47 protein-coding genes (2 of these 47 cut by a window edge) are annotated in these 57,671 nt (G+C 57.8%); 19 read left to right on the forward strand and 28 right to left on the reverse strand.

The genetic code is table 11. The annotated features are described in order from the left end of the window. From AC1EKE_RS03005 to AC1EKE_RS03030, 6 genes are all read left to right on the forward strand, one after another. Positions 1-637, forward strand: the 3' portion of a protein-coding gene (locus AC1EKE_RS03005; RefSeq protein ID WP_480308115.1) for a DUF3108 domain-containing protein. 170 nt of this gene lie to the left of the window's left edge; 637 of the gene's 807 nt are visible here — the last part of the coding sequence; its start codon lies off the left edge, out of view; its stop codon occupies positions 635-637. 6 nt (positions 638-643) lie between these two features. After that, entirely contained in the window at positions 644-1,201 is a 558-nt protein-coding gene (locus AC1EKE_RS03010; protein ID WP_480308116.1) for an HD domain-containing protein, read from the forward strand. 6 nt (positions 1,202-1,207) lie between these two features. Continuing rightward, the gene (gene lptB, locus AC1EKE_RS03015; protein ID WP_297127923.1) at positions 1,208-1,957 is read left to right on the forward strand and encodes an LPS export ABC transporter ATP-binding protein; all 750 of its coding nucleotides are present in this window, start codon (positions 1,208-1,210) and stop codon (positions 1,955-1,957) included. Further along, complete coding sequence (gene recR / locus AC1EKE_RS03020) at positions 1,954-2,586, forward strand: recombination mediator RecR (RefSeq protein WP_480308117.1); 633 nt, start codon at positions 1,954-1,956, stop codon at positions 2,584-2,586. The genes lptB and recR overlap by 4 nt, the downstream gene beginning before the upstream one ends. A 556-nt stretch (positions 2,587-3,142) precedes the next feature. Next, the gene (locus AC1EKE_RS03025) at positions 3,143-4,498 is read left to right on the forward strand and encodes an ATP-binding protein (RefSeq protein ID WP_480308119.1); all 1,356 of its coding nucleotides are present in this window, start codon (positions 3,143-3,145) and stop codon (positions 4,496-4,498) included. Further along, positions 4,498-5,085, forward strand: coding sequence for a YqiA/YcfP family alpha/beta fold hydrolase (locus tag AC1EKE_RS03030; RefSeq protein ID WP_480308120.1), 588 nt, complete (start codon positions 4,498-4,500; stop codon positions 5,083-5,085). Before AC1EKE_RS03025 ends, AC1EKE_RS03030 begins: the two co-directional genes overlap by 1 nt. A 13-nt stretch (positions 5,086-5,098) precedes the next feature. Here the strand turns inward: AC1EKE_RS03030 and ypfJ are convergent, their stop codons facing one another. Both ypfJ and panB read right to left on the reverse strand, forming a co-directional pair. Then, a complete protein-coding gene (gene ypfJ / locus AC1EKE_RS03035; protein WP_480308121.1) occupies positions 5,099-5,962 on the reverse strand; it encodes a KPN_02809 family neutral zinc metallopeptidase in 864 nt (287 codons plus the stop codon). Positions 5,963-5,983: 21 nt separating this feature from the next. After that, entirely contained in the window at positions 5,984-6,796 is an 813-nt protein-coding gene (panB, locus tag AC1EKE_RS03040; protein ID WP_480308122.1) for a 3-methyl-2-oxobutanoate hydroxymethyltransferase, read from the reverse strand. A gap of 984 nt (positions 6,797-7,780) precedes the next feature. Between panB and AC1EKE_RS03045 the strand changes: the two genes are divergently transcribed. From AC1EKE_RS03045 to hemG, 7 genes are all read left to right on the forward strand, one after another. After that, positions 7,781-8,068: a hypothetical protein gene (locus tag AC1EKE_RS03045; RefSeq protein ID WP_480308123.1), complete on the forward strand. Its 288-nt coding sequence runs from the start codon at positions 7,781-7,783 to the stop codon at positions 8,066-8,068. Further along, a complete protein-coding gene (locus tag AC1EKE_RS03050; RefSeq protein ID WP_480308124.1) occupies positions 8,068-8,811 on the forward strand; it encodes a hypothetical protein in 744 nt (247 codons plus the stop codon). Before AC1EKE_RS03045 ends, AC1EKE_RS03050 begins: the two co-directional genes overlap by 1 nt. Before the next feature lie 21 nt (positions 8,812-8,832). Continuing rightward, entirely contained in the window at positions 8,833-9,288 is a 456-nt protein-coding gene (locus AC1EKE_RS03055) for a hypothetical protein (RefSeq protein ID WP_480308125.1), read from the forward strand. A gap of 4 nt (positions 9,289-9,292) precedes the next feature. Continuing rightward, positions 9,293-9,832, forward strand: coding sequence for a DUF6978 family protein (locus tag AC1EKE_RS03060; RefSeq protein ID WP_480308126.1), 540 nt, complete (start codon positions 9,293-9,295; stop codon positions 9,830-9,832). Between the two features lie 4 nt (positions 9,833-9,836). Continuing rightward, on the forward strand, positions 9,837-10,610 hold the full coding sequence (locus tag AC1EKE_RS03065) for a DUF1828 domain-containing protein (RefSeq protein WP_480308127.1): 774 nt from the start codon (positions 9,837-9,839) through the stop codon (positions 10,608-10,610). Positions 10,611-10,832: 222 nt separating this feature from the next. Next, positions 10,833-11,072, forward strand: a complete 240-nt coding sequence (locus AC1EKE_RS03070) for a hypothetical protein (protein ID WP_480308128.1) — start codon at positions 10,833-10,835, stop codon at positions 11,070-11,072. 331 nt (positions 11,073-11,403) lie between these two features. Beyond that, entirely contained in the window at positions 11,404-12,813 is a 1,410-nt protein-coding gene (hemG, locus tag AC1EKE_RS03075) for a protoporphyrinogen oxidase (protein WP_480308129.1), read from the forward strand. Positions 12,814-13,384: 571 nt separating this feature from the next. On the opposite strand, the gene AC1EKE_RS03080 is transcribed toward hemG, so the two are convergent. From AC1EKE_RS03080 to uvrB, 4 genes are all read right to left on the reverse strand, one after another. After that, a complete protein-coding gene (locus tag AC1EKE_RS03080) occupies positions 13,385-14,443 on the reverse strand; it encodes an IS110 family RNA-guided transposase (RefSeq protein ID WP_480308130.1) in 1,059 nt (352 codons plus the stop codon). Positions 14,444-15,254: 811 nt separating this feature from the next. After that, complete coding sequence (locus tag AC1EKE_RS03085) at positions 15,255-15,923, reverse strand: hypothetical protein (protein ID WP_480308132.1); 669 nt, start codon at positions 15,921-15,923, stop codon at positions 15,255-15,257. Between the two features lie 116 nt (positions 15,924-16,039). Next, positions 16,040-17,494, reverse strand: coding sequence for an ATP-dependent DNA helicase (locus AC1EKE_RS03090; RefSeq protein ID WP_480308133.1), 1,455 nt, complete (start codon positions 17,492-17,494; stop codon positions 16,040-16,042). A gap of 3 nt (positions 17,495-17,497) precedes the next feature. Then, positions 17,498-19,636, reverse strand: a complete 2,139-nt coding sequence (gene uvrB / locus AC1EKE_RS03095) for an excinuclease ABC subunit UvrB (RefSeq protein WP_480308135.1) — start codon at positions 19,634-19,636, stop codon at positions 17,498-17,500. 830 nt (positions 19,637-20,466) lie between these two features. Here uvrB and AC1EKE_RS03100 point away from each other — a divergent pair. The 5 genes from AC1EKE_RS03100 (at position 20,467) to AC1EKE_RS03120 (ending at position 28,239) form a co-directional block, all read left to right on the forward strand. Next, entirely contained in the window at positions 20,467-22,845 is a 2,379-nt protein-coding gene (locus AC1EKE_RS03100; protein ID WP_480308137.1) for a TonB-dependent receptor, read from the forward strand. Between the two features lie 12 nt (positions 22,846-22,857). Beyond that, a complete protein-coding gene (locus AC1EKE_RS03105) occupies positions 22,858-24,234 on the forward strand; it encodes a hypothetical protein (protein WP_480308139.1) in 1,377 nt (458 codons plus the stop codon). A gap of 12 nt (positions 24,235-24,246) precedes the next feature. Then, positions 24,247-25,695, forward strand: a complete 1,449-nt coding sequence (locus AC1EKE_RS03110) for a hypothetical protein (RefSeq protein WP_480308141.1) — start codon at positions 24,247-24,249, stop codon at positions 25,693-25,695. Between the two features lie 18 nt (positions 25,696-25,713). Then, a complete protein-coding gene (locus AC1EKE_RS03115; protein WP_480308142.1) occupies positions 25,714-27,114 on the forward strand; it encodes a DUF4876 domain-containing protein in 1,401 nt (466 codons plus the stop codon). Between the two features lie 66 nt (positions 27,115-27,180). Continuing rightward, the gene (locus tag AC1EKE_RS03120; protein WP_480308144.1) at positions 27,181-28,239 is read left to right on the forward strand and encodes an Ig-like domain-containing protein; all 1,059 of its coding nucleotides are present in this window, start codon (positions 27,181-27,183) and stop codon (positions 28,237-28,239) included. A gap of 62 nt (positions 28,240-28,301) precedes the next feature. On the opposite strand, the gene rfbC is transcribed toward AC1EKE_RS03120, so the two are convergent. The 7 genes from rfbC to AC1EKE_RS03155 all read right to left on the reverse strand — a co-directional run bounded on the left by rfbC (position 28,302) and on the right by AC1EKE_RS03155 (position 36,110). Then, on the reverse strand, positions 28,302-28,880 hold the full coding sequence (gene rfbC / locus AC1EKE_RS03125) for a dTDP-4-dehydrorhamnose 3,5-epimerase (RefSeq protein ID WP_480308146.1): 579 nt from the start codon (positions 28,878-28,880) through the stop codon (positions 28,302-28,304). A gap of 77 nt (positions 28,881-28,957) precedes the next feature. Beyond that, positions 28,958-30,031 (reverse strand): dTDP-glucose 4,6-dehydratase, encoded by a 1,074-nt coding sequence (rfbB, locus tag AC1EKE_RS03130; RefSeq protein WP_480308148.1) that lies wholly within the window; start codon positions 30,029-30,031, stop codon positions 28,958-28,960. Next, positions 30,028-30,909 (reverse strand): glucose-1-phosphate thymidylyltransferase RfbA, encoded by an 882-nt coding sequence (gene rfbA / locus AC1EKE_RS03135; protein WP_480308149.1) that lies wholly within the window; start codon positions 30,907-30,909, stop codon positions 30,028-30,030. Before rfbA ends, rfbB begins: the two co-directional genes overlap by 4 nt. A 154-nt stretch (positions 30,910-31,063) precedes the next feature. After that, a complete protein-coding gene (locus AC1EKE_RS03140) occupies positions 31,064-31,573 on the reverse strand; it encodes a phosphohydrolase (protein WP_480308150.1) in 510 nt (169 codons plus the stop codon). Between the two features lie 20 nt (positions 31,574-31,593). Then, positions 31,594-33,096, reverse strand: a complete 1,503-nt coding sequence (locus tag AC1EKE_RS03145) for a ComEC/Rec2 family competence protein (RefSeq protein ID WP_480308152.1) — start codon at positions 33,094-33,096, stop codon at positions 31,594-31,596. A 5-nt stretch (positions 33,097-33,101) separates the two neighbouring features. Then, on the reverse strand, positions 33,102-33,998 hold the full coding sequence (locus AC1EKE_RS03150) for a Ppx/GppA phosphatase family protein (RefSeq protein WP_296158622.1): 897 nt from the start codon (positions 33,996-33,998) through the stop codon (positions 33,102-33,104). Between the two features lie 12 nt (positions 33,999-34,010). After that, a complete protein-coding gene (locus AC1EKE_RS03155) occupies positions 34,011-36,110 on the reverse strand; it encodes an RNA degradosome polyphosphate kinase (RefSeq protein ID WP_480308153.1) in 2,100 nt (699 codons plus the stop codon). Positions 36,111-36,293: 183 nt separating this feature from the next. On the opposite strand from AC1EKE_RS03155, the gene AC1EKE_RS03160 reads away from it, so the two are divergent. Next, positions 36,294-36,815, forward strand: coding sequence for a cob(I)yrinic acid a,c-diamide adenosyltransferase (locus AC1EKE_RS03160; RefSeq protein ID WP_296158624.1), 522 nt, complete (start codon positions 36,294-36,296; stop codon positions 36,813-36,815). Here the strand turns inward: AC1EKE_RS03160 and AC1EKE_RS03165 are convergent. From AC1EKE_RS03165 to AC1EKE_RS03235, 15 genes are all read right to left on the reverse strand, one after another. Then, on the reverse strand, positions 36,773-38,188 hold the full coding sequence (locus tag AC1EKE_RS03165; protein WP_480308155.1) for a Na+/H+ antiporter NhaC family protein: 1,416 nt from the start codon (positions 38,186-38,188) through the stop codon (positions 36,773-36,775). The genes AC1EKE_RS03160 and AC1EKE_RS03165 overlap by 43 nt on opposite strands. A 125-nt stretch (positions 38,189-38,313) precedes the next feature. Continuing rightward, positions 38,314-40,920, reverse strand: a complete 2,607-nt coding sequence (gene mutS / locus AC1EKE_RS03170) for a DNA mismatch repair protein MutS (protein ID WP_296158625.1) — start codon at positions 40,918-40,920, stop codon at positions 38,314-38,316. 241 nt (positions 40,921-41,161) lie between these two features. Then, a complete protein-coding gene (locus AC1EKE_RS03175) occupies positions 41,162-41,662 on the reverse strand; it encodes an OmpH/Skp family outer membrane protein (protein ID WP_296158626.1) in 501 nt (166 codons plus the stop codon). A gap of 58 nt (positions 41,663-41,720) precedes the next feature. Then, positions 41,721-42,272 (reverse strand): OmpH/Skp family outer membrane protein, encoded by a 552-nt coding sequence (locus AC1EKE_RS03180; protein WP_480308156.1) that lies wholly within the window; start codon positions 42,270-42,272, stop codon positions 41,721-41,723. Positions 42,273-42,315: 43 nt separating this feature from the next. Further along, complete coding sequence (gene bamA, locus AC1EKE_RS03185) at positions 42,316-45,117, reverse strand: outer membrane protein assembly factor BamA (protein WP_480308158.1); 2,802 nt, start codon at positions 45,115-45,117, stop codon at positions 42,316-42,318. 97 nt (positions 45,118-45,214) lie between these two features. Beyond that, complete coding sequence (gene uppS, locus AC1EKE_RS03190; protein WP_480308159.1) at positions 45,215-45,997, reverse strand: polyprenyl diphosphate synthase; 783 nt, start codon at positions 45,995-45,997, stop codon at positions 45,215-45,217. 9 nt (positions 45,998-46,006) lie between these two features. After that, positions 46,007-47,407, reverse strand: coding sequence for a DUF6242 domain-containing protein (locus tag AC1EKE_RS03195; protein WP_480308160.1), 1,401 nt, complete (start codon positions 47,405-47,407; stop codon positions 46,007-46,009). Positions 47,408-47,754: 347 nt separating this feature from the next. Then, complete coding sequence (locus AC1EKE_RS03200) at positions 47,755-48,873, reverse strand: NAD(P)-dependent oxidoreductase (protein ID WP_480308161.1); 1,119 nt, start codon at positions 48,871-48,873, stop codon at positions 47,755-47,757. A gap of 4 nt (positions 48,874-48,877) precedes the next feature. Next, positions 48,878-49,297: a SufE family protein gene (locus AC1EKE_RS03205; protein WP_480308162.1), complete on the reverse strand. Its 420-nt coding sequence runs from the start codon at positions 49,295-49,297 to the stop codon at positions 48,878-48,880. 24 nt (positions 49,298-49,321) lie between these two features. Beyond that, on the reverse strand, positions 49,322-50,335 hold the full coding sequence (locus AC1EKE_RS03210; RefSeq protein ID WP_480308163.1) for a M28 family peptidase: 1,014 nt from the start codon (positions 50,333-50,335) through the stop codon (positions 49,322-49,324). After that, positions 50,322-51,566 (reverse strand): M16 family metallopeptidase, encoded by a 1,245-nt coding sequence (locus AC1EKE_RS03215; RefSeq protein ID WP_480308164.1) that lies wholly within the window; start codon positions 51,564-51,566, stop codon positions 50,322-50,324. Before AC1EKE_RS03215 ends, AC1EKE_RS03210 begins: the two co-directional genes overlap by 14 nt. Before the next feature lie 187 nt (positions 51,567-51,753). Then, the gene (locus AC1EKE_RS03220; protein ID WP_480308166.1) at positions 51,754-53,166 is read right to left on the reverse strand and encodes a RagB/SusD family nutrient uptake outer membrane protein; all 1,413 of its coding nucleotides are present in this window, start codon (positions 53,164-53,166) and stop codon (positions 51,754-51,756) included. 18 nt (positions 53,167-53,184) lie between these two features. Beyond that, positions 53,185-56,451, reverse strand: coding sequence for a SusC/RagA family TonB-linked outer membrane protein (locus tag AC1EKE_RS03225; RefSeq protein ID WP_480308167.1), 3,267 nt, complete (start codon positions 56,449-56,451; stop codon positions 53,185-53,187). A gap of 139 nt (positions 56,452-56,590) precedes the next feature. Then, a complete protein-coding gene (locus tag AC1EKE_RS03230) occupies positions 56,591-57,019 on the reverse strand; it encodes a Fur family transcriptional regulator (protein WP_296158796.1) in 429 nt (142 codons plus the stop codon). A gap of 1 nt (position 57,020) precedes the next feature. Continuing rightward, positions 57,021-57,671, reverse strand: partial view of an alpha-amylase family glycosyl hydrolase gene (locus tag AC1EKE_RS03235; RefSeq protein ID WP_480308264.1) — the final stretch only. The gene runs 1,035 nt beyond the window's last position; only the last 651 of its 1,686 coding nucleotides appear in the window; its start codon lies off the right edge, out of view — the gene reads right to left on this strand; the stop codon is at positions 57,021-57,023.

Below are 57,671 nucleotides of genomic sequence, written 5' to 3' on the forward strand. Positions count from 1 at the left end.
CGTAGGCACAGCCACCCTCACCACCACGCCCACGCGGGGCGGAGGCTGCACCACGCGGCTCCTGCTCCGCACGAAGAACGCTGTCGAGACCTTCTTCCCCATGCGAGACACGATGCAGACCTGGTACGGCGCCGACCGGCTGCCGCAGCGCTTCTACAAGGGGATCGATGAGAATAAGTACCGCATGCGGGACGAGGTGACCTACCGCTTTACCCCCAAGACCGCCTTCACCAGTGCGAGACAGTACCACGACGACGGCACCCTGAGGGAGTCGCGTGACAGCCGCATCGATGCGACGAGTGCCGCGGTGCTCGACCTTATCTCCATGGTCGCCTATGTGCGTGCGATCCCCGAGGACGAGCTGACAGCCGCCACGAGCGGGCAGAGCTTCATCATCCCGCTCGGCAAGGAGCTGACGCAGGGGCGCTTCACCTTCATCGGATACAAGATGCGGAAGTATAAGGGCAAGTCAGTCAGCACGATGGAGGTGAGCTTCGACATCGGTGATCCGGGATTTAAGAAAAACCGGGACACGCTGCGGCTCTACATCACCCGGGATACCAAGCGGCTGCCGATCTTTGCCCGCGCCGAGCTGGCGATCGGCTCCGTAGACTGCCGTCTCATATCGGATAAGTAACCCCCTATGACTAAGCGTGTAGACCCTCTCGAGCTGATCCGCAAGTACTACGACCCTGCGTCGGAGGCGTACCGCATCCTGACGATCCACAGCGAGCGGGTGACGGCAAAGGCGCTGGACATCGTCGATCGCCATCCCGAGTGGCACTTAGATCGTGACTTCGTCGCCGAGGCGGCGATGCTCCACGACATCGGCATCTTCCTCACCGATGCGCCGAGCATAGACTGTCACGGCACCGAGCCTTACCTGATGCACGGCGCCCTCGGTGCCGACCTCCTCCGCAAGGAGGGGCTGCCCCATCACGCTCTCGTCTGCGAGCGGCATACCGGCACCGGCGTGACGCTGGAGGAGATCCTCCGGGAGGGCTACGAGATGCCGCACCGGGAGATGGTGCCGATCACGCTCGAGGAGCAGATCATCTGCTTTGCCGACTGCTTTTACTCCAAGGGGAATGTGGAGAAGCTGACCGTCGAGAAGAGCGTCGAGAGCCTCCGCGAGAAGCAGCGCGGCTACGGGCAGGACAATCTCGACCGCTTCGATGCCTGGTGTACCCTTTTCCTATAACGTCACATGAATCTACGGACTGAAGACCTCGTCAAGAAATACAAGAGCCGCACGGTAGTCAACCACGTCTCCATCAACGTCTCTCAGGGAGAGATCGTCGGGCTACTCGGTCCCAATGGCGCCGGGAAGACCACCACCTTCTACATGACGGTGGGGCTGGTGGTGCCCAATAACGGGCGGATCTACCTGGATGATGAGGACATCACGCGGGAGCCGATCTACAAGCGGGCGCACCGAGGGATCAGCTACCTCGCGCAGGAGGAGTCCGTCTTCCGCAAAATGAGCGTGGAGGATAATATCCTCTCTGTCCTCGAGATGACCAAGCTCACCAAGGAGCAGCAGCACGAGAAGCTCGAGTCGCTGATCAGCGAATTTGGTCTCGAGAAGGTGCGGACCAACCAGGGCGACCGCCTCTCCGGCGGAGAGCGCCGACGGACGGAGATCGCGCGCTGCCTCGCCATCGACCCTAAGTTCATCATGCTCGATGAGCCCTTTGCCGGCGTCGACCCGATCGCCGTGCAGGACATCCAGTCCATCGTCGCCCGACTCAAGCGCCTCAATATCGGTGTGCTGATCACCGACCATAATGTGAATGAGACCCTCTCCATCACCGACAGAGCCTACCTTCTCTTTGAGGGAAAGATCCTCTTCCAGGGGACAGCGGAGGAGCTGGCGGCCAATGAGATCGTCCGGGAGAAATACCTCGGGACCGACTTCGAGCTCCGCCGGCGCACCTTTGCCGGGATCGATGCATGAGACAGGACCTGGGACAATTCTCTCCTCTCCTCGACCGAGCCGTCAGGGCGCTCGGCGGTCTCCCCGGTGTCGGCAGCAAGAGCGCCCTACGGCTGGCACTCTTCCTCCTGAGGGAGGACAAGAGCTTCACTCACGGGCTTACCGATGACCTCCGGGACTTCGTCGACGGCATCCACTACTGCAGCGAGTGCCACAATATCTGTGATGAGGAGCTCTGCGCCATCTGCAGCGACCCGCAGCGCGACCCGCAGCTCGTCTGCGTCGTCGAGAGCGTGCGTGAGGTGCTAGCGATAGAGCAGACCGGGCGGTACCACGGGCGGTACCACGTCCTCGGCGGGCTCATCTCGCCCATCGATGGCATCGGTCCCGACGACCTCTTCCTTGCCGACCTGCCTCAGCGGGTACAGGACGAGGGGGTGAGGGAGATCCTTCTCGCCCTCAGCACCACCATGGAGGGCGACACGACCAATTTCTACATCTACCGCCTCCTCAAGGAGATCCCCGACCTCAGTATCAGCACCCTCTCCCGCGGTGTCTCCGTCGGTGACGATCTCGAGTACGCTGACCAGCTCACCCTCGGCCGCTCGATAGAGAATCGTATCCCCTTCTCCTCCACCCTCCGGGAGTAAGCCCTCCCGATAATCTGCATTTGGGTAAAAAAAGGGATGCAGGACCATCGCGGAGGCACCCCGCCAGGGGTGCTCGCTCCATAGGCATCCTTGCGGATGCCGGTATTGCTGTCAGAGCTTAGTGTATTTGGGCAAAACGTCCGACTTGTCCGACTCGTCCGACTTGTCCGACCTGTGGGCTGCACCCCAGCAGGGGTGCGTTGTTCATAGCCCTCTTTTACCCCCTCGACCCCGATAGGGCGTCGCTCGTCGTAGAGAGTTTCTGGAGGGAGCGACACCCTATCGGGGTCGTATATATAAGGCGTACCGCAGGTGACCCGGGGTCATCGGCACTTCGTGCATCGACCGCGTGCTATGCAGAAAGGACCCCTACCGGGGTCCCCTGTCGGACAGCCTTCCGATAATCTGCATTTGGTGCAGATTCGCTCCTTCCGATAATCTGCATTTGGTGCAGATTCGCTCCTTCCGATAATCTGCATTTGGTGTAGATTCACCCCTCCTGATAATCTGCATTTGGGTATATTTGTGCACCATAGCAGATTAGGAGAGAGTAGATATGAGGAGAAAACTATATGACAGACTAAAGGCTTGGAAGGAGCAGTCCCGAGGCGAGTCGGCCCTAATGATCGACGGGGCTCGACGGGTCGGCAAGAGCTACTTGGTGGAGGAATTTGCCAAGCGGGAATACAAGAGCTACATCTTGATTGACTTCAATAGGGTATCGGACGAGGTCAAGGGACTCTTTGATCAATATCTGGATCACCTGGATATGTTCTTCCTCTACCTAAGCAACTACGCACAGACCCCCCTTTACGAGCGGGAGTCGCTTATCATCTTTGACGAGGTACAGCTCTATCCCCGCGCCAGAGCCGCCATCAAGTACTTGGTAGCAGATCGGCGGTACGACTACATTGAGACGGGCTCTCTCGTGTCGATCAAGCGCAACGTTGCTGACATCGTCATCCCATCGGAGGAGGAGCAGGTAAAGCTTCATCCGATAGACTTCGAGGAGTTTCTGTGGGCTATGGGGAATGAGATGCTGATGCCCTTTATCCGCGACTGCTTTGAGGCAAAGAGACCTCTCGGTCAGGTGATGCACCGACAGGCGATGGACTACTTCCGACAATATATGATCGTAGGCGGCATGCCACAGGCCGTCGCTAAGTACGTAGAGACAAAGAGCTTTGCCGATGTCGATCGTGTCAAGCGCCGCATCCTCGACCTCTACCGAGCCGACATCCGCAAGTATGCAGGCCTCCACAGCGCCCGAGTCTCATCAGTCTTCGATCAGATACCGGCTCAGCTCCAGCGCCACAAACGCCGATTCACCCTCTCTGACCTGGAGGAGGGGGCGCGACAGAGGGACTACGAGGCAGCTCTCTTCTGGCTCGATGAGGCAATGGTCGTCAATATGTGCTACAACGCCACCGAGCCCTCCGTTGGCCTGCTGCTCAACCAAGACCGCACCACCCTCAAGATATATATGGCCGACACCGGGCTGCTACTCAGTCAGTCCTTCGGTAGCGAAGAGCTGGTAGACGAGGAGATCTACAAAAAGATCCTCCTCGATAAACTCTCTTTCAATAAAGGGATGGTGGTCGAGAATATCGTCGCACAAATGTTGCGCTCGGCGGGGCACTCCCTCTTTTTCTACTCCAATCCCACCCGAGAGAGCGCAGAGGATCGCATGGAGATCGACTTCCTCATCACCAAGTCCGGGGTCACCTCAAGGCACAATATCTCTCCCATTGAGGTAAAGAGCGGCCAGCGCTACACGCTCACGTCTCTCCGCAAGTGCATCAAGAAATACGACCGCGACTTAGCGACCCCGTACGTCATCCACCCGGCTGACCTGCGGATCAGCGAGGAGGGGATCACCTTCCTACCACTCTACATGACCCCACTACTCTGATGACGAAGACACTGATCTACTTCCACGGCTTTCAGTCCGGTGCCGGGACCGCCACCGTGGGGCGCTTCCGGAGGTGCCTCCCCGACTGGCGGGTGGAGGCACCCGACATCCCGCAGGACCCCCTCGAGGCGCTCTCCTTCCTCCGCAACCTCTGCGCCAAGCTCCGACCGGACGTTCTCCTCGGCACCAGCCTCGGCGCCTTCTACGCTCACCAGATGGTCGGCTACCGCCGCATAGCGGTCAATCCCGCCCTCCACCTCTCCGAGATGCCCGAGATCCTCCACGTCGGGCAGTACCACTACCTCCAGCCGCGACTCAATGGGGAGACCACCTTTGAGATCACCGACGAGATCATCCGCCACTTCCGTGAGGCTGAGCAGCGGCAGTGGGACCACCTGCGAGACCGGGATGGCCGAGCGGAGCCGATCCTCGGTTTCTTCGGCACCCGTGACACCACCGTCGACTGCAGGAGCGACTTTGAGCAGCACTACGGCACCGCCTGCACCGCCTCCTTTGACGGCGAGCACCGGATGACCGACCGCGTCGTCAGCGAGGTCCTCGCCCCGGCGGTTCGCTCCTTTAGATAGAGTCCCCCGACTATCAGATCGAGGGATCGGGCAGGCTAAAGGTATCGCCCCCCTCCAGCGTCCCCTCGCGGTAGCCCTTATAGAGCCACGCCATGCGTTGCTTAGAGGTACCGTGATTGAAGGCATCAGGCACCACATACCCCTGAGCCTCCATCTGCAGCTTATCATCCCCGATGGCGTGTGCCGCATTGATCCCCTCCTCGATGTCGCCCGGCTCGAGAGAACCGAAGCGCGCATCATCGTAGTGCGCCCACATACCGGCGTAGTAGTCCGCCTGCAGCTCCAGCCGCACGCTGATCGCATTCGCCTCCCGCTTGCTCACCTGCGCCATCCGCGCATGCGCCTTATCGAGCGTCCCGAGGAGGTTCTGCACATGGTGCCCCACCTCGTGCGCGATCACGTAGGCGTAGGCAAAGTCTCCCCCGGCACCGAGCTGTGTCTTCATCTGGTTAAAGAAGGAGAGGTCTATATACAGGGTTTGGTCCGCCGAGCAGTAGAAGGGACCCACCTGCGACGACGCCCCACCGCAGCCACTCTGCACCGCATCGGTATAGAGTACCATCCGCGGCGGCGTGTAGGTCTTGCCATACTTCGCAAAGATTTCCGTCCAGGCATCCTCCGTCCCCTTGAGGATCACCTTGGCAAAGGTGGCCATCTCCTCCTCCTCGGCCGTCGGGGTGTACGGCTCCTCCTGAGCCGTCTGCTGCGTGACGATCGCGCCACCGCCCTGCCGAAGCACGTCGAGCGGGTTACCCCCCATCAGCCAGGTGATCAGCCCGACGACGATCAGGCCCCCGATGCCCATGCTGGCACCCTTGACCCGCCTACCACGCCGGTCCTCTACGTTGCTGCTCTGTTGTCTTCCGTCCAGTCTCATATCTTTTTTTCTGATAGAAAATTAATAGCTCTCGGTCTCGTTGGGAAACGAACCCTCCGCCACGGCGGCGGCGTAGTCATCAAAGGCGCGCACCATCGCCTCCCCCACCTCACCGAAGCGGCGGAGGAACTTCGGACTGAAGCCCTCAGTCATCCCCAGCATATCCTGCATCACAAGGATCTGCGCATCGGTATCGGGGCCGGCACCTATGCCGATCGTCGGCACGGAGACCGCCTCCGTCACCCGCTTGGCGAGGGTGGCGGGGATCTTCTCCAGCGTGATCGCCGTGACGCCGATCTCATCCAGCATCCGCGCATCCTCCAGCAGTCGCTCGGCGGCCGCCTCCTCCCTCGCCTGCAGGCCATAGCCCCCGAGGCGGTGGATCGACTGAGGCGTCAGCCCCAGGTGCCCCACCACAGGGATATTTGCCCCGAGGATCATCTCCAGAGAGGCGCGGACCTCGCGACCGCCCTCCACCTTCACCGCATCACAGCCGCCCTCCTTCATCATCCGGATGGCGTTCTGCAGAGCGACATAGGGGTCCCCATGCACGGTGCCGAAGGGCATATCTCCCATCACAAAGCAGTGGCGCACCGCACGTGTCACGCACTGCACGTGGTAGATCATCTGATCCAGCGTGATCGGCAGCGTCGTCGGGTGACCCGCCATCGTATTGGATGCCGAGTCGCCCACAAGGATCGCATCGATGTGGCTCCTGTCCACGAGGAGGGCGGAGGTATAGTCGTAGCAGGTGACGCAGGCGAGCTTCCGCTGTCCCTTCAGCTCCGCAAAGTCTCTTGCGGTAATCTTCTTACGCTCGGTTTTCTCAGTCATATCTTGATTGTCGATTGATTTCTCTCTCACAAAGGTACCCCATTCTCCCGACACAGATTCTCGCTCCGATCTAATACCGATATTAGTTTTCTCTAATATCGGTATTAGAATTGCCCCTGACTCTCAGGGGCCTGATCAGGGGGCACGGAAAAGCGGTTTCGCAAGCGGGATCTGCCGGCAGTCGGAGGGGCGTCGGCGTGGCACCCAGCCAGGGGTACCACTGCATAGCGGGACTGTCAGATGGCACCCCGGCAGGGGTGCTCGGAGGGGCATCGGCGAGGCACCCCGCCAGGGGTGCTCGGTTTTTAGTCCGGGTGTCGAGGAGGGGCGTAAGCCCCGACGACGACCCCGGGATGGATCGGCGGGGAAAAATCCCCTCGACCCCGCCAGGGTGTCGCACTATCAAGCTTGCCCGGGGAGTGCGACACCCTAGCGGGGTCGTATTTCTTTCCCTGCGCCTTCTTACCCGCGGTCTTCGGCACTTCGTGCCTCGACACCCGGGCTAAAAGCCGATGATCCCTCCGGGGCTTCGCCCCTGCGGGATCGTCCGACCATAGCAGTAGGGGAGGAATCAGTCGACGGGATTGCACAGCGACAGGGATTATCACTTCTTAGCTGTAAGGCTCAAATGCGACACCCCCTGCCTCTGTAGTCTTTGTCTGTCCCCATTGTTGTTATTTGTTTTTTTATTATTGTTACCTTTGGTTCCTGATAGAGACTAAAAAGTAACACCATCAACTCTTTATCTCTTTTGTTGATACACAGGCAGGGAATTTTCCAACTCGTAAGCAAGCAAATGCCAAATACTATTCCAACTTTAACACAGATTAGCACATGGGTTTAGACGAACGAATAGAACTTATCTGTACATACTACAATCTGTCTCGCACTGCTCTTGCTAAGATGATCGGTGTGAAACCTCAAAAACTGCACGATATAGCACGGGGTCAAACGGTACGCATCCCATCTGACGTACTCGAGGGAATGAGTAGGGAATTCCCAGATATTAGGCGCGAGTGGCTCCTGACCGGTGATGGTGATATGATCTCAGGAGTTGAAAACGTATCCTCCACAGTTACATGCAGCGGAAATGCTGTAAATACGGTCAATGGAAATGGAATCAAGGTCTCGGCTAATGTTACCGGAGATATTTTTGACCTTGCAAACAATTTTTCAGAAGCTCTTAGAACCTCTCAAGAGCAACTCTCGAGGGCTCAAGACCAGATAGACAGACTGATCTCGGTTATAGAAAAATTTGGAGTTGTGGACTAATGGCGGCTTTTGGGATCTTCCTTTTTGTCCTTTTGGTTGCGGTTTTTCTCGGGCTGGTCTTGTCTACTCTCTTCTTTGGTAGATCAAGCTCTCGAAACCCTAATAATGGGTTTACTACTGCTCGTCTAGAAAAGCTATATCGAAGACATCACTACGGAGATAAAAGGGTGTTTTTGGATTTGTCCAGTGTGACACCGCATGAGTGGATTTTTCTCCCTGATGACATAGAGAGCGAGCTGGACCGATACCGTAATCGTGTAGTTTCTGTTCCGGAAGACTTGATCACTGAATGGAAGTCTTCCGTGGAAGAGTATGATGAGTTCAATCAGCGGCTTGGTGAAACGTGTGAAAATAATAACCGGGGTATTGAGTTGGAAAAGCTTGGACAAATCGATGAAGCAATTAAAGTGTATGAGAAGAATATCTCTATCGGTTATCTTGCTACTCACGCATACGAGAGGCTACGAATTATCTATAAACGGAGAAAGGATCCGGCTAATGAACTGAGAGTACTTCGTGCCGGTGTTGCTCTGTTTGAGCCCGCAAACGATGAACGCTTCCGCCAAGCGTTATCAGAGTATCCCCAGCTGGAGGAAGAGATAGGGAATGCGAGGTGTGACCCCAAGAAAGGAACACTTAGAGATGAAAATGGAGATCTCGTGGTCGCATTTATCTCTGAGGAAGCAAAATATAGATATCGGATCCAGGCACTTCTCAAAAAGTATCCTGACTTGGATTGTTGAACATTTAACACTTGGAAGTATATGGAAGCAAGTGAAATTCTACTCAAGATCCTCGACTACACAGGCGAGAGCAGAGCCTCTCTGTCTAAGAGAATAGGACTTCCTCCCTATAGGCTACAGGATATAGTAAGAGGAAAAACAGCAGAGATCCCGTACGAGGTCGCAGATAAGCTAACAAAGGAATTTCCTTTTATTTCGAAGGACTGGCTCCTTACGGGCGAGGGTGAGATGTTGATCAGCGAGGGTATGACGGTTACGGGCAACGGCAATGCGGTCAATACCATCACCGGCAACGGCAACAAAGTCTCCGCAAGCGTGGCGGGCGACTTCGCCGACCTTGCGGGCAAGTTTGCCACCTCACTCCAGATCGCCCAAAACCAGCTCACATCCTCCCAGTCCCAGCTCGCCAAGTCTCAGGAGCAGATGGACCGCCTCATCGCCCTCCTCGAGAAAGTAACCTCCTCAAAGAACCCCTAACGATATGGCACTCACGCAAAAAGAAGCCGACGACCTCTTGCTCTCAGAGAAAAGAATTATCTTAGCAGACGAAGTAATCAAGTCAGAGACCTCTCAGGACTTCCTGCTCAAACAACAATTCCCACTCAGAGAGCGCCTCACGCTTGAAGACAATATGAAGAGAAAATACCTCCTCAACATAGATCAGTCCTCTAAGAATCGCCTTAAGCTGACACTCCACAATCAGGAAAAGGGCAGCTCGGAGGGGTTGCTTCGTGTCGACTACGGTGGTAAGCACCGCAATCCCACCGATGTATCAGCCTCGGTACCGGAGAGGCTAAAACAGTATGCTGGAGAAATATTCAGCCCGGACACCCCTCACATTCATTTCTTCGTGGAGGGGTACCCCGGACTTAAGTGGGCGATCCCACTCACCAGCGACGACTTTCCAGTCAAGGAGATAAGAGAAGAGACAGAAGCTGACGACGTAAAGCAGTCAGTGCAGGAATTTGCTAAAAGAATACACCTGCTTAATCAGATTCTATTCAACGCCAGAATCATATAGCATTATGTGGATCGATAAATACCTGGACGACTACTGCGCCTGGATACGTGACAATACCCAGTCGCAAGTAGATGAGCAGACAGGGTGGGCGACCATATCGACCCCCTACTTTGGACTTTTTAATGACGGCATTGACCTCTTTGCGAAGAAGACCGGCGACACCATTACTCTCTCAGATGACGGTGCCACTATCTCAAACCTTGAGCTGTCGGGCGTGACCATCGTCAAGACCAGAAGGATATTTGTCCAAAACATCCTGACCAACTACGGCATTAAGCTGAACGAAGTGACCAAGGAGCTTACCACCACAGCTACGCCCTCCACCTTTGCTGAGAGAAAGCACGCTCTCCTCTCCGCCATCATCCAAATATCAGATCTCGACACGCTCGCCACCCACAACGTATCAGCCACCTTTGCCGATGACGTGAGGGCTTATCTTGAGAGCCTCGGACAGATCATAACCCCCGGGTTTATAGCCAAGGGAGCCACGGGACTTGAGTTCTCCTTTGACTTCCAGATCGCTCGTCACTCCAGCGAGATAGTCATCCAGACCTTTAACACCCTCCGCCAGAATAGCCTTGCCAGCTTCCTTTTTGGCTGGCAGGACATTAAGCAGACACGCGAGCAGCAGACAGGAAAGCACCTTAAAGGTCTTGCCATCATAAACAATTCCCCGGACGAGAAGTACCTCGAAGCCCTCCAGCAGAGAAACGCCGACTTCATCCTCTGGGACGAAAGAAACAGCGAGAAAAGCAAAAGCATTCTCACTGCTGCTTAGCCCCACCCGGCAAAGTGGCCCCCCTGTCCAACCTTCACGATCGTTTTTAATTATGGCGAATTCGCCATAATTAAAAACTTACAGAGCATTCCTAATATGCATTATGGACACAACGACGTGGAGTAATCCCACTGCTTGACCTTCCCGTCACTTAGTATCTAAGAAAGGAAACTATGCAAACAGACGAAGCCCTTAAGGTGATGGAGCGATTTTACTCCACACTTGATCGCTTTCCAAGCGGTCAATTCCATCTATGACTTTTGCAAGCAGTACGACATCCCTCGAAATAACTTTTACGGGCAAAGGAGCGACCGCACGAAGTCCAAGTTTAAGCCGGACTGGCTCTCCTACCTCGTCCGTGACTTTGAGATCAGTGGCACCTGGTTACTCACCGGCGAGGGTGAGATGATCCGCAATGGTGAAACGTGGTCTCAGCTCGTGGATCGTCTCCAAAAGAGTTAAAAAAATGGTGGTTTCTCGGTGGCGATTTATAACGACCTCGTAAGTGTTTAATACATAATTACTTACAATCGTGTCAAAGAGCCTTAAATGCGTCGTCGTTTCCCAGGGTCATCGGCACTTCGTGCCTCGACTCCCGGTCTAAAAAGCGATGATCCCTCCGGGGCTTCGCCCCTGCGGGATCGCCAGGCGAGATTGACAGGCGGGTGGCACCCCAGCAGAGATGCATTCCTTTCACCGGGGGGGGGGGGCTCTCAATGGCGACGCACCGGAGCCTGTAAACCATTGGCCTCTTTTTTCCCTACCTTTGTCGTAACCAAAGAATAGATAGAGTATGACAGTAGAGGATAAGCAGCAGCCCCGCGTGGTGATCATCGGCGGGGGACTTACAGGTATGTCGGTGGCGGCAGGGTGCGATATGCACGAGATCCCCTTCCTCCTCCTCGAGCGGGAGGAGCGACTGGGGGGACAGATCCAGACACGTCAGCAGGGGGGGTACACCTTTGAGACCGGGCCCAATACCGGTTCGGTCTCCACGCCCGAGGTGACGGAGCTCTTTGAGTACGTCGCCCCGGAGGCGGAGATGGAGGTGGCGAAGTCGGCCTCGGAGGCGCGCTGGATTTGGAAAGGAGACCGCTTCCACCCGCTGCCGTCGGGCCCGATCAGCGGTCTCACCACCCCGCTCTTCTCGTGGCGGGATAAGCTGCACATCCCCTTCGAGCCCCTCGTGAAGCGGGGCACCGACCCCAATGAGAGCGTTGGGGACCTCGCCGAGAGGCGCCTCGGGAAGAGTATGGTGGACTACGCAGTGGATCCCTTCATTGGCGGGGTCTATGCGGGCGACCCCTACAAGCTGGTGACACGGCTGGCGCTGCCTAAGCTCTACGACCTGGATCGGAAGTATGGGAGCTTCATCGGTGGCTCGATGAAGCTGATGAGGGAGCGGAAGCCGACGGAGCGGGACAAGAAGGCGACGAAGAAGGTCTTCAACGTCGTCGGTGGGCTCTCGCGCCTGATCGAGGGGATCGAGCGGAAGGCCTCCCGTAGTGGCCGCTTCGTCACCGGCGCCACAGATATCCGCATCCGTCCCGTGGAGGATCACCGGTATGAGGTGACCTTTACCTCCGGGGGAGAGAGCGAGACGGTCCGGTGCGACCATGTGGTGACGACGATCCGTCCCGACCTCCTTTCCCCTCTCTTCCCGGACGACTGGGCGGGGCGCTTCGATCGCATACAGACGCTGGTCTACGCCCCGATCACCGAGGTGGTGGTGGGCTTTGACCACCTCCCCGGGGTGGAGCGACGGGCCTTCGGTGCGCTGGTGCCGACCTGCGAGCGGCGGCGGGTGCTGGGGATCCTCTTCCCCTCCTCCTGCTTCGATGGGCGGGTGCCGTATGAGGACAGTGCGCTCTTCACGATATTTATGGGCGGTCTGCGCAATCCGGAGCTGGTGACCGGGACGAGCCTCGAGGAGCGGCAGAAGATCGCCCTCTCAGAGCTGTACGAGATGATGCGGATCCCGCGGGAGATCCGGCCGGACCTCGTCTTCGTCGCTCCCTATAGCCACGCCATACCGGAGTACGACCTGACGACGGAGGGGATCCACGAGGACATCCGCCGACTGGAGGCGGAGTACCCGGGACTGCAGATCGCCGGCGGGGCGCGGGACGGCATCGGCATGGCGAAGCGGATCACCCAGGGCATCTCCATCGCCGACGCCATCGCCGGCTACCGGCGCGAGTAAGCGGATAATATTGGAGATGCAAGCATGAGTATCAAAAGGGAACAAAGAGTAAGCGCCACACAGCTACTTCTCTTTATACTAATCTATGCAGTCATTGTCGTTATATTTTTAGTGGCACCAATATCCTGTTTAGATCGAACCAGTTTGTGGACTGCTGCTTTGGTAGGTGCCTTGGCGCCCGTCGCGTGGTATCTCGCCACATTACTGAATAGGAGAATTAAGAGAGCAAATCGGAAAGACAATACGTAGGACTCAGGGAATCTTCATCGCCTGCTACCGGTGCGAGTAAGCATTGGTGACCCTGTCCGATAACCCTAAGAAGGTCAGCGGGGAGGGCACCCCGGCAGGGGTGCGTTTTTCGTAGCCCGGGTGTCGGAGGGGCGAATGCCCCGACGACCCCGGGAAAATCGATATTCCCCCTCCCGACGACCCCGCCAGGGGTCGCTCGTAATGGTGATCACCAGAGGGACCGACACCCTATCGGGGTCGGAGAAGACCCGGGGTCTTCGGCACTTCGTGCCTCGACACCCGGGCTATTTATGCTAACCACCAAACTTTTTGGGTAGAAATTTTATGCGGTCTGATATTGTTGAGCTACTTTGAGGTGGTGATCGGGATCATATAAGGTGTCGTTCTTCACCATAGCCCATATTATAGTGATCAGCTTATTCTTAATGTTATTGATGATGACGAGCTTCGACTTGCCCTTTTTGAGCAGCCTTTCCCTGTAGAGGGCGATCTCAGGATTCCAATTCATAGCTGAGACGGCGACCATATACAGAAGTCCCGAGTAGTAGGAGTCAGCCTGTCTGCTCCTATGGGATCCGTTTTGTATGGACGTGCCGGACTCGCTTCTGAAGGGGGCTATCCCGAGGAAACAGGATAGAGACCTCTTGGAGCCGAATGTCGTAAAGCCGCTCGTGAGGACAATCAATGCGATAGCAGTTACCGGTCCCACACCGTTGATGCTGACGATGATATCATTGATCCTGGTGAGCTTCTTGTCAGCCCTTATGAGACTGCACATTTGTCGGTCTACCTTGGCAATCTGCTCTTTGATGTAAGCCAGTTGTCTGTCCAGGATTTTTATATTCATCACGATGGCCTTGCTGCCGGGCTTAGCCTTGAGACGGACTTCGGCATCATGTCTCTTGCACATCAGTCCGGCTTGCTCCTTCACGAGACGTCGTCTGATGTCGTTGCACTCCCTGAGCTCCGAGAGGACCGGACTTTCGGGGACAAAGAGTCTGACCCTTTTCTGATAGAAAGTCCTTGCATACTCGGCGATCATAGTTGCGTCCGCCGAGTCAGACTTCTCTCGGACGATCCTTCCGGAGCCGTTCTTGATACAGACGGCGTTCTCCAGCCAGCAGTCAACTCCGGCGTCAAAAAGTCTCCGTGGCAGGAGGAGACTATAGCTCCCGGTATGCTCCCCGCAGACCAGTACATCGGAGAGTGAGCACGTCTCAGGGAGGAGCTTTACGATCCACGATATGAGTGCCTTAGCGCCCTTATCATCATTGGAGAAGGACTTGTTCAGGCAAACCGGATCCGGATCCTCACCAAGAAGAGCAGAAGCGACAAAATTCGCTTTGGCAAAGTCAATGCCGATAAATAGAGTTTTCTTCATAACTTTGATTGCTTTTTGTTTGAGCGGTACTAAGCGACAAAAGCTGTTTTAGTCAAAAGCTGTAATTAGGTTCTTCCTATCTATTTATCTGGCTTTTAACAGCTTGACCGAGAGGAGGTCCATAGCCCGGGATGGATTTTTCAATCCCTGCTAAACAGATGGTTTACCTTCCTCTCAGTCGGTTAGTGCCGCTCTTCATACAACAAAGATACGATACTAACCCTGCTGTCAGGAGCACCAGCTCCCAAAAGATTTATCTCCTTTGTTTGAGTGGCGTTGAGGGGCTTTTGAGCGGGGCTCAAAAGCCCCTCAACGATCCTGTGACAAACTTACAGCTAAGAAGAATGGACCCCTACCGGGGTCCCCTAAGGAGGTCAGCAGGGCACCCCTTCGGGTGCTCGCTTCCTAGCCACTGGTCGGAGGGGCGTAGCCCCGAAGACCAGTGGCTCAGGCATCACAAACGATCGCGACCCCGCAAGGGTGTCGCGGAGCAGCCATCCCCTCTCCCTGCGACCCGCAATGGGTCGTGGTCAGAGCGTCGATCTGCCCACAGGTCTTCGCCGCTATTGCGGCTCGACCTGTGGATAGGAAACTGGGATCCCTGACGGGATCCATTACCCATCGGGAGGTGGATCGTTGTGGTAAGGAGGGTAGCACCCCGGCAGGGGCGCTCACTCCATAGGCATCCTTCGGATGCAGGCCTACCACCGACTGACGATTTCCACATACGTCACCATCGACATTGGCGCAAAAAAAGCTCTCGACTCCGTCACGATCGACAGGGGCGAGAGTTGTTTACTAAGGAAACGACTCAGAGGACTAGTGTCAGATTGGCTTTGCAGGTCTTCGTGCAGCCACCTCCGTCAATGCACTCATCGGTGAATTTAAAAGCCTTTTTGGCTCCGGAGATAGTTCTCTCCACGACAATTCGCTCGCCGTCCTTTTCTCCTCCTTCACACTCAATGGCATACTTCCTGGACTTAGCCGTGCGTAATAGGATCTGTGTTGGATCCAAGTCGGGATGATCCGTCTGAAGTATAGCCTCAGCAGCGGCATAAGGGAAGAGGATGTCCTTTGGCATCTGATCATATCTCTGCAGGACGATCTGATCTACCGAGATGCGACCACTCTCTCGGTTGACCGTCAGAGTGATGTCAGCCATTGCCCGGAAGTAGAAGCCCTCCGGCGGCACGACACCCACAAGCTTGCTGTCTAGGAAGTCGACAAGCTCACTTAGGGTCTCCACATTCGCCTCATCCGAAAGAGAGGTCTCCACACCACCGGCAGGGAGAAGCACCCTGTCGGAAAAGCTCGGAAGGAACCCAAAGTCAGACTGTACATAGACCTGCTCCCATGTACGATGCATGAGTTGTCGGTCGTGAGACAGCTCAGCAGATCCCTGAGGATCCAGGGGACTTTGCTGATTGACACATCCTGCCATAAGGAGTGTCAGCAGACCCAGAAGTGTGAATCTGAACATGGTACTTTCCATAAGATCACATTGCTTAAGTCCTTAAATAGCGGGTGACTACTTCACCACGCAAGCAAGGTACACTTTTCAGGCCGAACCGTGATGAAGATCTTGTGACTTTTCTGTTACTTGATGACGAAGGACTTGGCGAGGTGGGCGACGGACCTGGCGCGGGTGAGGGCGGTGTAGACCCAGCGATAGGCCTCGCTCTTGGGCTCCTTCATCAGCCAGACCGGCAGGTCGATGAAGACCTCGGGCCACTCGCCTCCCTGCGCCTTGTGGCAGGTGAGGGCGTAGCCGTAGCGGCAGTGAAGTGCATTGAGGTAGGGATCCTCCCGGAGGGACTTCCGGAAGCCCCGAGAGCCGGGCTTTGTCCCCTCCTTCCGCATCCGGACAGCGAAGTCCTTGTAGAGCGCCTTGTAGTCGGCGGAGGAGAGTCCCGGGGCGTCCTGCTCCAGCAGGTCGAGGATCAGCAGGGTCTCGTACTCGGCACTGTCGTCGATATTCCGCACCCGGATGGGGACGAAGGTGACCCCGCCGCGGACCCTCTTCCGTGAGAGGGAGACCTCGAGTACCTCGATGAGGTCGCCATTGGCAAGGCCGGTGGTGAGGTCGTTTTGGGTGACGAGGAGGAGGTCGTCCACCTCCACGGGCGCCATATAGCCGTAGAGCTCCCTCGCACGACGAGAGACCTCGGCGCAGCGCTTATTGGAGAGAGAGATGAAGGTGCAGCGGTCGAAGTCCTTGTCGCCAATCGCCGTGAGGTAGTCGCTCACAAGCGTCTCCTGATCGTCGCAGATCACAATGTCGTCGTAGCCCTTGAGGGGAAGGGTGCCCCACTTCACCTCCGGGGGATCGAGGTAGAGGGCTCGGATCTCAGCGGCGGCGAGGACGATGCCACTCTGGCTATCCTGCCGTACGATCTCCGTGAGCTGGCAGCCTGTGGCGCGGACATCGTAGAGCATCTCCATATACTCCGGCACGAGAGCGGGCGAGTAGTCCTGCCCCACGGGCGGCAGCTGACTGTCGTCACCGACGAAGACAAACTTCCCCTCGGGGTCGTACTTAAAGAGGTCGGCGAGAACGTTGCCACTACCGAAGCTGAGCATCCCGCCCTTCGTCTCCCGATCGGAGATCATCGATGCCTCGTCGATGAAGTAGACCCGCAGCCCCCACTGCCGTTCATCATCGGAGATGGTGGAGGCGCTGAAGAGGGAGAGCATCTCCTCCGCCGGTTCCTCGTCCGACAATGGATGTCGGTGTTCCTCCTTCTCATCCTCGAGGAGGTCCTTGATGCTGTCGCCGAAGCGGTGGAAGTGGTAGATGAGCGAGTGGAGCGTCTGCGCCTCCATGCCGGTGCGGAGGGTGAGCATCTTGGCCGCACGGCCGGTGCTGGCGGCAAGCACATAGAGTGCGCCGAGGTCGCTGATGTAGTCGACAAAGGAGCGGAGGAGGGTGGTCTTGCCGGTGCCGGCGTAGCCCCGGAGGACGAAGACGGTCTCGTCATCGCTGCTGATGAAGGAGCGGAAGCACTCCATCGCCTCCCGCTGTCCAGGCGTCATCCAGGAGCTGTCGGTCATGGGTCAGCGCCTCTTCTTCCCCAGTTTATTCGCCTCGTGCGCCGACCGCTCGTGGTCGCGCGCGGCGATGCGCTTGGCGGCACTCTTCTCCAGCTCCGTCGCCACCTCTGAGCCGCCCTCCTCTGCCTGTAGCTCGAAGAGGATGTCTCTCAGCTGGGCTGCGGCGACGAAGTCGAGCGCCTTGGCGGCTGCCTGCATCGCCTCGCGGGTCTTCTCGATCTTGTCGGCGAGGTTATCCGTCCTGAGGAAGTCGAGGCTCTTCTCCGCCGCTGACTCCTTGGCGTGCTCGATGCGGTACTCCCGCGGGGTGGCAGCATCGGCTGTCTTGCTCGGCCCGGTCATGTCGAGGATCGAGCTGGTGGAGGACTTGATCGCCTGATGGGGCGTGATGCCGTGCTCCTCATTGTACGCCATCTGGATCTTTCGTCGCCGCTCAGTCTCGTCCATCGTCATCCGCATGCTGTCGGTGATCTTGTCGGCGTAAAAAATGACAAGACCATTGACATTACGTGCGGCACGACCGGCAGTCTGGGTGAGGGAGCGGTGGTTGCGGAGGAAGCCCTCCTTGTCGGCGTCAAAGATCGCGACGAGCGACACCTCCGGCAGGTCGAGTCCCTCACGGAGGAGGTTGACCCCGACCAGCACGTCAAAGTCTCCCCGCCGAAGCCCCTCCATGATCTCCACACGGCGGATCGTCACCACCTCGCTGTGGAGGTACTCCGTCTTGATCCCGAGGTCGGCGAGGTGCTCCGCCAGCTCCTCCGCCAGCCGTTTCGTCAGCGTGGTGACAAGCACCCGCTCATTCCTCTCAATGCGGGTATTGATCTCATCGACGAGGTCATCGATCTGATTCTCAGTCGGGCGAACCTCTATCCTCGGGTCGAGGAGGCCTGTCGGGCGGATCAGCTGCTCGACGATGATGCCGTCGCTCTTCTCCAGCTCATAGTCGCCCGGCGTGGCGGAGACATAGATCACATCGCCCTGCATCTGCTCAAACTCGTCGAAGCGGAGCGGGCGATTGTCGATCGCTGCCGGGAGGCGGAAGCCGTAGGAGACGAGGTTTTCCTTCCGCTGCCGGTCGCCACCATACATCCCCCGCACCTGGGGGATCGTGACGTGGCTCTCATCGATGATCATCAGGTAGTCCTCGGGGAAGTAGTCGAGGAGGCAGTAGGGCCGCTCGCCCGGCTTGCGCCCATCGAAGTAGCGAGAGTAATTCTCGATGCCGGAGCAGTAGCCGAGCTCCTCCAGCATGGCGAGGTCGTTGGTGACTCGCTCGTAGAGCCGGTCAGCCTCCATCTTTTTCCCCTCCTGCTCGAAGAGGCTCGTCTGCTTGTCAAGATCCTTCTTGATCTCCGCCATCGCCCAGTCGGTCTGCTCCTTGGTGGTGACAAAGAGATTGGACGGGTAGACAAAAACCTCGTCCAGCTCCTCGATCTCCTCACCGGTGAGGGGGACAAAGGAGGAGATCCGGTCGATCTCGTCGCCCCAAAACTCGATCCTGTAGGCGATCCCCTGGTAGTCCTCCACGGCGGGGAAGAGGTCGACAGTGTCGCCCTTGGAGCGGAAGGTGCCGGGCTTAAACTCCCCCTGAGCGGTCGTGTAGTAGATCTGCACCAGCTGATGGAGCAGATCGTCCCGCTCGATCTGCTGACCGGTCCGGATGAGGATCTTCTTGGCGGCGTAATCCTTAGGATTGGCCATACCGTAGATGCAGGAGACGGAGGCGACGACGATGATGTCGCGCCGACCGGAGAGCAGCTGGGTGGTGGTGCGGAGACGGAGCTTCTCGATCTCGTCGTTGATCGACATGTCCTTGGCGATGTAGAGATCGTTGGTGGGGAGATAGGCCTCCGGCTGGTAGAAGTCGTAGTAGGAGACGAAGTACTCGACAGCGTTGTGGGGGAAGAAGCTCTTAAACTCTCCGTAGAGCTGCGCCGCCAGTGTCTTATTGTGCGACAGCACCAGCGTCGGCCGCTGCACCTCGGCCACCACATTGGCCGCCGTGAAGGTCTTACCGGAGCCGGTGACGCCGAGCAGCGTCTGGAAGCGCTGCCCCCGCTCTACGCCGTGGACCAGGTCAGCGATCGCCCGAGGCTGGTCACCGGTCGGCTTGTAGCTTGATATGAGTTCAAAGTCCATCTTGTCTCTCTCCTCTGTCTCTCCCAGCAAAGGTACCAAAATAGCGCCCGTGGGAGCGGGGAAAGCTCCGGGAGGCCAGGGGTGACGCATTAGAGCGGTGCCCTCTTATCGGACGAGTCGGACGGGTCGGACGAACTGCGCCGCACCCCGGCAGGGGCGCCCGCTTTTTAGCCCCAGGTCGAGGGGCGAAGCCCCGACGACCCGGGGATCAGGCATTGCAAGCGACCCCGCTAGGGTGTCGCACTGGTTGACTGACTCGTAAGTGCGACACCCTAGCTGGGTAGAGGGGAGGGGGGCTTTTGCTCGGCGACCCGCAAGGGGTCGAGGGGGAGGAGGGGGACGGGTCTCTGTACATCGGTCACCGCTTCGCGGATGACCGATGCCTATGGAGCGAGCACCCTTCGGGTGCCTCACGGATGAGCCCCCATTGATATATGATTACCCTAATGCCTAAATGCGTCACCCCTACCTGCACTCTCTTGTGGGAGAGACTCCAGTCCCATAGGGATGGAACTCCAGTCCCGCAGGGGTGGGACTCCAGTCCCGTGGGGATGGGACACATCTGCAAGCGCTTAGACCGCCATCGGCACTATGGGGTCATCACCGCACTAGACCACCCCGGAGTCCGGCAGAGTCGTCATGCGCCTATGGGCGAGTAGTCATCCTTTGTGAGTATAAAGCGGGGAGGGAAATACCAACAAGAGGTGATGGAGCAGCGCCCAATTAGCTCCTACCTTTGCAGCAGTGTAAAATAAATCACACTTGGTATAAAAAAGTCATAAAACCGCATTGCCTCTAACGGCAATCACCACTCGTAAGGATACATCCCCATGCACAAGTCACCACTACACAGCATCTGCAGGATCCTTGTCCCGCTGCTCCTGACGCTGTCGCTCCTGACACCGGAAGCGAGGGCGACAGAGGCGACCCCCAAGGATCTCTTGCTCGTCATCACCGTCGTGGAGGCGGACAGCGGAGAGCCCGTCGTCGGAGCCATCGTCAAGTCGCCCTCTGCTCGTCGCACCCAGGTAACCGATCCTCAGGGGCGATGCACGCTCGCCTTTGCTCCCGGGACAGGGAGAGTAAAGATCTCCGCCTCGTTTCTCGGCTTCAGACCTTATGAGAAGACGATCACACTGGGCAAGGAGGGCCAACTGACGATCCGACTGGAGGAGGATGCGACCCTATTTGACGAATTAGTCGTCGAGGGTCGGCTCAAGCACACGACCAACCTCCAGCAGGCAGTGGCTGTGCAGGCGGCGACGCTCGAGAAGGGGACGTCGCTCAACCTTGCCAAGCTCCTTGAGTCGGTCCCCGGAGTCAGCTCCATCAGTGCCGGGAGCAGCATCTCCAAGCCGGTGATCCAGGGAATGCACAGCAGCCGCATCGTGCTGGTCAACAACGGTGTCCGCCTCGAGAGCCAGAGCTGGGGTGAGGACCACGCTCCGGAGATCGACCATACCGGAGCCTCGATCATCGAGGTGATCAAGGGGGCGGAGAGCGTCCGCTACGGCCAGGGTGCTCTCGGTGGCGTCGTGCTCTTCAATCAAGCGACCCTACCCTATGGACACAAGCGACTCTACGCACGGAGCAAGATCAACCTCGGATATGCCACCAATGGGCGAGCCTTCGATGGTGCGGGATCGGTGGAGGTCGGCTACCGCGACTGGGGGATGCGTCTCCATGCGATGTACAATAAGTCGGGCGACTATGGGACGGCCGAGTATCTGCTCAATAACACGGGATTTAACAACATCGGCTTCTCCGCCTACGCCGGCTACGAGCATGGGCCTATCACGGCGACGCTCTTCTCGAGCCTCTATACGTCTCGCAGCGGGATCTACTTCTTCAGCTCCGTCTCCGACCTTGAGCAGCTGATGACACGCTTCGAGATCGGGCGCCCGGATGAGAGTATGATCAAGCCTTTCTCTTACGAGATCAAGCCGCCCTTCCAGCAGACACAGCACTTTACCCTCAAGGGCGAGGTGGACTATCGCGTGGCGGAGGGACACAATCTGGAGCTGAAGGTATCGTATCAGGATAACCTGAGGCAGGAATTTGAGAACCGTAAGCGGGATGACCTCAGCTGGCTGCCGATGCAGGACCTCCTCCTCACCACCATGACCTCTGACCTGGCGTGGGAAGGCGACTGGAAGGTGCTCGGCATGTCTACTCAGGCGGGTCTCTGCTCCAGCTATCAGTACAACTACAATGTCCCCGGGACGAAGCAGCCCGCCTTTATCCCGAACTTTGCCGCACTGACCCTCGGTGGCTTCGTGATCCACAAGATGAAGCTCGGCAACCTCGACCTCTCGGGAGGTCTGCGGTACGACTACAAGGCCATGGACGTGCATGGCTACACGAGTCTCGCTTCCTTTAAGTACTACAGAGACTTTAAGGTCTACGCCGCCATCACGGGCAGTCTGGCAGCACACTACAGACTGAACGACAACTATGACGTCCGGCTCAATGTCGGTCTTGCCTGGAGACCGCCGGACATCAACGAGCTCTACGCCACCGGTCTCCATCACGGCACCTACTGGGTGGTGGGAAATAAGGACCTCCTCCCGGAGGTGGGCGTGAAGCCGGTCCTCGGGATGGGCTACCGCAATGAGTGGCTGCTGATCGAGCCGAGTGCATTCTGCCAGTACGTACACAACTACATCTACGACAATATCGGGCAGGGGGCGAGACGCTTCCACAATCACCCGAGCGGGAAGTACCCGCAATTTATCTACGGTCAGGACAATGCCCGACTCTTTGGTGGGGACCTCCTCGTCAGGGTGGAGCCGCTGAGCGGTCTCTCGATAGAGATGACCGGTGAATGGATCAACGCCCGCAACCTCACGCAGAATTGCTGGCTGCCCTTTATGCCCTCGGATCGCTATGGTCTGGGTGCCAATTACCGGATCGACTTCGGTAAGGAGCGGAGGTGGCACGCCGATGTGACGCTGGACGGTAAGTATGTGACAAAGCAGGTGCGCTTTGATCCGGAGAAAGACCTGGCCCCAGACTCCCCGGACCCCTACTTCCTCCTCAATGCCAATGCAGAGCTGAAGTATGATCTCCCCGGCGGACGAAGCGTCAAGCTGATGCTGGTGGCTGACAATATGCTGAACGCGCTGTACAAGGAGTACACCGATCGCTTCCGCTTCTTTGCTCACGCGATGGGAGCCAAGTATACGATCCGCACCGTAGTAGAGTTTTAAAGCAAAATGAATATGACGAGACAGATATTACCCGCCATCGCTATCCTCCTCCTGGCTCTCACAGGCTGCAAGGATACGATGCAGAAGATAGTGAAAGCGCCCGCCCCCTTCATCGAGACCGTGGTGGTGGGACACGAGCAGATCTACACCGTGCAGGCCATCCTGAGACTGGCGGTGCGGCACGCCGATCCGGCGGGCGAGGTGAGCGATGAGCCTTACTACTTCACCGCCTATGACCTCGATGACCAAAAGCCCACGCCGGTGCCGCTCTACCAAGAGATCAAGATCTCCAAGGATGAGGACGGGAATATGACGATCGTCTCACCGAGAGAGCACTTCGATGTGGTGAAGAGCAGTAGGTACTGCTATGCGCTCGAGCTGAAGTACTACGACATAAATGGTCAGCTGATCAACCACCAATTCACTCGCTGGCACGCCATGGAGGGTAAGACACCGAGGGACGTCGGCTACGATGACCCCAACTCGACCCTACTCGTGCACCAGCACTTCTTCACCATCGACAATTACTCCCTCTCCGGACTGCCAATCGCCTTCCCCATGACGCCGGACAGCCTCTACATCGATCGCTACACCTTTGAGACCGATGCCAACGGGGGACTACTCCCGGCGACACGTATGTCGCAGGCAAATGTCTTTGTCCCCACTGAGGGTCATAAGCCCGATGGTCTGAGGTACGACTACGCTCTGGCACTCGAGTCGGAGCGACGCACCTCTACCAAGAGTGTGGAGGAGACCTACCGATACCAAGGGAGGGACTACCGGCTCTACAAGTCGCTTGACTCCTATGCACTCAATAAGCTCACGCCGGAGATCTTCGACTACGAGTACCGCGACACCGACCCTGTGGAGGAGTCTCTCGGGACAGTCCTTGAGGATCAGGACGACCTCGGACGGATCCGGACGGGACACATCGTCAACCTCCTCCGCTTCCGCCGTGGAATCTACGAGGAGGGTGACGGCGGGCTGTACCCACTGGAGCCGATGGGGATGAAGGGGATACTCAACTTTAAGCAGTCGGACATCCTCTTCCAGCTCAAGGTCTCCATCGCCCACATCCTGACACAGCCGAGCAATGGGGAGAGCACCCGATTCCTCTTTGGGAAATACATGACCAACGGAGGTAACCAGGCTCCACCCTTTGACGGCGTGACCACCTACAAGTCCCACGAGATCTCTCGCTCGTGGAATAGCTTTGACATGTGCTACCCGATCTCCGTGCGGGTGATCGCTGATGCTGACGGACCGGTGGAGCGACTGGTGAGCGATGTCAGGCGGTACTACCCCGATGCCTCGGAGACTGAGCTGAGGGAGATGTTTTACGGAGAAGACAATAGCTACTATCGTCGCCGTCCGAGTGTATTATTCTAAGATCACACAGCCATGCAGACCATCAAGACTCCCATACTCCTGATGCTTACCTCGCTGCTCTTACTCTGCAGCGGGTGCCGCAAGTTTATGCTCTTCGACGTCTCCGTCCCGGAGGATCGCAACCCACTGATCAATAAGAAGACCCCCACGACCAAGGCGGACCTCTACTTCCTCGACAAGCACCTCGCCACCGAGGAGGATCACGGACCCGTGGTGGAGGGGACACTCCCAAATCCCGACCCCGATGGTGCCTTCGCCGACTGGGCCACCTGCCTCGTGATGATCAAGGAGGGGCACGACCATGGTCAGGGCAAGCTCCACGGCAACTACGTCTACCCCAATGCGCCCTGGAAGCAGGAGCAATTCTGCGTCATCCACAATACCCCCGACGGCATCCGCGTGGAGATGGATCGAGAGTCGACAGCCACATTCCTGGAGCTGGAGGCAGCGAAGGAGAGGGGGCAGGCTCTTGACACCGTAGGACCGGAGTACTTCCGCATCATCGGCGGGACGAAGAAGCTCTGGGGACTCTGCTTCTACTTCTATGACAAGAAGGGGAACCCGATCAACGACAAGATCTACGACGCCTCAGAGGAGTATCAGATCTTCTTCTCCGTCAGCGACCGAGACGACAAGGGTCAGCCCTACGATGTGATGGACGTGCGCTTCCGCAATGGTCTCTCACCCGAGGAGATGACCATGATCGACCGACCGATGGCGCTGGATGAGCGTGCCTTCAGAGAGGAGAAGCCTGTCCCGGCCGCTCTCTTTGCCGGTGCGAAGAGCCTGGAGGAGCGGAGGGCTCTGACGCGACCCTACATCTTTACCTACACCTATCGTGACACCTGGACACAGGACGACATGGCGGATGGCGTGCGGACGCTCTACAACATCCGCCTCCTGCCACCACTGATCCGGAGCCAGTACTACCTCGCCTCGCTGCCCCAGGACCAGGACTATGTAGGCCTGAAGGGGCACCTCGAATTTGACTTCCAGGACGAGGGTGCCGACTACCGCCAGTGGCCTCTAGCACGAACGAAGCCACATATGGGCGGTGGAGTAAAGTATGAGCGTGGAAGCTACCTGCAGCCCCAATTTTACCTCGCCGTACAGGTGATGAAGTGCGAAAAAGGCAAGAAAAGGGTCATCCCCGCGGATAAGGATGCGGAGCATGCACGCAATGGCAAGGCCCCTCACAACGACTTTGTCTGCGCTGACTTTGACGATCTGCGACCCGAGTCGGGCTGGCAGGAGATCATCCGGATCAATATCCCGATGAAGCAGTATGCCACCGTCTTTGACAGCGACCCTACGGACCCGGATCCCAATGAGCCCTACTACTTCCAGCTGGGACGGGAGATCGGGCTGAAGCCTCAAGAGGCGTATGAGGCGGTCTCCAACCTCAAGACTCACGGTGTGACCGGTACCGGTGGCAACGGCTACGGGTCATGGTTTCTCTGATTACACAATCCTATCGACATGAAAACGAAGATACATCCCTCCTACCTCCTTCCGCTACTAGTGCTACTCCTCAGTAGCTGCCTCGGACTCACTCGACCGGAGGAGGAAGAGAAGCGGGTCAGCGACGACCACTTGATGATCAAGGAGGTATTCAGCTCCGGCACCTACACCCCCGATGTAAAGTGGGGCAGCGGCTTTGTGGGACCGGCATCCTACGACTACGACAAGTACATTATCATCTACAATCCCACCTCCAAGGTGATCTACCTCGACAGTCTCTGCATAGCGAGGACGGCATTCCAGATGGATCTGGCGATCGACCTCAAGGGGGACGAGGAATTTACCGAAACTCACTGCCCGGTGGATAACATCATGATGTTCCCCGGGAGCGGACACGACTATCCCATCAATCCGGGAGAGGAGAAAGTCCTCACAGCGGTGGCGATCAATCACACACTGAGTCGAGAGGAGATGATGAAGAAGTACACCTTCGTCAGCGAGAGCTTCTTCATCGGTGGTACCTCGACGGAGAATAAGAAGGCGTGCGACCTGTCAGGTGCCGACTTCGAGTGGCTCACCCCATCACAGATGCGGAACAATTACTTCTACTACCTCGAGGACACCAACACGGTGCCTAACCTGATCCCCGTCTTTGCGGGCTTTCAGTACAATAATCCGGAGTGCGAGGGACAATTTGATGTCCCGGAAAACCGGACCCTCCTCCTCGTCAAGCTGGGAGTCCCCCCGACAGATCTTGATCAAGAGGCGTACTGGTGGGACTACGAGACCGGACACGAAAACTCCTTCCACAGCCTCGAGACACCCCACCACAAGGCGCACGTCAAGGGCGATGCCCACTGCGTCAAGCTCCCCAATGAGTGGGTCATCGATGCGGTCTCGATCTGCCCCCAGAAAAACTATAAGCGCACCCGAGTCTCCAAGGAGATCGATGCCGGGTACAATAGCGTCCGGGAGGGAAGGGAGAGCGATGCACAGCAGGGAAGCTGGCGGGGCTACTCCCTGCAGCGGAAGTATAATGGCGAGCGCTTCCAGGACACGAATAACTCGACCACAGACTTCGAGAAGCAGGCGGCGACACTCCTCACCATCCCTCCGAAGAAGCTCTACAACCCCAATGTCACCTTCGTCGATGGGCATAGCTACCGGATGACCGTCGGGCAGAAGGAATTCTTCATCCGTGCCAAGGTCTCTCCGCGTAATGCCAAGGAGACCGCCGTCACATGGACCAGCTCCGACCCCTCAATCGCGGAGGTGAAGGGGACCCCTACCAAGCCACGCACCGGCATCAGTGCCGCCTGGATCACCGGCCTCAAACCCGGCACCGTCACCATCACCGCCTCCCTCGCCAATGGCGCAGAGGATGTCTGCACGCTGGTCGTGGAGGCTCCTAAGGAATGACATACGGCCGTAAAGGTATCAGCCGTACTTTTTTGCTAACCAAAACAATCAAGAATAATGTACACCATGAAGAAAATCAAACTCAGAGCCCTCCTCCTCTCCGTCACTCTGCTCCTCCTGACCTTGCCCGGCTGCAAAAAGCCCGGCGAGGGGTCCGAGCCGACACCGGAGAGCGCCACCGTGACCATCAGTCCCAGCACCGCCAAGCTCAAGGTGGGCGAGACACTCAAGCTCACCGCCACCATCACCCCGAAGGACGCCAAGGGCATCAAGCTCACCTGGAGCTCATCCGACCCCGAGGTGGCTCAGGTCGACAGGAGCAGCGGTGAGGCGAAGGGAGTCAAGGCAGGCAAGGCGATCATTACCGCCCGTCTCTCCAGTGGCAAGTCCGCCACCTGTACCCTCGAGGTGATCGATGAGGGCGGGAAGACACCGGAGCCCACTCCCAATCCGGAGCCCACTCCCAATCCCACTCCCAATCCCGAGCCCAATCCCGGGGAGTACACCTACACCATCACAACGGACCAGCAGGAGTACACCGTCGAGGTGGGGAAGAAGATCACCATCAAGCCTACCCTCACCCCGGCTCCGGCAGAGGGAGAGACAGTCTCCTTCTCCTTCAAGGGCGGCAAGAAGTACATCGAGGGGAAGGGTGAGATCACCATTGCGCTCGTCAATAACGACGGCTCCGTCGAGGGTATAAACGAAGGGGACTGCACCGTCACCATCTCAGCCAAGGGCGCCAAGCCGGTTGAGTGCAAGGTGATCGTGAAGAAAGCTACGCAAGAGAGCGTGACGCTCCCTGCAGGTGCCCGCGTTGCCATCATGCATGAGGTGGACGGTGTGGATGAGGAGGTGACGGCGAAGCTCACCTTCAGCACCTACACCACTTCCTTCGCCCTCACACCGGTGGTGCTGGATAAGGACGGACAGGTACTTGAGGGCGACACGGCATACGAATTTGACTGGAGCTCCTCCAATAGCAAATTAGTGGAGTACAATGCTGTCATGGGGAACTTTAATCTCCCGAGCGGGGAGACCGGCAGCTGCAAGCTGACCGCCACTCTCAGGGGATCAAACGCCTCGGCCTCAGTAGAGGTGGAGATCGTTGCCCCGAAGAAGTAATCTCCTTACATAAAGCAGAAGACCGCACCATAGGCTAGCCTATGGTGCGGTCTTCCTATTTCTCAGAGGGGGAAAAGGGGGATCCGGGTGCCGAGATCCTGACTGGAGAGGCGAGGATTGTGGAGGTCCTTCTCCGAGAGGATCATCTCCTCGGGGCGGATGGGCCACGGTATGGCGAGCGTCGGGTCGTCCCACGCCACCGCTCCCTCACTCTCGGGGTGGTAGTAGTTATCCACCTTGTACTGGAAGACCGCTACGTCGCTCAGCACGCAAAAGCCGTGCGCAAAGCCCCGTGGGATGAAGAATTGCCGGTGATTGTCCTCCGTCAGTTCAACAGCGATATGCTTCCCATAGGTCGGAGAGTCGGGGCGAAGGTCTACCGCCACGTCCCACACACGCCCCACGATGACGCGGACCAGCTTCGCCTGAGCATGGGGGTCGCGCTGGTAGTGGAGCCCCCGCACTACCCCATAGGACGACCTTGACTCATTGTCCTGCACAAAGGTGGTCCCGCAGATCGCCTCGTATCTCTCGCGGGAGTAGCTCTCCATGAAGTACCCTCGCTCATCCGTGTAGACTCGCGGCTCGAGGATCAGCACACCCTCGATCTCCGTCTCTGTCACCCGTACCTTCTCATCCATAGGTCAGTCCTTTTCTGGTCATTTATTGCAGGGTAAGTGGTATCAGACACCATTTTCCCTACAAAATCTGACGGATCTCAGCGGTGCGAGTACATATCTTGGTAGTAGGAGCGGTAGGCGCCTGAGGTGACGTGGGCGAGCCACTGCTCGTTAGTCAGGTACCAGTCGACCGTCTTCCGAAGTCCCTCCTCAAAGGTATGCTCCGGTCGCCAGCCCAGCTCGCGCTCGATCTTGGAGGCATCGATGGCGTAGCGCACGTCATGGCCCGGGCGGTCGCCCACGTGGCGGATCAGGCGCTCAGAGCTCCCCTGAGGGCGCCCCAGGGCCTCGTCCACGAGACGGATAAGGGTGTGGATCACCTCGATATTCTCCCGCTCGCAGTGACCACCTATATTGTATGTCTCGCCTATCCTGCCCTCATGATAGATAAGGTCGATCGCCGCAGCGTGGTCATCGACATAGAGCCAGTCGCGCACCTGACGGCCGTCGCCGTAGACCGGCAGCTCACGCTCCTCACGGATGTTATTGATGAAGAGTGGGATAAGCTTCTCGGGATGCTGGTAAGGGCCGTAGTTATTGGAGCAATTGGAGATCAGCGTAGGCAGCCCGTAGGTGTCGTGGAAGGCGCGGACAAAGTGGTCGCACGAGGCCTTGGAGGCGGCGTAGGGCGAGTGAGGGTCGTACCGGGTGGTCTCAGAGAAGGGGGGATCCTCCGGCCCAAGCGAACCATACACCTCATCCGTGCTGATCTGGTAGAAGCGCTTGCCGTCAAAGCCGCCCTCCTGCCGCCACACCTTGCAGGCTGCCTGCAGGAGTGAGACACAGCCGCGGACATTGCTCCGCACGAAAGCGAAGGGATCCTTGATGCTCCGGTCGACATGACTCTCGGCGGCAAAGTTGATGATCCCATCGATTCGGTACTCCTGCATTATCCGGAGGACGAAGTCGTAGTCAGCGATGTCGCCCTGGATGAAGTGGTAATTGGGGTGCGCCTCTACCGAAGCAAGGTTCTCCAGATTGCCGGCATAGGTGAGTGCATCAAAGTTGTAGAAATGGCTCTCCGGGTAGTGCTCCACCATACGGCGAAGCAGCGCACTGCCGATGAAGCCCGCCCCGCCGGTGACGAGGATATGAGCATTAGGGGTATTCACGATTCTTCTTCTAATAGAGAGATTAAGTACTGACCATATTCGTTCTGTCGCATCGGCTCAGCGATCCGGCGCAGCTCCTCCTCCGTGATGTATCCTCGGCTGTAGGCGATCTCCTCGAGGCACGCCACCTTCAGCCCCTGACGCTTCTCGATCGCCTCGATGTAAGCACCCGCCTCACTCAGTGACCGGTGGGTGCCGGTGTCGAGCCAGGCGAAGCCTCTCGGGAAGCGCTCCACACGGAGGCGTCCCTCAGCGAGGTAGTGCTGGTTGACGCTCGTGATCTCCAGCTCCCCGCGAGCCGAGGGCCTCACACCCTCCGCCACCCGGATGACGTCATTGGGATAAAAGTAGAGCCCCACCACGGCAAAGTGAGACCGCGGCACCTTGGGCTTTTCCTCAATGGAGAGCACACGCCCCTCGCTATCGAAGTCCACCACCCCGTATCGCTCTGGGTCGCTCACCCGGTAGCCGAAGACCACCGCTTGGCGCTCCCTCTCGACCGTCCGGACAGCCGACTCCAGCAGACCGGTGAAGGTGGCACCGTGGAAGATATTATCCCCCAGCACGAGGCAGACATCCTCCTCCCCGATGAAGTCGCGCCCTATGAGGAAAGCCTGAGCCAGCCCCTCCGGTGCCGGCTGCACGGCGTAGGAGAAGCGCACACCGAGCGACCTCCCGTCCCCGAGAAGCCGCTCGTAGGAGACGCGATCCTCTGGTGTGGTGATGATAAGGATCTCCCGGATCCCCGCCAGCATGAGGGTGGAGATCGGGTAGTAGATCATCGGCTTATCGTAGACCGGCAGCAGCTGCTTGGAGACCCCTCTCGTGATCGGGTAGAGACGGGTGCCGCTCCCGCCGGCAAGTACTATTCCTTTCATCGTCTATAGTGGTATGTAGCAAAGATAGCACTTTACCCCCACACCAGGTCGAGCTGAGACAGACCGAGCATCAAGAAAAAATGCTCGGACGAATGCCGACACAAACCTATGGGACACGACGATACCTTGTCTCCCCGTCTGCCATGGAAGTCTCTTAGTAGAGACTGCTGAGGTAGTCGTACTCCCTGCGATAGCGCTCCAGTCTGTCGAGGTCTTGCCGAGTAGGGTTTGAGAGACGGGAGAGATCCATATTGTGAGTCAGGTCGTGTAGCTTGACCCGGGTGGCGAGTGGGCACGTGCCCACAGCCGTGATGTAGCTCTCACGGTCCGGCGAGGCGTGATGATCGAGCAGACGAAGAGCATCTGCGAGCCGACCCACGCACTCCTCAGGCAGAGGGGTGCCAACCTCCTCAGCGAGCATGTGTAGAACTTCGTCCACTATATAAGGCGTATCCTCAGCGGCATCATGGAGGTAGCCCACCACTCTCTCCTCCCAAGTGGTGCCCATAGAGGCCACAGTCATGAGGTGACCGGAAAAGTAATCAACGCCTGCCTTATCGACTTGCCCGGCATGGAGTCGCCGAGCCAGACGGGCCGCTGCATGGACGATGCACTCCTGCTCGCTCTCTTTCAGAAGATAGCAGAGGGCTGAAGAGTCAGTCATATGATGGTATCCGTTTTTCCTTATAAAAAGTCGTAGGGTGTCCGGCGGTTGTAGAGGCGGACGAAGAGCTCACGGGCAGTGAGGACGATGGCGTAGTAGAGGACGACGAGGACAAGGTCGTACTGCATCGTCACGGTGAGGCTCAGCGCCGGTGTGCCGAAGGTTTCCGTCACCGCACGCATCCCTCCGGAGAGGAGGCTTAGCAGCCGGGGGAGACCCGGCAGCGAGGGGAGAGCAAGCGTCACCAGACCCACCGGGATGAGCAGACCGCTCAGCGCCACCACCGGGATGGCGCTCCAGAGCATACTCCCCGCTGCCCTACCGAAGAAGAGGAAGAGAAAGGGTAGCACGCCTATCTGAGCCGAGATGCAGGCTGCGAGGCTACTCCAGACGAAGCGGAGCGACCTGAGTGAGGGGCTGACCAGCCGGAGCAGGATGGGCATGAAGCTCATCAGCCCCCAGACAGCACTGACGCTGAGGAGCAGACCGACGCTTAGGATCGAGAGAGGGTTGAGGAAGAGGAAGAAGAGGAGGGTCAGCGACAGCACCTGCACCGGATCGGCTCGGCGCCCGAGGAGCTTGGCGAGGAGGTAGATGCCACTCATCACGAAGGCGCGCATCGTGGCGGTCGAGGCACCTGTCAGCAGTGTGTAGAGGAGCAGGCCGAAGAAGATCAGCAGGTAGCGCAGCCTCCTGCGACGGTAGGCGGGGAGGAGAAGTCCCAGGAGCCCGCTCAGCAGACCGAAGACGATCCCGAGGTGATACCCGCTCACCGCTAGCACGTGTGCCACGCCGGAGGCGGTAAAGTCGGACTTCACCGACCGAGGTAGGTGAAGTCGCTCGCCGAGACAGAGCGCATAGACCAGTCCCTTATCCGCTGCCGTCAGACGATCACCGACAGCCATGTCGAAGCGGCTGATCAGGTGATGCCGTCCCTCCATCAGCCGACAGCGGATGGTCCGGGCCCGACCGGCGGTCTCTAAACTCTGCCCATACCCCTGAGCCACATACCCCTCTCCGAGGAGGTAACGCCCGTAGGAGCCGGGAAGTGTGTCGCCAAGTAGTGCGACCAGGTCGAGGTCGCCCCGCAGCATCATCCCATAGAGCTCCACCGACTCTCCCGGCAGGGTGAGGAGGATAGGGATCTCCCCTCCACCCTCCGTCAGCAGAGCCGCATCGTACCGGATGGCGCTCTCAGCCGAGGAGGCGACGGGATAATTGACTCTCACCGAGGCATCCTGGAGCGTAACTGAGCGGGGCATTGATCCCAGCGAGCGGAACCGCTGATCGGCATAGATGCCGTAAGCAATCACGAGGAGTGGCAGAAGGAGGAAGAAGCGATCCAGCCTCCACCCTCGCCTCCGAGAGAGGAGAAAAGCAGCGACTGCGAGTAATCCCAGCGCCACTCCCCCATAGAGCAAGAGATGATGGTAGGCAAGGATCCAGCCGACGAGACAGGCGACCAGCACCCAGAGGGCGGGCCGATCACCATACCTCAGCGAGCGTATCCGCTCCTCACTCACGCGCCCTACTCTTCGTCCTCCTCGTAGAGACGGTCGATGATGCTGTCGGCGAGGCCCAGCTTGGGGACCATGATCTTCGTCGTCCCGAGGCGGTCGGCAGCAGCGATGAAGATGCGAGCCGCCGGGATGATCACATCGGCGCGGTCGGGCTTCATCCCGTACTTCGCCATACGCTCATCAAGGTCCATCCCCTCAAGTATGTCGTAGATCTCGTGGAGCTGAGGGGTGGTGATCTCCTTGCCCCACGGGGTCTGGGTGCCATTGATCTTGGCGAGACGATTGATATTTCCCCCGGTGCCGAAGATCTCCAGATCTCCGCAGCGCTCATGTATTGAGTCGAGGAACGTGTGGTACTCCTCCAGCTCCGACTTGCGGACCAGACCACTCAGCAGTCGTACGGTACCGATATTGAAGGAGCGGGAGTCCACCTTTTGGCTCCCCCTCAGGATCGACACTTCGGTCGAGCCACCTCCGACGTCCACCATGACGTAGTAGGTCTCCTCATCCCGGACAAGCTGTCTTACCCGGCTGTGTCCCACGAGACGAGCCTCCTCCTCACCGGAGATCACCTCGATCCGAAATCCCGTCGCCGCCTCGACCTCGTCGACTACCTTGGCGGCATTGGTCGCATCGCGCATCGCGGACGTGGCGCAGATCCGATAGTGAGACACCTCGTAGATCTGCATGAGGTACTTGTAGGCGAGCATCAGGCGGATCAGGTCCTTTGCCTTCCCCTTGGAGATCTTCCCCTTCACGAAGGCATCCTCACCGAGACGGAGGGGGACGCGGAGGAGCTGTACCTTAGAGAGTGGCTGCTCCGGATCATCAGTGAGACACTTGATGAGCAGGCGGACCGCATTGGATCCGATATCGATGGCGGCGTAGTGCTTTTTCTTAAACATAATGCTATCCCTTTATATTTCCTCCAAATAATGCTGGTAGAGAGCCTCCTGGCTGCGGAACCACGGCTTCTCAGCCGACAGTCGACGCGGACAGCGCCCCTGCTCATTGACAAAGTGTCCCTGGGAGACATCCCGCAGCCCGTAGTCGACCACCAGCTCCAGCTCGCGCTTGAGGTCAGGATCGTAGACGGGGGTAACCACCTCGACCCGCCGGTCCAGGTTTCGGCTCATCCAGTCGGCGGAGCCGAGGAAGTACTTCGGCCTCCCACCGTTGCAGAAGATGAAGATCCGCGAGTGCTCTAAGTAGCGGTCGATGATCGCATTGACAGATATATGGTCGCTCACCCCCTTGATCCCGGGCACAAGGGAGCAATTGCCACGCACCAGCAGCCGCACCTCCACCCCGGCTTGCGAGGCTTGGTAGAGATGCATCACCACCTCCTCGTCGACGATGTGATTTACCTTGACGTGGATATAGGCGGGCAGTCCCTGCTCCGCATTCCGGATCTCGGTGTCGATCAGCCGGATGAAGCGGCTGCGCATGGAGTTGGGCGAGACCATTAGCTCCCTGAAGTGCGTCGCCAGGTAGGGCTGCTCGATGAAGTCAAAGACCCGCTCGACATCATTGACGATGCCACGACGCGAAGTCATCATCATGAAGTCGGTGTAGGTCTTGGCATTTCCCTCGTGCATATTGCCGGTGCCGATACAGGCGATATTGCCCTTCCGTGCCTTGATGAGCGCCAGCTTGCTGTGGATCTTGAGGTACCCGGGACCAAAGAGCACCCGCACGCCGGCGTCCCGCATCTTCTGAGCAAAGGAGATGTTGCTCTCCTCATTGAATCGCGCCAGCAGCTCGATCACACAGGTCACCTCCTTGCCATTGCGCGCTGCTGCCATCAGTGCCTTGACGACAGAGGAGTGGCGCGGCACGCGGTAGATCGTCGCCTTGATCTCCTGCACGTCCTCACTGATCGCCGCCTCCTGCAGCACCCGGACAAAGGTGTCGAAGCTGTGGTAGGGGAAGTGGAGCCACTGATCCTTACGCCGGATAGAGTCGAGCATACCGGTCTCAAAGTCCGCATGCCGACCGATAATCGGGTGCCACGGGGTGTAGAGGAGGTCGGTGCGACCGCAGTCGGGGAAGTCCATCAGGTCTCGGGTATTGTGGTACCTCGACCCGGCGACGCGGGCATCATTCTTATCCAGGTCGGCAGTCTCAAAGAGCATCTGCCGGATCTGCTTCGGCATCTTGCGGTCATAGACCACACGAAGCGTCTCTCCGAGACTCCGCTTCTTCAGACCGCGAGAGACCTGCTGCAGGAGGCCGAGGGAGGAATTGTCCTCCACCAAGTCCTCATCGGCGTCCTTTGTAAACTTGAAAGTATACCCCTCGTAACTATTGTATGGAAGGCCACCGAAGATGTTCTTAAGATTGTACCGGATCACGTCATCGATGAACATGACACACTTATTCCCCTCCGGGTCATCCGGCAGTCGGACGAAGCGCTCCTCCCCGGACTGTGGCAGACGGATGACAGCGATGTCACTCCTCTGCACCTTGCCCTCGTCATCGACCTGCCTCAGGTCCACTGCGAGGTAGTTGCTCTCATCGAGCTGCTCCTGAGGGTCTGGGATGCGATCAAGGAAGAGGGGATTGATCGTCGAGCTCAGCTTCCGCGCATAGATGTCAAATACTTGATGCTCCTGCTCGGGCGTCAGCATCGTCTCATCGACCACATGGATATGCTCCTCCCAGAGCTCCTTCATCAGTCTGCGGAAGGTCCGGTCCACCTCCTGCTTGTACGCTTCGTTGAGCTCATAGATCTTGGAGAGTAGCTTCTTGCTCCGCTTGACCTTGCCGGACCCGCTGTCGTCATCCTCGATATTGCGCTGGATCGAGGCGACGCGGACGCGGAAGAATTCGTCAAGGTTATTCGAGTAAATACCGAGGAAGTGGACCCGCTCTAAGAGAGGGATATCCTCCCGCTGAGCCTCGAAGAGGATGCGGTGATTGAAGTACATCCAGCTCTCATCTCGATCCACGTAATTGTCATCATCGAGCTTGATCTCGCGGTCGACATAGAGTTCGGTGGGATGAAGTTCAGCCATAGTCTAAGGTGTGTGTGTTTTTATCTATTCCGTTTTTGATGGGATAAATTTAGCCAAAAACCGCCACATCCTTACCACCTAAAGGACCATCATTGACTCGTCAAGGTCTGTTGGCATCGCAAGATTGTCTATCAATCTGACATTTACTACTTTTGTTTTCGTCAAGCGGAGAGAAGAGCTATTATGAGAGAGAAGAAAGGATACCTCCAGGTATACACCGGAGATGGGAAGGGGAAGACCACCGCTGCCATCGGGCTGGCGGTGCGTGCCGCCTTGGCCGGGAAGCGGGTCTTCGTAGGGCAATTCGTCAAGAGTATGCGGTATCACGAGTGCCGGATAGAGGAGCTGCTGCCGTCGATTCACTTTGAGCAATTTGGTCTCGGGTGCGCACTGATCCACGAGCCGTCTGAGGAGGATGTGCGCCATGGACGGGAGGGGCTGGCTCGGGCGGCGGAGGTGATGTCGACGGGGGAGTGGGATGTGGTGGTGCTGGATGAGGTGACGATAGCACTCTACTTCCACTTCTTCACCGTGGAGGAGCTGCTCGAGGTGATCCGTGCCCGAGAGCCGCACGTGGAGGTGATCTGCACAGGGCGCTATGCCCCGGCAGACTTGATCACCGCTGCAGACTTAGTGACCGATATGCAGTGCGTCAAGCACTACTACGATGCCGGAGTGCCGGCGCGCTCCGGCTTTGAGCGATAGGTGAGCTGAGGCAAGGTATGCCGCCCCGGATAAGGGAAGCGAAGGAGGATCGAGAGCAGGAGTACCCCGGAGAGGATCATCGGGTAGTACATGAAGGGGAGGATTTCCGTCACGGAGAGCCCTGTGAGCCCCGAGGCGATCAGCATCTGAGCGCCATAGGGGAGGACAGCCTGCACGATGCAGGAGGTAATGTCGAGGATGCTGGCTGTCCGCCGTGGGTCGACATCCAGCCTCGCGCCGAGGTCTCGCACGATCCCACCGGTGGTCAGGATGGCGATGGTATTATTGGCCGTGCAGGCATTGGCCAGTCCCACAAGGGCGGCGAAGGAGAGTTCGCCCGACCTCTTTCCGGACACACGCTTGGTCAAGCGCTCGACGATGAAGTCTATCCCGCCACGCTGACGGATCAGCTCCAGCAAGCCACCGGCAAGCAGCGTCACGATGATCAGGTCGCTCATCCCGGCGATCCCCTTGCCTGCTGTCTTCATCACTTCGACCGAGGTGATGGAGCCGCTACCGAGACCCACCAGCACCGAGAGGAGGATGCCTGCGGTCAGGGCGACTAGGACATTTACCCCACTGACGGCGAGGAGGATCACAGCCAGGTAGGGCATCATCAGATACCACGAGCCGGTGGTGCTGACCATCGCCTCCGGCACTTCCTGACCGAGCATCAGGTAGAGCAGGAGCGTGAGTAGGGCAGCCGGTAGTGCTATCAGGACATTGGCGCGAAACTTATCCCTCATCCGCACGCCAATCGTGCGGGTGGCGGCTATGGTGGTGTCAGAGATGAATGAGAGATTGTCGCCGAAGAATGCACCACCGACGATGATCGCTGTGATCAGCCCGGCGCCTCCGCCCATCTCCGTCGCCATCCCGCTCGCTATAGGTACGAGAGCAGCGATCGTACCGACACTCGATCCGAGGGCAAAGGAGATGAAGCAGCTGACGACAAATAGCCCCGCATACATTACCCTCGACGGGAGCAGTGAGAGCAGCAGCCCCACCGTCGCATCGATGGCTCCGATCGCTTGTGCCACGGAGGAGAATACCCCCGCAAGGATGAAGACCCAGATCATCAGCAGGACGTTGCTATCGCCCGCCCCTCGGGCAAAGGTCTCTAAGCGCCTCTCGAGAGAGTGTCCGTCAGGCAACACCATCGCATAGATCGCCGTAAGGCAAAAGGCGACCGTGATCGAGACGGCATAGAAGTCGTGGACCAGCAGGCTGACTCCGAGGTAAAAAATGAGGAAAAAGAGGAGGGGCGAGAGGGCAAGCAGCCCCTTGGACATCGGCATCGACCGGTGCGCAGAGGATTGCCGACCTGCTACTGCCTCCTCGCGCAAAATATTCTTATTCGGTATAATTCCCATATTGAGGGCAAATATACTACGAATAATTTATTTCTTGCGAAAGTTTGCCTGAAAAGTCAGCTCTTACAGTGATACAAATGGTCTATCAAAGTCCATTATGTGGGCTGGGGAGTAACCTCACGAGGTCACTTCATCCCTATCAAGCGGCGAATGTCAGAGAGCTTATTGAGAGCCTCGAGGGGGGTAAGGTTGTCGATGTCGAGCCCCTTGATCTCATCGCGGATTGCGGAGAGGGTCGGGTCGTCGAGTTGGAAGAAGCTGAGCTTCATCGGACCATCGGTGGTCTCGTCAGCGGCAACGGATGATGGAGATCCGTGTCCCGCCTTGCGCTCAAGCTGACTGAGGATCTCCTCAGCCCGGCTCACGATCTCGCGCGGCATCCCCGCCATCCGTGCCACATGGATGCCGAAGCTGTGCTCGCAGCCTCCGGGGACCAATTTCCTAAGGAAAATCACCTTGCCATCGGCCTCTTTCACAGAGACATTATAGTTTCGGATCCTCGGCAGGACACCCTCCAGCTCGTTTAGCTCGTGGTAGTGGGTGGCAAAGAGGGTCTTAGGGTGAGCCCGATGATTATTGTGCAGATACTCCACGATCGCCTGTGCCAGCGAGATGCCATCGTAGGTAGAGGTGCCGCGTCCCAGCTCATCCACGAGGACGAGACTATTGGGTGTGATGTTATTGAGGATGATCGCCGACTCGGTCATCTCGACCATAAACGTACTTTCGCCACGCGAGATGTTGTCCGACGCCCCCACGCGGGTGAAGATCCGATCCACGATGCCGAGACGTGCCTCACGTGCCGGGACAAAGGAGCCCACCTGAGCCATCAGCACGATGAGGGCGGTCTGCCTCAGGAGAGCGCTCTTGCCCGACATATTGGGTCCGGTGATCACCATGATCTGGTCTGTCTCCGGGTCGCAGAAGACGTCATTGGGGATATACTCCTCTCCCGGAGGCATCATCCGCTCGATCACGGGATGGCGCCCCTCCTTGATGTCAATGACGGCGCTTCGGTCCACCGCCGGACGGTGGTAATCGTATGTAACCGCATCGTAAGCAAAGGTACTCAGCACGTCGATCTCGGAGAGAGCCACTGCATTGCTCTGCAGGACGCGGATATGCCCCATCACCTCCCGGATCAAATCTTGGTAAAGCTCTGCCTCGAGGATGCTGATCCGCTCCTCAGCACCGAGGATCTTCTGCTCATACTCCTTCAGCTCCGGGGTGATGTATCTCTCGCTATTGACTAGGGTCTGCTTTCGGATCCAGTCCTCCGGCACCTTATCCTTGTGCGCATTGGTCACCTCGATGTAGTAGCCAAAGACGTTATTGAAGGCAATCTTCAGCGATGGGATCCCGGTCTCACGGCTCTCCCGCTCGCGCATCTCGAGGAGGTACTTCTTCCCCCCACCGGCGATGGCACGCAACTCATCCAAACGGCTGCTCACGCCGGCACGGATCACCCTTCCCTTCCCCACCTGTGCCGGGGCGTCGGGGTCAATGGACTGCTCGATCTTTGATGCCAACTCCTCCGCCGGGTCGAGCCTGAGGGACAGCTCGCAGAGTGCCTGCTCACCTGAGTCGGTGAGGAGACTCATCATCGGGCGTATCAGTCGCAGCCCGGCTGCCGTCTGGAGTAGCTCACGGGGCGAGATGCGACCCACTGCCACCTTGCTTGCCAGTCGCTCCAGGTCACCTATGCCGGCCAAGTGATCCGCCACCGAACGGGTCAGCTCAGACTGCCCAAAGAAGGCAGCCACACAGGTCTGGCGTCGCTCGATCTCATGCAGGTCAAGGAGTGGGAAGGAGAGCCAGCGCTTCAGCAGACGGCCACCCATCGGGGTATGCGTATGATCCAGCACCTGCAGGAGGCAGGAGCCGTCCTCCGTGAGCGGGCGCATGATCTCAAGGTTGCGACGAGTGAAATTGTCCAGCCGGACGAAGTGGTCCTCCTCGATCAGGTGAAGCGTCGTCACATGACTCAGCTGGGTGTGCTTCGTCGCCTCGAGGTAGTAAAGGATCGCCCCGCAGGCGATGATGGCGAGTGGCTTCTCCTCTATGCCGAAGCCCTTAAGGGTGCGGGTATTGAAGTGCCTCTCGAGCCGCTCCCTGCCGTAGTCGACGGTGAAGACCCAGTCCTCAAGGGGGTAGTAGTGCCACTGCTCCCCCATGGCGGCAGCCACCGATGCCTCGCGCCCCCGCTCCAGGAGGATCTCCTTGGGACCAAAGGAGACGACCATCTTCGCCACATCCTCCTCAACACCCTCAGCGGTGCAAAACTCGCCCGTGGAGAGATCAAGGAATGCGGCACCGGTGCGCCCGCCCTTCGACACCAAGGCACCGAGGAAGTTATTGGCCCCGGCATCCAGCACCGTATCCTCCATCGTCAGTCCCGGCGTCACCAGCTCCGTCACATCCCGCTTTACCAGGGTCTTGGTGAGCTTGGGATCCTCGATCTGGTCGCAGATGGCGACTCTCTTCCCTTGCGATACCAGCTTAGGCAGGTAGACATCGAGTGCATGGTAAGGGAAGCCGGCGAGAGGGACCTCAGAGGCGCCACCATTGGACCGCTTGGTCAGAGTAATCCCCAGTAGCTGGGAAGCGGTGACGGCATCATCGGAGAATGTCTCGTAGAAGTCCCCGACGCGGAAGAGCAGTATCGCGTCTGGGTACTTCCTCTTAAACCGGTTGTACTGAGACATCATCGGTGTCTCCTTCACTTTTGCCATGGTTAGCAGCCTACTATCAGTTATTCTATTCTGTGATGAGAGGACCCTCCCTCAGGGTCTTACGGCAAATTTAGTGATTTTCGATCGTCCGGTCTCACCCTCCGCCACAGGAGGTGGAGCGATCGGGGTCAGCTGCATCGTGGACAAAAAAAACATCCCCGAGAGGTGTGTGACCTATCGGGGATGACTTATCAGTGTGTGACCTTCGTGTGAAGGTGCGAGCGGTGAGCTCGGATTGCTATCAGAGACCGAGCTTAGACTTCACGAGAGAGGTGACATCCTCACTGCCGTTGCCGACATAGAGCATCTGGCTGGCGTCCATAATATAGGTGAAGCCACCATCATTGCCGACCTTATTGATCGCCTCACGAAGCTTGGTCTGGATGGGGGCGAAGAGCTCTACCTGCTTCTTCTGCATATCCTGCTGGGCCACGTTATTGAGGTCCTGGATGCGCTTGGAGAGGTCCTCCAGCTCCTGCTGCTTACGGCTCTTGATGGACTCGACCATAGTCTCCTGCTCCTTGACGAAGTCCTGGTACTTGGTCTGAAACTCCTTCTGCAGCTGCACGAGGGTATCCTCGTACTTCTTGGCAAGGTTGTCGAGCTCAGACTGCATGGACTTCATCTCAGGCATCTCGCTGAGTACCTTCTGAGAGTCTACGATACCAATCTTGTGGCTCTGAGCACCGGCAAAGATGGGGAAGAGGAGCGCGGCACAGAGGATGAGAAACGTTCTTTTCATGAAAATGTATCTTACGTTATTGATTTATATTCAGGATTATGGGACGCACAAAGGTACGTTATTTCACAGAGATGCCAAGGATCTTCAGGATGTCATTGCTGATATCAGCGGCGGGATCGGCATAGACGATGGTACCCATACCGGAGGCGCGGTCGAGGACCATATAGACGCCATACTTGCGGCTGTAGAGCTTGATCGCCTCGTAGACCTTGTCCTGGATCGGCTTGATGCGCTGCTCCTGGAGCTTCGCCATCTCGCCCTTGGGACCGAAGTACTTCTGCTGTAGCTCGGCGGCGCGATTCTCCACCTCGACGATCTGCTTCTCGCGAGATGCGCGTTGGTCAGCGGAGAGGGAGCCCATCTGCTTGCGGTAGTCGGCATAGAGGGTACCTGCCTGATCCTGGAGCTTCTTCACCTCGGCGGTGTAGCCCTTGGCAGTCTCCTGGAGCTGCTCTGTTGCCTCCTTGTACTGAGGGATATTGGAGAGGATATACTGCATATCCACCAGAGCGTAGGTGATGTAGTCCTGCGCCCGAGAGGGGAGCGTCATCCCGACCGATGCCACGAGGGCAACGAGTGCGAGGAGAGCCGTTTTTCTTATCTCTTTCATAATGCTTACTGTCTTAATGTAGGTTGTATCTAACGCCCGGGGATCAGAATTGCTGACCGAGGACGAAGTGGACGTTGCTACCACCGATCTGAGCGGTTCCGTCCGGGGCGTCAAAGCCGTAGCCCCAGTCAATACCCATCAGACCAAGCTGCGGTAGCATTATTCTGACGCCCAGACCGGCAGATCGTTTAAGCTGGAAGGGGTTAAAGTCCTTCTGGTACTCCCAGGCGTTACCGGCCTCAGCAAAGCCGAGTACCCATATCGTCGCCTGATTCTCAAAGATCACCGGATACCGGAGCTCCATAAAGACCTTGGAGTAGACATAGGCACCGCGCCCGCTGGCACCGGAGATGGAGCCGTTGCGGTAGCCGCGGAGGCCGATCATCTCATTGAGGTACCCGTAGTAGGAGGACATACCATCACCACCCATATAGTAGGTGCCGAAGGGAGAGCGCTTATAGGGGCTGAAGGAGCCGATCGTACCGGACTCTGCACTCGCCATCAGGACGGGGGTGCGCTTGGTATTGATCGGGTCCATAAGGGGGATAAAGAGCTGAGCCTTGCCCTTCACCTTATAGTACTCGATGAAGCGGTAGCGGTCGGCATCGGAGAGCTTCGGGTCGGAGTAGTCGACACCGTCCCAGAGGGAGTACGGCAGGGTCGACTGCGCCTCGAAGGCGAAGCTGGAGCCTCGACGGGTGTAGATCGGGTTGTCGATCGAGGAGCGTGAGAGATTGAGCGAGAGGTTGATGTCATTGGCGACACCATTCTCCATACCGAAGCTGTAGTAGTAGGAGCCCCAGTTGTGCATCCGGTACATATTGTAGGTAAGCCCGAGGGAGACTTGCCAGTTGTCATCCGGCCAGGTGAGTCGCTTACCGTAGCCGATATTGAAGCGAAGCATGTCGAGGGTCTTATCCGGGTCGAGAGCGCGCTCATAGAGGTTGGTCATCGCCTCGCGGTAGTACTGATTGTAGTACCCCATGCCGTAACCACCCATGCCTCCGTAGCCGTATCCTCCGGGGTAGCCCATACCGTAGCCGTAACCACCCGGATAGCCCATGCCGTAGCCATAGCCTCCGGGATAGCCGTATCCATAGCCGCCGTAGCTATTCATCAGACTCTGCTGCTGACCGGAGTAGAATCGGCGGTTGATGTCTGTCTGACGGGAGTACGAGACCGAGACGCTAAACATATTGGGGCGCTTGCGCCCAAACCAGGGATCCATGAAGCTGATGCCGTAGCTCTGGTAGTAGCGGGCATTAGTCTGGACATTGAGCGAGAGCGTCTGTCCGTCACCACGGGGGAGGAAGTTGTGGTAAGTGGAGCGATCCAGGAGGTTGCGGAGGGAGAAGTTGGTAAACTTCAGTCCCGCCATCAGCAGTAGGCCGGTCTGGCTCCATCCCATCGACAGCTGGACCTGATCATTGGACTTCGGTGTGAGCTGCCACTCGATGTCCACGGTACCGTTCTCCTCGTGAGGGACGATATTTGGTACGATCTTCTCTTGGTCGAAGTGGCCCATCTGAGCGATCATACGCATGGAGCGCATAACGTAGTCACGATTGAAGAGCATGCCCGGCTTTGTGTAGAGCTCACGGCGAACCACCTCATCGTAGATCTGCGAGTTGCCTCGGATCGCCACCTTATTGATCGTCGCCGGCTTGCCCTCGTGGATGCGGATGTCGAGGGCAACGGAGTCTCCCTTCACCTCGGTCTCCACGGGGACCATGTAGGCAAAGAGGTAGCCGTTATTGGAGTATAGGTTGGAGACCGCATCCTCATCCTGAGAGATACGCTCCATCAGCTTCTTCTGATTGTAGACATCGCCGGGTCGCATGCCGAGGACCTGCTGGAGCTGGAGGGTCGGGTACTTGGTATTGCCGACGAAGTTGATCGCCTTGATGTAGTACTTCGGTCCCTCGTAGACCTCGATGTCGATATTGATCTTCTTCCCGTCGTCCGCCTTGTAGATCGTGTCCCGCAGGATCTCTGCGTCGCGGTAGCCTTTGGCGTGATAGGCCTTGAGGATATTCTTCAGGTCCTCCTTGTACTCCTTCTCGACATACTTCTTGGTGCCAAAGATCTCGAGGATACTGCTCCAGGGGCGCTTGGAGAGATTGAAGACCTCATTCGTCTTCTTCATGGCGCGCCTCAGGGCGTTGTCGCTCAGCATCTCGTTACCGATGAAGTTGATGGTCGAGATCTTCGTCTTCGCATTCTTATTGACATCAAAGATCACCACCACATAGCCGGGGCGAGAGTTGTCCTCGAGGACGGAGGTGTGTACTTCGATGTTGCTAAATCCCTTGGCGTCGTAGAAGCGCTTGATCTCTATCTCGGATCGGTCGAGGATATTAGGAGTGATAAAGGTCCCCTGTGCGAGTGGCTGGAGCCGACCAGTGCGGAGATCCTTCTCCTCGCTCTTCTTCACCCCATTTATCTCAAAGCGTGTCAGGCGTGGCCGCTCAGTGATATGGATCGAGAGCCATACCGAGTCCCCCTCCATGCGGTCGGCATCGATGCGGACATTGGAGAAAAGTCCATTGCGGAGATAGTTGCGTACCGCTTGGCTGATCTCCTCACCCGGCACGGTAACCCGCTGACCGACACGGAGACCGGAGACGTTGCGCACCACCACATCCTCGTAGCTCTCATTGCCGACCACCCTCAGTCCGGCGATCACTCTCGAGACAGGGCGGGTGTAGGAGACATCCGGCAGAGCTGCCAGGCTGTCCGAAGAGGCGATCGTGTGCTCCGACTGTGCCATGGCGACGCCACTGACGAGCAGAGCGGCAAAGAGGGCGAGCAGCCGTGAGGGTGTGGTATTCAGGCTTCTTGTCATAGGAAATAGGCAGCGAAGCGGTGAGGGTAGGATATTCATGCGTTAGGATGAAGCGTTTCTTCCCGGGAAGGAGATATATAGCGATGCGTGGAGATCATCAGGAGTGGTCGGAGGTCTTATCACCGCAGTCGACATCGATCAACTGATCGCCGGTGCGACCGAAGCGTCGCTGACGAGACTGATAGTCGATGATGGCACGGTAGAGGTCTGCTGCATCGAAGTCAGGCCAGTAGCAGTCGCAGAAATACAGCTCGGTATAGGCGAGCTGCCAGAGGAGGTAATTGCTGACCCGACACTCCCCACCGGTGCGGATCAGTAGGTCGGGATCCGGCAGGTCGGGCAAGTCGAGGTGCGTGCAGATGTCATGCGGTGTGATGGGCTCTACACTTCCGTGACGCTCACTCAGGAGCCTATTGAAAGCCCTGGTCAGCTCGGAGCGTGAGGAGTAATTGACGGCAAGCACGAGAGTGATGCCGGTATTTGACTTCGTACTCTCCACCAGCCCCATAAGAGCCTCCCTCGGCTCCTCGGGCAGCCCCTCGAGGTCCCCGATGGTACGCAGGCGGACGTCATTCTCCTCCAGCGTGGCGAGCTCCTCTACCGCAGAGCGGACCAGCAGGGTCATCAGCGCATCGACCTCAGCCTTGGGACGGCGCCAGTTCTCTGTGGAGAAGGTGTAGAGCGTCAGGTAGCGTATCCCGCAGCGGGCAGCAGCACGGACGATGCGACTGACCGACTGCACACCGGCACGATGTCCGTCTCTTCGCTCGAGACCCCTCTCACGAGCCCAGCGACCATTGCCATCCATAATTATGGCAACGTGAGCGGGGATGCGATCAGGGTCGAGCTGAGCTAAGAGCGTATCGGCGGGAGAGGACATACGTATGTCTTACTTCTGAGTGAAATCATTGATGATGCCGGCGGAGCGATCGATCGTCCCGCGCCAGACACGGCGCGTTGGCTCTCCGTCGTGTCCCACTCGGCCACCGAAGATGAAGAGACTCTCCCCCTTAGGCGACTCGTAGTAGTATCCACCTGCATGAGAGATCGGGAGGAAGTCCTTACCCGGAGCCTTCTCGGTGTCCATCCGGGTCCAGGTGACCCCATTGTCGTCACTCTTGTAGATAGTAGACTGAGGACCTTTATCATAGACCCCACCGATACGATAGAGCGTCTCCCGGTCGGCCGTGGTGACATAGAGAGCACCCTTGTAGGGGTAGACCACCTTGGAGGGCAGCGCGCCCCACTCCACTAAGTCGGAGGAGAAAAAGCCGGTGCTGATGGGGAGACCGGAGGCAAGCGAACCACCGAAGAGGAGCATGTGAGGCGTCGAGGCGATCTCATACTCATAGACATAGCTGTCGCGGACCGGGAACATCTCCCTCACCTGCTCGACCACTGATGTGACCTTACTCTGCTTATCGAGCTGATAGATCGAGTAGGCCTTACCATCCTCAGTTCCCACCATATAGACCGCCCCAGTCCTGACACTCAGGAGCTGCGTCACCGTAACACCTGCAGGAGTGGCGGGGAGCCACGTCACGAGATCGGTGGAGGTAAAGAGGTGTCCCTCGGCATCAAGCGCCCAAGTATCGCCCTTAGGCGAGGTGTAGGCGGTATAAGGCCTCAGGCCCTCAGGCAGGTGGGCCTCCGTGACCTGACGTATGACGAGCGGGTCGAGGGTCGAGATCTCAAGGAGAGAGGTCTCCCTCCCGTGCCGACTAAGGAGGTAGCGTCTGTCACCCGGCAGGACGACCATGCGGGTCTCCTCAGTCGCTATCGGGAGACCATTGGACATATCGGTCCAGACGATCTTATTGGGGTCGTACCCATAGGTGAGTACACGGAAGTCGTAAGTGACCGACTGATTGTCCTTTTTCTTATCCGTCTGGATCGTCAGCTCCATCCGTCCGCCCTTGAAGCTGATCAGCGTCGTGTCGCTGCCGACCATATTCCACGCGACCCTCTTGTCAGTGCTCAGGTTACGGAGCGTGACCTTGAGCTGGTTGCTCACGGCCATGGAGAGGTAGGCGGAGTCAATCTCCGATCCATAGGGGAGGGGCGTCTTATTGTATATCCGGTGGTTGATGTGGTCAATGCTGAAGCGGGCTGCAGGGAGCTGCTTACCATTGACCTTAGGGAAGGTGAGGAGCACCTGACCCGGAACCGTGTAGTCGGTATAGACCGGACGGACATAGTCTCCCATATCCTGATTGCAGGAGTATAGGAGCATTACGATCAAGAGAAGAGCTGTGACCGGTCCGACCGGCTTTCGGCTACGTATAGACATGGGTCCTGTGACTTGGTTTATCTACTGAATATCATCGGAGTGACCCTCCCCTGCGCACGATGGGCAAGAGGGAGTCCGGTCACTTCGGGCAAAGTTACCTTATTTCTGTGAGTTGTGGACACATCCTATTCTTATAGAATGCAAAAGAGGACGATGTCACCTGCAGTCCGGGGACGAGGAGGGCACAAAACCCACCAAAACTGCAGTCTAACTAATACCGATATTAGACAAATCTAATACCGATATTAGACGCGCCTAATATCGGTATTAGATTTGTCTCTCATCCGAGGGTAATCTATTCCTCGCGGCGAGAGCGTTTTTTATTTTCCCCCCCAGCCAGACCTTATTTACGGGCGGAGGGCGAAGCCAAGCGCTGAGAGGATCTGTCCCTCCTCGGGACGATAGTTGGTGACCACATAGGCCCTTGGCTCGCGCGGGAAGGGGTACTCGCTCCGCATCGCCTCAAAGTCGGTGTCGTATCTCCGGCGAAACTCCTCATCCACCTTCTTGGGATCAAAAGTACGGAGCATCGCCCCCCAAATGCGCTTACCCTCCTCAAAGTCGTTGAGATCAATGAGGGGATTCACCGGTGGCTCGGGGCGGATCTTATCGACACGGCTCGAGGTGAGGCCAAAGAAGCGAAGCCCCCAGAGGAGGCAGGTTCGGGCGCCATTGGCCTTGCCATCCGCACTGAAGCCGGCGATGTGCGGCGTCGCCTGCCAGGCCACCTCCACCAGCTCCGGTGAGGGATGTGGCTCCCCCTCCCAGCAGTCGATGATGACGTTGGAGAGACGGCGATCTCGCAGTCCCATCAGCAGAGCGGATGTGTCCGTGACCCCACCGCGACAGGCATTGATGAGGACAGGCATCCGGCGAAGACTCTTGATAAAAGTGCTGTTCACCAAGTGGTAGGTGGGATAGTCACCGTCATAGGTGAGCGGGACATGCAGGTCAATGTAGTCGCACTCATCGGCCAGTGTCTGGAGGGAGACAAACTTCCCCCTACCCTCCTCGTCTGCTCGCGGAGGATCATTGAGCAGCACCTCCATACCCAGCACCTTAGCGTAGTGCGCTGCCGCCATACCGGTATGACCGGCACCGACGATGCCGTAGGTCTTGCCCACAAGGCTACCTCCCTTCTCGCTGCAACAGCGGGCAAGTGAGCAGCCGACATACTGACCTACTGACTGAGCATTGCAGCCGGGGGCATTGTACCAAGCGATCCCCGCCTCCGCACAGTAGTCGGTATCGATGTGGTCTATGCCGATCGTGGCGGAGGTGATGAGCTTGACGGAGGAGCCCTTGAGGAGCTCTCGAGTGCACTTCGTGATGCTCCGTACGATGAGCCAGTCGGCATCATGTACCGTCTCAGGAGTGATCTCAGGATTGGGGAGATAGCGGACCTCACCCAACTCATCCAGCACCCCTCTGAGATAGGGGATGGAGGCTTCGGCTATGATCTTCATTACCTTACTTGACGAGAGAGGCGGCAGCGATGAGCTTGATGTCGCGGATCATGGCGAGGACACCATTGGATCTCGTGGGGGAGAGATTCTCCTTCAGCCCGATCTTGTCGATCAAGTAGAGGTCAGCCTCAGCCACCTCCTTTGCCGACTGTCGGTCGACGACACGGAGGAGGAGGGCGATGATCCCCTTGACGATGATGGCATCGGAGTCCGCCTCGTAGTGGATTGTCCCATCAGGCTGAGGGTGACCCACCACCCACACGCGGCTCTGGCACCCCTCGATGATATGCTCGGGAGTCTTCTCCTCATCGGGGAAGGGTGGGAGGTCATTCCCCATCTCGATGATCATCTCGTAGCGCTCCATCCAGTCATCGGTGAGCTCAAAGTCGCCGATGATCTCGTCTTGTATCTCGTTGATAGTCATTTTTTCTCTCACTTATCTACTCATTCATTTCTTCGTCAACACAGTCCAGACCGTGGAGCCTACCGCCTGCAGTGTCTCTCGGCTGATGTGCTCCATGGTATCATCGAGGGTGTGCCAGGTGGCAGGAAATCCCGTCGCACGTGCCGGGTCGTAGTCGACGATGTCGAGGCAGGGGATGCGGCGGTGACGGATCACGAAGACGTGGTCATCCACCAAGCCACCCCCCACAGCGTTGTGGAAGTAACTCCCATACCCGAGGTCGTGGGCCGTCTGCCACACCTCCGTCACAGCGCGACCGGCACTCTCCTGCGAGAAGTACTCGCGATAGAATGCCGCCCCCTCACCGCCGACCATATCGAGGAGGATGCCAAGGTCGGCTCGGTAGTCGGGCGTATGGGGATTCTTGGCCCAGTACTGAGCACCCAGGCCCCAAGTCTTCTCCGTGTCGCCGTCATACTCGGCAAACTGTGGCACTCCATAGTCCTCTGCGTCAAAGAAGATGATGTCCACGCCCAGCCCCTCGCGCAGCCCCTTCGTCTGCAGGAGCCGCCCGATCTCCAGCAGCACACCGACGCCCGACCCGCCGTCATTGGCACCATCGATCGGGGTGTGCCACTTGGCGGGGTCGCTCTCCGCATCTGCATAGGGACGCGTGTCCCAGTGAGCAAAGAGCAGGATCCGCTCCGATGCCTCGGGGCGATACCGACCGATGATATTGACGCACTCCAGCCGGGTGCCATCGTAGGCGGTCAGGGTCATCGGCTGCTCGATCACGTCGAGACCATAGCGGGCCAACTCCGCCGAGAGGAAGGCAGCGCACTGCTTATGCGCCTCACTCCCGGGCACACGGGGACCAAAGGCGACCTGACGCGCCACAGCGGCGTAGGCGGAGTCGGCTGAGAAGGGCGTCTCCGCCACCACCCGGGTCTCACCCTCAGTGGTGGTCTCGCGACTGCTCTCATTCTTTCCCCCGCAGGAGGCGGACATCAAGATCAGGCTCAGGAGGCAGGGGAGAAGGGTTAGCTTATTTCTTACCATTATATATGAGTGTAAATGGGTGGGTAAAAAGGCGACGAGCCATCTCCATCAGGCTCTCCGTCGTGACCGAGTCGATGCGGTCGAAGTACTCCTCCAGCGTCTCATACCGCCCACGGAGGAGCATCTGGCGACCAAAGGAGAGGAAGGTGGACTCCGACTGCTCGGAGGAGACGAGGGCAAGCCCCTTCGTCTGCTTTTTCCACGCTCTCAGCACCTGCTCACGGAGAGGCTCCTGCATCAGGCGATCAAGCTCCTCGAGGACGATACGCAGCGCCTCCTCCGCATGGTCATCATCGCTGCCGAAGTAGATCTGCCACCAGCCCACGTCGGGGAAGCAGGTGACGGAGGCCTCGACATTGTAGACCCAGCCGCGGCGTTCCCGAAGCTCGACATTCAGGAGGGTATTCATCCCATCGCCGGCCAAGAGCTGCAGGAGGAGGTTCTGCGCGGCTCGGTCGGGGTCATTGTAGGTGGCACCGAGACCACCGAGGAGCGTATGCGCCTGGTGGGTGCGGCTGTGGACGATGTAGGGCGTCTCGTCGGCAAGGGCTATGGGAAGCGACAGCTCCGGACGAGTAGAGGGCTTCACCTCGGAGGAGAAAGGCTCCGAGAGATACCGGCGACAGAGCTCCTCGAAGCGCTTAGGCGTCACCTGCCCCATCACGAAGAAGAGGAGTCTCTCGGGACGAAAGGTGCGCTCCGCATAGCTCAGCAGATCCTCCCGCCGCATCCGATCAAGGCTCCGAGTATCACCGAGGATGGGATGGGCGAGGGTCCGATCACGGAAGAAGCGCTCGTCCCACTCGTCGAAGATCCGGTCCGAGGGCGTATCCCGGTAGAGGTTGATCTCATCGCGGACCACGCCCCGCTCCGGCTCCAGCTCCTTGTCAGGGAAGGTGCTGTGCCGGATCAGGTCTCCGAGCAGCTCCACGGCGCGGGATACTTCGCCTCGCGGACCGACGGTATAGACGACCGTCTCATCCTTGGTGGTATAGGCGTCAATGGAGCCACCCACCACTTCCATCCGATTGCGGATGTGATCCGCACGGCGATGGATCGTCCCCTTGAATATGGTGTGCTCGACAAAGTGGGCAAGCCCCGGCAACTCCTCAGGATCGTCTCGACTCCCGGAGTGGATCCCAAAGCCACACCACACCACTCGGCTCCGGGTGGGCAGGAGAGCGCACCGCAAGCCATTGTCAAGCGTCACCGTATGATATACAGCTGTCATAGTCCTCGTATTTTCGCCACAAAGGTACCCTTTTTGTCATCCTTTCCCGCCTCCTCGAGATGGAGTCCTCCTCGAAGGGCTGCTCACAGGATCACCCCGCCACTTCACCTAGGCCCACCTATGCGATGAGGAGACATCCAATAGCCCGGAGGTCTCCTCATCCATAGGTAGTATGACCACCTTGATGTTACTTCTGATGCTCCCAGAAGGCAAGTACCTTGGCGGGAAGTGGCACCCTCAGGTAGTCCGGTGAGGAGGGCGAGGCAACGACCGGGTTGCCCTGCTCGTCATAGTGGGTGACGGTGACGGCAAAGTCGGGATCCTGAGCGCGTCGCTTCAGGTCGACGATGCGGAAGATGCCACGGAAGAGGAACTCTCTCTGCCGCTCATCAAGCACCGCCCGGATGAGCTCGGTCTTGTCACTGATCCGGAGGGGCTTATTGTCCACAATGCGGTAGTCGCGCAGATGATTGAGGAGACGAAGTGCCTCATCTCTGCTGCCGACCCGAGCCTCGCACTCTGCGGCAATGAGGTACATCTCAGGGGTGGAGATGCCGACATTGGGGCGGATGGCAGGGTTCCAGACCAGCTCTCCCGGAGGACAACTCTCAGCACTTCCTCCAGGTACACTCGTGATGAAGAGCTCACGGCGTCGATCCTTTGTTCCCTCGAAGAGACCAATAGTCTCATGACTGACAAGGACATACTCATCGAGACCACCGAGAGGCGAGAGATGACGAATGAGGATGTTCTCCGTATTGACGAGAGCCTCAGGGTAGTTATTGCGCACCCCGGCCTGCCACTCTCCCTCGTTAAAGTCAAGCGACTTGTAGTCTACCAGTTCGCTCTTAGTCTCCAGTGCCTTACGGGCATACTTAAGCGCTGTCTCGTAGTCCCTCATCTGCCAGGCGGCGCGAGCGAAGATGCCGTAGCCAGCGCCCTTACTCATACGGTACGCATTACCGGAGGGCTGGTCGGGCAGTGCAGGCAGTGCCTCCGTCAGGTCTGCGATGATCTGGCGGTAGACCTCCTCCTGAGTAGCGGGCGAGAGATCCTTATGATTGATGTCGTTGTCGGTGAGCAGAGCAATCGTCTTAGTCTCTGCAGCACGCTCTTTGTCATACGACGGACCGTAGATACCGACGAGGGTCAAGTACTCCAGCGCACGACCGGCAAGTGCCTCCGCACGGACTCGAGACATCTCTGTCTCGTCTCCGGAGGCTGTTTTCAGTCCGGTGAGAATGGAGTTGTAGGTAAAGATCCTACTGTAGGCTGATTCGTAATTGCCATCCGGCTTGTCAGGACCATAGAAAGGTGCTTGGTAGAGATAGATGCGCCTCCAGACAGGGGTCATATTCTTCAGCGTCGTCTGGTAGTAGAGCTCCTCATTAAGTGCGGCAGGCACATAGATCTCATCCGCCATCAGATCATACTCGGAGGAGGCAAGGGAAGTCAGCTTGTCGTCATTGAGTAGCAGCTCATACTCCTCCACCTTAGTCGGTATCTGGTAGCCCTTGGGGACATTCCCGAGGAAGTCCTTGCAGCCGCAGAGCATCAGCGAGAGCACAAGGAGGGCGAGTGTTTTGTATATCACTTTCATACGTTACGAGTCGATAGGTTAGAGCGTAAGTGAGAGTCCGAAGGAGAACGAAGCAGGCACCTGTGGCAGTCGTGCCGGTGTCCCCACCCCGAAGGAGTAAGCCTCAGGATCAATATCCTTACCATTGGCAGCATAGTACCAGAGGTTATTGGCCTGGAGACGTAGCGTCACATCGGTCAGGTGCACCGATCGGAGAAGCGTCACTGGCAGTCTGTACGCGAGTACCACATCTCTCAGACGGATATAGTTCCCGGAGAGGACGTGCTTGTCAGCGCCGTACCAGGAAGCCTTCTCGCCATCGGTGGGATCATTTCCTGAGAAAAGAGGTGTGGTGAGGGGGTTGTCCTCATCGCCCTCCTTACGCCAAGCGTGGATCAGGTCGGCATCCGTATTGGTCCCGGCAGTGACAAAATTGAGTCCGGAGAGGTAGGGAGCCACCACCTGGCGCAACTTATGACCGCCATAGTAGACGAAGGCAAAGGAGAGCGACAGGTCCTTGTACTCAAGAGTATTCGTGAGGCCGCCATTCCACACCGGGGTGAGCGTACCGACGTGGATCAGATCCTCCATACGCTCCGTCTCTGTGACCGCCACTCTCTTACCATCAGGGGTGGTGGTATAGACGTGCGGGCGTCCCTGCTCGATCCGATTGCCCTCCTCGTCGGTGGTATAGAGTCCGGCCCAGGGGAGAGCAAAGAGGCTATTGACCGGATACCCGGAGGCCTGCACACCATAGTCACTCATGATGTACTTATTGACGCTCTTGTTCGGCTCGTCTACATCGAGGATCCTGTTGCGATTGTAGGCAAAGGTAAAGTCCGTGCTCCAGCGGAAGTCCGGGCTCTGGAGATTGATGGTATGGAGAGTCAGCTCCACACCGCGGTTATTCATCGAGCCATAGTTCATCAGGAGGTTAGCCCATCCGAGGGTGGGGTCAGCGGAGCGGGTACCGAGGAGGTTGCTCGTCGCCTTGTCGTAGAGGTCGATATATCCGCTGATACGGTTGTGGAGGATGGCAAAGTCGAGACCGAGATTGAGCGTCGCTGTCCGCTCCCAGGTGAGGGAGGGATTGGGCGGTGTCTGGATGGTACTGCCGGGCAGGCGGTTCATCTCTCCATACTGACCGGTCTGGACGATCATATAGGGACCTCCGACCTTAGGGATATTTCCGCCGATACCATAGGTAAGGCGGGGCGTAAGACGATCGACCCAGGTCACCTCCTTCATGAAGTCCTCCTTATGCATCGCCCAGGCGGCACCGAGAGACCAGAGTGGCTTGTACTGGATCTTCGGATCGGTGCCGAAGAGATTGGACTGATCGATGCGGACACTTCCGGTGAGATTATACCTATCCAGGTAGTCGTAGGAGAAATTAGCGTACATCGAGATGAAGCGATCGTCATGGTCGGTCACCCGATTGTAGTGATTGGAGGGGAAGGTAAAGCGACCGCTCATCGACATCGTCCCAGAGAGATTGGCAAGCTTACCGGCGTCATAGGGTACCGATCCCAAAGAAATATCGTCGTAGCCCATTAGGTAGGACGAGGTGGAGGTGGAGTGGATCCTGCGCCACTCCGTACCGGCGAGGGCAGTCAGTCGATGGTCATCGCCGAAGCTTGTGTCGTAATTGGCCTGAAGCCGCGCTGTGTAGCCGGTCATCCCACTCCTCGTCTCGCTAAGCTGACCTCCCTTGGGGATATAGGAGACGTATGCGCCATTCTCAATGACGGTGGCATTATTACGCATCTCCCGGACCATGTAGGAGGTGGCGTCGAAATAGCTTTTACTATATTTGGCTCCCTTCTCCACCTGTAGCTGGCCATCAAGCGTCAGACCGGTGAGCAGCTTATAGGACAGCTTTGCATTGATGCGCGTGTAGTTACTCTCCCCTCGAGACCACTCCAAGCTACGATCACGGAGAGGATTGTACTCCTCGCTCTCCAGCCCCTTCGCCAGGAGATCAGCCTTGGAGTGCTCACTGCGCTCCGTAGGGAGACTCAGATAGGATCCCTTGTCCACGATGGGGACGTAGGAGGGAAGGCTATAAAGGAGACTGAGCGCACTGGGCGAACCATCGTCTGAGTAGGATCGCCCATAGTTACCCGACACGGAAATATCGCTAGAGAGACGGTCAGAGAAGTCGATCAGATTACGGAGCGAAAAACCTATCGATCGATCACGTGACAGGGCATCCGTCGGGTGGTTACCGGCATAATTGACCGAGGCGATGAAGCGATTACCCTTCCCAGACTTGATCATGCTGACATTATGCGTCTGCATAAGCCCCGTACGAAGAAGCGCATCCCTTATATCGTCGGTATTGCTGTAGCTTGCCAGTCGACTACGCTCTGCCTGATACTCTGCGTCGGTGATCAGCCCCCCGGTGCGCTTAGAGTATAGCTCCATAAAGTAGGGATACGACTGTCTCAGCGATGAGAGGGCGGACCAGGTTACTCCTGAAAACTGACTCTCCATCACATACTCCGATAGATCGACGAGCTGAGCAGAGGAGAGACGGTGAAGGTAGTCATACGAGGGCTTCGCCGTCACCTCCACTGTGCCGTCATAGGTAAGGCTGAAGCCGCCCTCCTTAGAGCCACTCACGGTATTGATGACTATGACGCCATTGGCAGCTCGTGCGCCGTAGATAGATGCGGCGGCCGCATCCTTAAGCACCGTCACCCGCTCGATCATGGCGGGATTAATGCTCGAGAGATCTCCCTCAAGCGGCATCCCGTCCACCACGATCAGTGGCATGGAGGTGCCCTTGAGAGAGGTGACACCGCGGATCTGGAGTTCACTCCCCCCGCGCGACTGCAGTCCGGCGATGCCTCCCTCCAGCCTCTTAAGCAGTGAGGTGTCAAGCTTCTTGCTGATATCGTCTTTGCCTATGATCGCAAAGGATCCGGTCGCCCGCTCCTTAGAGATCGTCTGGTAGCCGGTGACCACCACCTCGTCCAGCTTGGCCACATCCTCGTAGAGGGTGACCTTGTAGTAGGACTTATCCGGCTTGAGGTTGAGTACCACGGTCGACATCCCTACATAAGTGATGGAGAGGGTCTTCTCACCGACAGGGACCTCTATGCTGAAGGAGCCGTCTACCTTCGAGATCGCCCCCTTGGAGGACTCCGGGGCGTAGATCGTGGCGCCGGGGATTGGCTCCCCATTCGCCTCGATTACGAGACCGGTAATGACCCGGCGCTCACTTCCTGACTGAGCCCTCGCCACCATGGCGAGGGCGGTCATCAGAAGGAGTGAAAAGAGTATATAAAGTCTTCGATTCATCATAAAATAAGTGGAAAAATCGGTGTAGAAACAGAGGCGCAAGATACTTATTTTTTATGTTATCTACGTTCATTCCGATAAGGCGATTACCCTTTATCCAAAAGAGGACAAAGGGTAGACCGCTACGAAAACCGCCTAATCAGTCGCTCTCGTGCTGACGACGGCACCTCGGGCACTCGCCCTTGATGACAAAGGAGAGCGAGTGGGGCGTATAGCCCTCCGGTAGCTCCATCGCCGGCAGCGGGAGGTCCTCCATACAGAAGGACTGGCGACACGACTCGCAGTAGAAGTGGATGTGCTCGTCTTGCCGGTCGCATGGACCCTCGCTGCCACAGAGCTCGTAATTGAGCAAACCGCGACCGTCCTCAAAGGCGTGGACAATGTCTTGCTCCAGGAAGAGCGTCAGCACACGGAAGATGCTGGATTTGTCCATCGGACTAAGTGTCAGCTCCAGATCCGTCAGCGTTACCGGGTGCTCCTCGCCACGCAGTGCCTTCAGCACAAGTATGCGATTGGCGGTGGGCTTGACCCCTTTTTGCTCAAAGTAACTCTCGATGTCTTGATCCATATCACTCGGGGAAGTAGGGGCTGAGCGGGCTAAAGAGGAGGACGCTGTAGTCGTGTGGGCGTACCTTGATGCGGTATGGTCGGTCGCTCTCTAAGGTCACCACCACCTCCTCACCGGTGCCGAGATCCAGCTGGCGACAGCTCTTCCCCTGGGGACAGCGAAGGGTCTCAAAGGCATGCTCCGGGATCGGTAGCGCGAGGTCGACGGAGTGGTCGGCAAAGTTCGCCACGACGAGTGCGAGCCTGCCCGGTCTGTAGCGGAGGAAGGCATATTGCTTACAGGGGTCCAGCCTGTCACTCACGGCGTACATGAGGTCAAAGAAGAGCCCGTGATGAAAGACCGGATAACGAGCCACCTCCAGTAAGCGACGATACCGCTCTCGGAGCTCCTGCTGCTCCTCCGACAGCAGGACTGGGTGGTGTAGTGCCCGCATCGACTCCATCGACCAGTAGTCGTAGATCGTGGTCCGGCCATTTCGTCCTGAGAAGCCCTCCTCATCCATACCATGCTCCCCGAGCATCTGCCCGAAGTAGATCATCATCGGTCCGCCGTCGATCAGGGCGGAGACCGCTACGGCAGGGATCCCTTTGGCTCCCGTGCCGACGATGAAGTCGCTGGCGAGCCGCTGCTCATCGTGATTTTCCATAAAGTG

It is taken from the genome of Porphyromonas sp. C0041D3 (assembly GCF_056590575.1).

Excerpts from the sequence above, each read along its gene's own strand:
- AC1EKE_RS03010 (WP_480308116.1), top strand. The coding sequence starts at position 644 with ATGACTAAGCGTGTAGACCCTCTCGAGCTGATCCGCAAGTACTACGAC.
- lptB (WP_297127923.1), top strand. The coding sequence starts at position 1,208 with ATGAATCTACGGACTGAAGACCTCGTCAAGAAATACAAGAGCCGCACG.
- recR (WP_480308117.1), top strand. The coding sequence starts at position 1,954 with ATGAGACAGGACCTGGGACAATTCTCTCCTCTCCTCGACCGAGCCGTC.
- AC1EKE_RS03025 (WP_480308119.1), top strand. The coding sequence starts at position 3,143 with ATGAGGAGAAAACTATATGACAGACTAAAGGCTTGGAAGGAGCAGTCC.
- AC1EKE_RS03030 (WP_480308120.1), top strand. The coding sequence starts at position 4,498 with ATGACGAAGACACTGATCTACTTCCACGGCTTTCAGTCCGGTGCCGGG.
- ypfJ (WP_480308121.1), bottom strand. The coding sequence starts at position 5,962 with ATGAGACTGGACGGAAGACAACAGAGCAGCAACGTAGAGGACCGGCGT.
- panB (WP_480308122.1), bottom strand. The coding sequence starts at position 6,796 with ATGACTGAGAAAACCGAGCGTAAGAAGATTACCGCAAGAGACTTTGCG.
- AC1EKE_RS03045 (WP_480308123.1), top strand. The coding sequence starts at position 7,781 with ATGAGTAGGGAATTCCCAGATATTAGGCGCGAGTGGCTCCTGACCGGT.
- AC1EKE_RS03050 (WP_480308124.1), top strand. The coding sequence starts at position 8,068 with ATGGCGGCTTTTGGGATCTTCCTTTTTGTCCTTTTGGTTGCGGTTTTT.
- AC1EKE_RS03055 (WP_480308125.1), top strand. The coding sequence starts at position 8,833 with ATGGAAGCAAGTGAAATTCTACTCAAGATCCTCGACTACACAGGCGAG.
- AC1EKE_RS03060 (WP_480308126.1), top strand. The coding sequence starts at position 9,293 with ATGGCACTCACGCAAAAAGAAGCCGACGACCTCTTGCTCTCAGAGAAA.
- AC1EKE_RS03065 (WP_480308127.1), top strand. The coding sequence starts at position 9,837 with ATGTGGATCGATAAATACCTGGACGACTACTGCGCCTGGATACGTGAC.
- hemG (WP_480308129.1), top strand. The coding sequence starts at position 11,404 with ATGACAGTAGAGGATAAGCAGCAGCCCCGCGTGGTGATCATCGGCGGG.
- AC1EKE_RS03080 (WP_480308130.1), bottom strand. The coding sequence starts at position 14,443 with ATGAAGAAAACTCTATTTATCGGCATTGACTTTGCCAAAGCGAATTTT.
- AC1EKE_RS03085 (WP_480308132.1), bottom strand. The coding sequence starts at position 15,923 with ATGTTCAGATTCACACTTCTGGGTCTGCTGACACTCCTTATGGCAGGA.
- AC1EKE_RS03090 (WP_480308133.1), bottom strand. The coding sequence starts at position 17,494 with ATGACCGACAGCTCCTGGATGACGCCTGGACAGCGGGAGGCGATGGAG.
- uvrB (WP_480308135.1), bottom strand. The coding sequence starts at position 19,636 with ATGGACTTTGAACTCATATCAAGCTACAAGCCGACCGGTGACCAGCCT.
- AC1EKE_RS03100 (WP_480308137.1), top strand. The coding sequence starts at position 20,467 with ATGCACAAGTCACCACTACACAGCATCTGCAGGATCCTTGTCCCGCTG.
- AC1EKE_RS03105 (WP_480308139.1), top strand. The coding sequence starts at position 22,858 with ATGACGAGACAGATATTACCCGCCATCGCTATCCTCCTCCTGGCTCTC.
- AC1EKE_RS03110 (WP_480308141.1), top strand. The coding sequence starts at position 24,247 with ATGCAGACCATCAAGACTCCCATACTCCTGATGCTTACCTCGCTGCTC.
- AC1EKE_RS03115 (WP_480308142.1), top strand. The coding sequence starts at position 25,714 with ATGAAAACGAAGATACATCCCTCCTACCTCCTTCCGCTACTAGTGCTA.
- AC1EKE_RS03120 (WP_480308144.1), top strand. The coding sequence starts at position 27,181 with ATGAAGAAAATCAAACTCAGAGCCCTCCTCCTCTCCGTCACTCTGCTC.
- rfbC (WP_480308146.1), bottom strand. The coding sequence starts at position 28,880 with ATGGATGAGAAGGTACGGGTGACAGAGACGGAGATCGAGGGTGTGCTG.
- rfbA (WP_480308149.1), bottom strand. The coding sequence starts at position 30,909 with ATGAAAGGAATAGTACTTGCCGGCGGGAGCGGCACCCGTCTCTACCCG.
- AC1EKE_RS03140 (WP_480308150.1), bottom strand. The coding sequence starts at position 31,573 with ATGACTGACTCTTCAGCCCTCTGCTATCTTCTGAAAGAGAGCGAGCAG.
- AC1EKE_RS03150 (WP_296158622.1), bottom strand. The coding sequence starts at position 33,998 with ATGTTTAAGAAAAAGCACTACGCCGCCATCGATATCGGATCCAATGCG.
- AC1EKE_RS03155 (WP_480308153.1), bottom strand. The coding sequence starts at position 36,110 with ATGGCTGAACTTCATCCCACCGAACTCTATGTCGACCGCGAGATCAAG.
- AC1EKE_RS03160 (WP_296158624.1), top strand. The coding sequence starts at position 36,294 with ATGAGAGAGAAGAAAGGATACCTCCAGGTATACACCGGAGATGGGAAG.
- AC1EKE_RS03165 (WP_480308155.1), bottom strand. The coding sequence starts at position 38,188 with ATGGGAATTATACCGAATAAGAATATTTTGCGCGAGGAGGCAGTAGCA.
- mutS (WP_296158625.1), bottom strand. The coding sequence starts at position 40,920 with ATGGCAAAAGTGAAGGAGACACCGATGATGTCTCAGTACAACCGGTTT.
- AC1EKE_RS03175 (WP_296158626.1), bottom strand. The coding sequence starts at position 41,662 with ATGAAAAGAACGTTTCTCATCCTCTGTGCCGCGCTCCTCTTCCCCATC.
- AC1EKE_RS03180 (WP_480308156.1), bottom strand. The coding sequence starts at position 42,272 with ATGAAAGAGATAAGAAAAACGGCTCTCCTCGCACTCGTTGCCCTCGTG.
- bamA (WP_480308158.1), bottom strand. The coding sequence starts at position 45,117 with ATGACAAGAAGCCTGAATACCACACCCTCACGGCTGCTCGCCCTCTTT.
- uppS (WP_480308159.1), bottom strand. The coding sequence starts at position 45,997 with ATGTCCTCTCCCGCCGATACGCTCTTAGCTCAGCTCGACCCTGATCGC.
- AC1EKE_RS03195 (WP_480308160.1), bottom strand. The coding sequence starts at position 47,407 with ATGTCTATACGTAGCCGAAAGCCGGTCGGACCGGTCACAGCTCTTCTC.
- AC1EKE_RS03200 (WP_480308161.1), bottom strand. The coding sequence starts at position 48,873 with ATGAAGATCATAGCCGAAGCCTCCATCCCCTATCTCAGAGGGGTGCTG.
- AC1EKE_RS03205 (WP_480308162.1), bottom strand. The coding sequence starts at position 49,297 with ATGACTATCAACGAGATACAAGACGAGATCATCGGCGACTTTGAGCTC.
- AC1EKE_RS03210 (WP_480308163.1), bottom strand. The coding sequence starts at position 50,335 with ATGGTAAGAAATAAGCTAACCCTTCTCCCCTGCCTCCTGAGCCTGATC.
- AC1EKE_RS03215 (WP_480308164.1), bottom strand. The coding sequence starts at position 51,566 with ATGACAGCTGTATATCATACGGTGACGCTTGACAATGGCTTGCGGTGC.
- AC1EKE_RS03220 (WP_480308166.1), bottom strand. The coding sequence starts at position 53,166 with ATGAAAGTGATATACAAAACACTCGCCCTCCTTGTGCTCTCGCTGATG.
- AC1EKE_RS03225 (WP_480308167.1), bottom strand. The coding sequence starts at position 56,451 with ATGAATCGAAGACTTTATATACTCTTTTCACTCCTTCTGATGACCGCC.
- AC1EKE_RS03230 (WP_296158796.1), bottom strand. The coding sequence starts at position 57,019 with ATGGATCAAGACATCGAGAGTTACTTTGAGCAAAAAGGGGTCAAGCCC.